Annotated in this window: 48 protein-coding genes and 1 pseudogene (1 of these 49 only partly in view); 27 read left to right on the forward strand and 22 right to left on the reverse strand. The window is 64.0% G+C overall.

Translation table 11 applies throughout. The features are described 5' to 3' along the window. Positions 1-519 precede the first annotated feature (519 nt). Both AC3WTC_RS14200 and AC3WTC_RS14205 read left to right on the forward strand, forming a co-directional pair. The gene (locus AC3WTC_RS14200) at positions 520-2,223 is read left to right on the forward strand and encodes a proline--tRNA ligase (RefSeq protein WP_492711705.1); all 1,704 of its coding nucleotides are present in this window, start codon (positions 520-522) and stop codon (positions 2,221-2,223) included. Between the two features lie 223 nt (positions 2,224-2,446). Next, positions 2,447-2,830, forward strand: coding sequence for an H-NS histone family protein (locus tag AC3WTC_RS14205; RefSeq protein ID WP_492711707.1), 384 nt, complete (start codon positions 2,447-2,449; stop codon positions 2,828-2,830). Positions 2,831-2,962: 132 nt separating this feature from the next. On the opposite strand, the gene AC3WTC_RS14210 is transcribed toward AC3WTC_RS14205, so the two are convergent. After that, a complete protein-coding gene (locus AC3WTC_RS14210) occupies positions 2,963-4,222 on the reverse strand; it encodes a threonine/serine exporter family protein (protein ID WP_025878492.1) in 1,260 nt (419 codons plus the stop codon). A 92-nt stretch (positions 4,223-4,314) separates the two neighbouring features. Here AC3WTC_RS14210 and AC3WTC_RS14215 point away from each other — a divergent pair, with 92 nt between their 5' ends. From AC3WTC_RS14215 to AC3WTC_RS14230, 4 genes are read left to right on the forward strand one after another with little or no spacing between them, the layout of a single operon-like run. After that, complete coding sequence (locus AC3WTC_RS14215) at positions 4,315-5,436, forward strand: MlaE family ABC transporter permease (protein WP_177177018.1); 1,122 nt, start codon at positions 4,315-4,317, stop codon at positions 5,434-5,436. A 1-nt stretch (position 5,437) separates the two neighbouring features. Further along, positions 5,438-6,265, forward strand: a complete 828-nt coding sequence (locus AC3WTC_RS14220; RefSeq protein WP_492711709.1) for an ABC transporter ATP-binding protein — start codon at positions 5,438-5,440, stop codon at positions 6,263-6,265. A 3-nt stretch (positions 6,266-6,268) separates the two neighbouring features. Next, on the forward strand, positions 6,269-7,195 hold the full coding sequence (locus AC3WTC_RS14225) for an MlaD family protein (protein WP_025878489.1): 927 nt from the start codon (positions 6,269-6,271) through the stop codon (positions 7,193-7,195). Beyond that, positions 7,192-7,833 (forward strand): ABC-type transport auxiliary lipoprotein family protein, encoded by a 642-nt coding sequence (locus AC3WTC_RS14230; protein ID WP_025878488.1) that lies wholly within the window; start codon positions 7,192-7,194, stop codon positions 7,831-7,833. Before AC3WTC_RS14225 ends, AC3WTC_RS14230 begins: the two co-directional genes overlap by 4 nt. A gap of 85 nt (positions 7,834-7,918) precedes the next feature. Here AC3WTC_RS14230 and AC3WTC_RS14235 read toward each other — a convergent pair whose 3' ends face one another. Next, positions 7,919-8,506: an alpha-ketoglutarate-dependent dioxygenase AlkB family protein gene (locus tag AC3WTC_RS14235; protein WP_025878487.1), complete on the reverse strand. Its 588-nt coding sequence runs from the start codon at positions 8,504-8,506 to the stop codon at positions 7,919-7,921. A 118-nt stretch (positions 8,507-8,624) separates the two neighbouring features. On the opposite strand from AC3WTC_RS14235, the gene AC3WTC_RS14240 reads away from it, so the two are divergent. Then, positions 8,625-10,682, forward strand: a complete 2,058-nt coding sequence (locus AC3WTC_RS14240; RefSeq protein ID WP_088101609.1) for a glycoside hydrolase family 99-like domain-containing protein — start codon at positions 8,625-8,627, stop codon at positions 10,680-10,682. A gap of 38 nt (positions 10,683-10,720) precedes the next feature. Here AC3WTC_RS14240 and AC3WTC_RS14245 read toward each other — a convergent pair whose 3' ends face one another. Together AC3WTC_RS14245 and AC3WTC_RS14250 are read right to left on the reverse strand one after the other, a co-directional pair. Next, entirely contained in the window at positions 10,721-11,353 is a 633-nt protein-coding gene (locus AC3WTC_RS14245; protein WP_025878485.1) for a CoA transferase subunit B, read from the reverse strand. A gap of 1 nt (position 11,354) precedes the next feature. Further along, positions 11,355-12,086 (reverse strand): CoA transferase subunit A, encoded by a 732-nt coding sequence (locus tag AC3WTC_RS14250; RefSeq protein ID WP_492711712.1) that lies wholly within the window; start codon positions 12,084-12,086, stop codon positions 11,355-11,357. Between the two features lie 173 nt (positions 12,087-12,259). Between AC3WTC_RS14250 and AC3WTC_RS14255 the strand changes: the two genes are divergently transcribed. From AC3WTC_RS14255 to AC3WTC_RS14265, 3 genes are all read left to right on the forward strand, one after another. Then, positions 12,260-14,881, forward strand: a complete 2,622-nt coding sequence (locus AC3WTC_RS14255; RefSeq protein ID WP_492711714.1) for a DEAD/DEAH box helicase — start codon at positions 12,260-12,262, stop codon at positions 14,879-14,881. 95 nt (positions 14,882-14,976) lie between these two features. Then, entirely contained in the window at positions 14,977-16,323 is a 1,347-nt protein-coding gene (locus AC3WTC_RS14260) for a phosphohexomutase domain-containing protein (protein ID WP_279208416.1), read from the forward strand. A 14-nt stretch (positions 16,324-16,337) separates the two neighbouring features. Further along, the gene (locus tag AC3WTC_RS14265; protein WP_492711715.1) at positions 16,338-17,741 is read left to right on the forward strand and encodes a mannose-1-phosphate guanylyltransferase/mannose-6-phosphate isomerase; all 1,404 of its coding nucleotides are present in this window, start codon (positions 16,338-16,340) and stop codon (positions 17,739-17,741) included. Between the two features lie 121 nt (positions 17,742-17,862). Here AC3WTC_RS14265 and rfbD read toward each other — a convergent pair whose 3' ends face one another. The 4 genes from rfbD to rfbB are packed head-to-tail and all read right to left on the reverse strand — an operon-like array spanning position 17,863 to position 21,264. Then, positions 17,863-18,756, reverse strand: a complete 894-nt coding sequence (gene rfbD, locus AC3WTC_RS14270) for a dTDP-4-dehydrorhamnose reductase (RefSeq protein ID WP_492711716.1) — start codon at positions 18,754-18,756, stop codon at positions 17,863-17,865. After that, positions 18,753-19,310, reverse strand: a complete 558-nt coding sequence (gene rfbC / locus AC3WTC_RS14275) for a dTDP-4-dehydrorhamnose 3,5-epimerase (RefSeq protein WP_025878479.1) — start codon at positions 19,308-19,310, stop codon at positions 18,753-18,755. The genes rfbD and rfbC overlap by 4 nt, the downstream gene beginning before the upstream one ends. Beyond that, positions 19,307-20,194, reverse strand: coding sequence for a glucose-1-phosphate thymidylyltransferase RfbA (rfbA, locus tag AC3WTC_RS14280; protein ID WP_025878478.1), 888 nt, complete (start codon positions 20,192-20,194; stop codon positions 19,307-19,309). Before rfbA ends, rfbC begins: the two co-directional genes overlap by 4 nt. A 14-nt stretch (positions 20,195-20,208) precedes the next feature. Next, entirely contained in the window at positions 20,209-21,264 is a 1,056-nt protein-coding gene (gene rfbB, locus AC3WTC_RS14285) for a dTDP-glucose 4,6-dehydratase (protein ID WP_431601560.1), read from the reverse strand. A gap of 288 nt (positions 21,265-21,552) precedes the next feature. On the opposite strand from rfbB, the gene AC3WTC_RS14290 reads away from it, so the two are divergent. The 4 genes from AC3WTC_RS14290 to AC3WTC_RS14305 all read left to right on the forward strand — a co-directional run bounded on the left by AC3WTC_RS14290 (position 21,553) and on the right by AC3WTC_RS14305 (position 25,849). Then, a complete protein-coding gene (locus tag AC3WTC_RS14290) occupies positions 21,553-22,299 on the forward strand; it encodes an electron transfer flavoprotein subunit beta/FixA family protein (RefSeq protein WP_492711718.1) in 747 nt (248 codons plus the stop codon). Further along, on the forward strand, positions 22,299-23,237 hold the full coding sequence (locus tag AC3WTC_RS14295) for an electron transfer flavoprotein subunit alpha/FixB family protein (protein WP_492711719.1): 939 nt from the start codon (positions 22,299-22,301) through the stop codon (positions 23,235-23,237). Before AC3WTC_RS14290 ends, AC3WTC_RS14295 begins: the two co-directional genes overlap by 1 nt. A gap of 59 nt (positions 23,238-23,296) precedes the next feature. Beyond that, positions 23,297-23,680, forward strand: a complete 384-nt coding sequence (locus AC3WTC_RS14300; RefSeq protein ID WP_492711720.1) for a GtrA family protein — start codon at positions 23,297-23,299, stop codon at positions 23,678-23,680. 396 nt (positions 23,681-24,076) lie between these two features. Continuing rightward, a complete protein-coding gene (locus AC3WTC_RS14305) occupies positions 24,077-25,849 on the forward strand; it encodes an LTA synthase family protein (RefSeq protein ID WP_492711722.1) in 1,773 nt (590 codons plus the stop codon). Positions 25,850-25,890: 41 nt separating this feature from the next. Here the strand turns inward: AC3WTC_RS14305 and AC3WTC_RS14310 are convergent, their stop codons facing one another. Next, positions 25,891-26,754, reverse strand: a complete 864-nt coding sequence (locus AC3WTC_RS14310) for a phytanoyl-CoA dioxygenase family protein (protein WP_492711723.1) — start codon at positions 26,752-26,754, stop codon at positions 25,891-25,893. Positions 26,755-27,031: 277 nt separating this feature from the next. Here AC3WTC_RS14310 and AC3WTC_RS14315 point away from each other — a divergent pair, with 277 nt between their 5' ends. From AC3WTC_RS14315 to AC3WTC_RS14360, 10 genes are all read left to right on the forward strand, one after another. Beyond that, positions 27,032-28,030: a lysylphosphatidylglycerol synthase transmembrane domain-containing protein gene (locus tag AC3WTC_RS14315; protein ID WP_241655219.1), complete on the forward strand. Its 999-nt coding sequence runs from the start codon at positions 27,032-27,034 to the stop codon at positions 28,028-28,030. 64 nt (positions 28,031-28,094) lie between these two features. Then, positions 28,095-29,486, forward strand: coding sequence for a UbiA family prenyltransferase (locus AC3WTC_RS14320; RefSeq protein WP_134833316.1), 1,392 nt, complete (start codon positions 28,095-28,097; stop codon positions 29,484-29,486). After that, entirely contained in the window at positions 29,483-30,796 is a 1,314-nt protein-coding gene (locus AC3WTC_RS14325) for an FAD-binding oxidoreductase (protein WP_134831969.1), read from the forward strand. Before AC3WTC_RS14320 ends, AC3WTC_RS14325 begins: the two co-directional genes overlap by 4 nt. A gap of 2 nt (positions 30,797-30,798) precedes the next feature. Further along, complete coding sequence (locus AC3WTC_RS14330) at positions 30,799-31,530, forward strand: SDR family oxidoreductase (RefSeq protein ID WP_492711725.1); 732 nt, start codon at positions 30,799-30,801, stop codon at positions 31,528-31,530. 26 nt (positions 31,531-31,556) lie between these two features. After that, positions 31,557-32,228 carry a class I SAM-dependent methyltransferase gene (locus AC3WTC_RS14335; RefSeq protein WP_025878468.1) on the forward strand — a complete coding sequence of 224 codons (672 nt, stop codon included), beginning with the start codon at positions 31,557-31,559 and terminating at the stop codon, positions 32,226-32,228. A gap of 29 nt (positions 32,229-32,257) precedes the next feature. After that, the gene (locus tag AC3WTC_RS14340) at positions 32,258-33,202 is read left to right on the forward strand and encodes an NAD-dependent epimerase/dehydratase family protein (protein ID WP_088101619.1); all 945 of its coding nucleotides are present in this window, start codon (positions 32,258-32,260) and stop codon (positions 33,200-33,202) included. Positions 33,203-33,231: 29 nt separating this feature from the next. Continuing rightward, positions 33,232-34,524: an NAD(P)/FAD-dependent oxidoreductase gene (locus AC3WTC_RS14345; protein ID WP_088101620.1), complete on the forward strand. Its 1,293-nt coding sequence runs from the start codon at positions 33,232-33,234 to the stop codon at positions 34,522-34,524. A 46-nt stretch (positions 34,525-34,570) separates the two neighbouring features. Next, positions 34,571-36,433: a hypothetical protein gene (locus tag AC3WTC_RS14350; protein WP_492711726.1), complete on the forward strand. Its 1,863-nt coding sequence runs from the start codon at positions 34,571-34,573 to the stop codon at positions 36,431-36,433. Between the two features lie 28 nt (positions 36,434-36,461). Further along, positions 36,462-36,857 (forward strand): GtrA family protein, encoded by a 396-nt coding sequence (locus AC3WTC_RS14355; RefSeq protein WP_088101622.1) that lies wholly within the window; start codon positions 36,462-36,464, stop codon positions 36,855-36,857. A gap of 2 nt (positions 36,858-36,859) precedes the next feature. Then, complete coding sequence (locus tag AC3WTC_RS14360; RefSeq protein ID WP_492711727.1) at positions 36,860-38,581, forward strand: hypothetical protein; 1,722 nt, start codon at positions 36,860-36,862, stop codon at positions 38,579-38,581. A 44-nt stretch (positions 38,582-38,625) separates the two neighbouring features. On the opposite strand, the gene AC3WTC_RS14365 is transcribed toward AC3WTC_RS14360, so the two are convergent. From AC3WTC_RS14365 to AC3WTC_RS14425, 13 genes and pseudogenes are all read right to left on the reverse strand, one after another. Then, the gene (locus AC3WTC_RS14365; protein WP_088101654.1) at positions 38,626-39,627 is read right to left on the reverse strand and encodes a glycosyltransferase family 2 protein; all 1,002 of its coding nucleotides are present in this window, start codon (positions 39,625-39,627) and stop codon (positions 38,626-38,628) included. Positions 39,628-39,655: 28 nt separating this feature from the next. Then, entirely contained in the window at positions 39,656-41,941 is a 2,286-nt protein-coding gene (locus AC3WTC_RS14370; RefSeq protein WP_492711728.1) for a hypothetical protein, read from the reverse strand. A 25-nt stretch (positions 41,942-41,966) separates the two neighbouring features. Next, positions 41,967-43,220: a rhamnosyltransferase WsaF family glycosyltransferase gene (locus tag AC3WTC_RS14375; protein WP_134831966.1), complete on the reverse strand. Its 1,254-nt coding sequence runs from the start codon at positions 43,218-43,220 to the stop codon at positions 41,967-41,969. Then, on the reverse strand, positions 43,217-44,863 hold the full coding sequence (locus AC3WTC_RS14380) for a glycosyltransferase family 2 protein (protein WP_088101655.1): 1,647 nt from the start codon (positions 44,861-44,863) through the stop codon (positions 43,217-43,219). The genes AC3WTC_RS14375 and AC3WTC_RS14380 overlap by 4 nt, the downstream gene beginning before the upstream one ends. 241 nt (positions 44,864-45,104) lie before the next feature. Continuing rightward, positions 45,105-46,049 carry an SH3 domain-containing protein gene (locus AC3WTC_RS14385; protein ID WP_241655255.1) on the reverse strand — a complete coding sequence of 315 codons (945 nt, stop codon included), beginning with the start codon at positions 46,047-46,049 and terminating at the stop codon, positions 45,105-45,107. A 48-nt stretch (positions 46,050-46,097) separates the two neighbouring features. Next, positions 46,098-46,379: pseudogene (locus tag AC3WTC_RS14390) on the reverse strand (class I SAM-dependent methyltransferase); the annotation flags it as partial. Then, positions 46,345-47,577, reverse strand: a complete 1,233-nt coding sequence (locus AC3WTC_RS14395; protein ID WP_248151403.1) for an ABC transporter ATP-binding protein — start codon at positions 47,575-47,577, stop codon at positions 46,345-46,347. The pseudogene AC3WTC_RS14390 and the gene AC3WTC_RS14395, both read right to left, overlap by 35 nt. Then, positions 47,574-48,356, reverse strand: a complete 783-nt coding sequence (locus AC3WTC_RS14400) for an ABC transporter permease (protein ID WP_080278351.1) — start codon at positions 48,354-48,356, stop codon at positions 47,574-47,576. Before AC3WTC_RS14400 ends, AC3WTC_RS14395 begins: the two co-directional genes overlap by 4 nt. Before the next feature lie 3 nt (positions 48,357-48,359). After that, positions 48,360-49,544, reverse strand: coding sequence for a cystathionine gamma-synthase (locus tag AC3WTC_RS14405; RefSeq protein WP_088101627.1), 1,185 nt, complete (start codon positions 49,542-49,544; stop codon positions 48,360-48,362). 123 nt (positions 49,545-49,667) lie between these two features. After that, positions 49,668-51,038 (reverse strand): pyridoxal-phosphate dependent enzyme, encoded by a 1,371-nt coding sequence (locus AC3WTC_RS14410; RefSeq protein WP_025878454.1) that lies wholly within the window; start codon positions 51,036-51,038, stop codon positions 49,668-49,670. Between the two features lie 354 nt (positions 51,039-51,392). Beyond that, entirely contained in the window at positions 51,393-51,629 is a 237-nt protein-coding gene (locus tag AC3WTC_RS14415) for an HP1242/YdcH family protein (protein ID WP_025878453.1), read from the reverse strand. A gap of 323 nt (positions 51,630-51,952) precedes the next feature. Beyond that, positions 51,953-52,837 (reverse strand): OmpA family protein, encoded by an 885-nt coding sequence (locus tag AC3WTC_RS14420; RefSeq protein WP_025878452.1) that lies wholly within the window; start codon positions 52,835-52,837, stop codon positions 51,953-51,955. Beyond that, positions 52,834-53,199: a DUF4398 domain-containing protein gene (locus AC3WTC_RS14425; RefSeq protein WP_492711729.1), complete on the reverse strand. Its 366-nt coding sequence runs from the start codon at positions 53,197-53,199 to the stop codon at positions 52,834-52,836. Before AC3WTC_RS14425 ends, AC3WTC_RS14420 begins: the two co-directional genes overlap by 4 nt. Before the next feature lie 121 nt (positions 53,200-53,320). Here AC3WTC_RS14425 and AC3WTC_RS14430 point away from each other — a divergent pair, with 121 nt between their 5' ends. The 3 genes from AC3WTC_RS14430 to AC3WTC_RS14440 form a co-directional block, all read left to right on the forward strand. Further along, a complete protein-coding gene (locus tag AC3WTC_RS14430; protein WP_025878450.1) occupies positions 53,321-54,448 on the forward strand; it encodes a PilT/PilU family type 4a pilus ATPase in 1,128 nt (375 codons plus the stop codon). Between the two features lie 130 nt (positions 54,449-54,578). Further along, on the forward strand, positions 54,579-55,862 hold the full coding sequence (locus AC3WTC_RS14435) for a putative DNA modification/repair radical SAM protein (protein WP_105163373.1): 1,284 nt from the start codon (positions 54,579-54,581) through the stop codon (positions 55,860-55,862). Then, positions 55,843-57,069, forward strand: the 5' portion of a protein-coding gene (locus tag AC3WTC_RS14440) for a UdgX family uracil-DNA binding protein (RefSeq protein WP_492711730.1). The gene runs 273 nt beyond the window's last position; only the first 1,227 of its 1,500 coding nucleotides appear in the window; the start codon lies at positions 55,843-55,845; its stop codon lies off the right edge, out of view. Before AC3WTC_RS14435 ends, AC3WTC_RS14440 begins: the two co-directional genes overlap by 20 nt.

The raw sequence follows: 57,069 nt of genomic DNA on the forward strand, positions 1-57,069 counted from the left end.
TTGGCGGGGCGGTGTGGGTGGGCAGGACACGCCGTAAACCCATCCCTGGGGGCTCGATGGCGCCATCCATGGCGCCAACGGTCCTGCCCACCCACACCGCCCCGCCTTCGACAGGTTCCCGGTGACGGTGGGTTGATCCACGCCATGCGTGGATGAATCTCCATCGAAATCGAATATTTCGAAATCGGGACGAAAAAAACATCCACGCATGGCGTGGATCTACTGTCGACCAAGGTCGACACCTACCAATAGCAAGCCACGCCATCCAGATGGATTGCGGAAAACTGTCGAAGGCGGGGTGGGTCCGGTTGCGGGGGTGTCCGCGGCATGGATGCCGCGGCCAAGCCCCCACGGATGGGTTTACGGCGTCCCCCGCAACCGGACCCACCCCGCCATCCCACGGAATACCCGCTTTTGACGTTGACGTTGATTCGGCGGGTGCCGGGCGCAGCCCGGCCGATACCCCTCCCCCGGCCGGGCTGGCAGAATAGGTATCTCTGCCGTAATCCGAAGCCGACGATGCGCCTCTCCCAGTTCCACCTGCACACCACCAAGGAAACCCCCAGCGACGCCGAGCTGACCAGCCACCGGCTGATGCTGCGCGCGGGCATGATCCGCAAGCTCGCATCCGGCCTGTACACCTGGTCGCCGCTGGGCCTGCGCGTGCTGCGCAAGGTCGAACGCATCGTCCGCGAGGAAATGGACCGCGCCGGTGCCGTGGAATTCCAGATCCCGACCATCCAGCCGAAGGAACTGTGGGAGCAGACCGGCCGCTGGCAGAAATTCGGCCCGCAGCTGCTGAAGATCAAGGACCGCAAGGAACAGACCTTCTGCTACAGCCCCACCGCCGAGGAAGCGGCCTGCGATTTCGCGCGCAGCGAACTGTCCAGCTACAAGCAGCTGCCGGTGAACTTCTACCAGATCCAGACCAAGTTCCGCGACGAGATCCGTCCGCGCTTCGGTGTCATGCGTGCGCGCGAGTTCCTGATGAAGGACGCCTACTCGTTCCACCTGCACGACGAAGACCTCGTGCGTGAGTACGAAAACATGAAGGTGGCCTACAGCCGCATCTTCACCCGCCTGGGCCTGGACTTCCGCATGGTGCAGGCCGATTCCGGCGCGATCGGCGGTGACGCCTCGCAGGAATTCCACGTGATCGCCGACTCCGGTGAAGACGCGCTGGTGTTCTCCACCGGTTCGGACTACGCGGCCAACATGGAAGCGGCCATCGCCGCCGATCCGGCCGCGCGTGCTGCGGCCAGCGAAGCACTGCGCAAGGTCGAGACCCCGACCCAGAAGACCTGCGAAGACGTCGCCGCGCTGCTGAGCATCGATCTGCAGCGTACGGTGAAGTCGGTGGCGCTGATCGCCGGCGAAGGCGAGGCACAGCAGTTCGTGCTGGCGCTGGTACGTGGCGACCACGAGGTCAACGAAATCAAGCTGGGCAAGGTTGCTGGCCTGGACGAGCAGCGTTTCGCCAGCGAAGCAGAGATCGCCGAATACCTCGGCAGCGTGCCGGGCTTCCTTGGTCCGGTTGCACCGGCCAAGCCCATCCGCGTGGTCGCCGATCGCGAAGTGGCGGCGATGTCCGACTTCGTCGTCGGTGCCAATGAGGCCGGTTTCCATCTGGCCGGCGTCAACTGGGGCCGCGACCTGGCCGAACCGGAAGTGGCCGATATCCGCAACGTGCGCGCCGGTGATCGTGCGCTGGACGGCGGCGAGCTGAAAATCGCCCGCGGCATCGAAGTCGGCCACGTGTTCCAGCTGGGGCGCACCTATGCGAAGGCACTCGATGCCACCGTGCTGGACGAGAATGGCAAGGCCGCGGTGATGACGATGGGCTGCTACGGCATCGGTATTTCGCGTGTGGTCGCCGCGGCCATCGAGCAGAACCACGATGACGCCGGCATCATCTGGCCCGACGCGATGGCGCCGTGGCAGGTGGTGGTCTGCGTGATCAATCCGAAGGGCGACGCAGGCGTGGCCGATGCAGCTGCAGCTCTGCTGCAGGAGCTGCGCGATGCCGGCCTGGATGCCGCACTGGACGACCGCGGCCTGCGCCCGGGCGCGATGTTTGCCGACATGGAACTGATCGGCATCCCGCACCGCGTGGTGGTCAGCGAGCGCGGCCTGGCCGCAGGCACCTTCGAGTACCGCTCGCGTCGCGCGGCCGAAGCGGAGAGCCTGGACAAGGCCACCCTGCTGCAGCGCCTGCAGGGCTGATCGGAAAAGACCGGGGTATACCCCGGTCTTTTTTTTTGGCGGCTGGCCGCCCCGGGAAAACCGCAACGGACATAATCCGGTCAAAATGGTCGCAACCGGGCCAGCCAGCCGACAGACGGTGACCGCAACTGTTTGTGCTGGGATTAATTCATCATTACTCTGTCCTGCGACGCCACGGACCGGCTCGTCCCTGTCCCTAAATTAGTTTCTGGAGTAATCGTTGATGAGTATCGACCTGACCGGCCTGTCTGCACGTGAGCTGGGCGCATTGATCCGCACGGCCAAGAAGCAGCAGACCATCGTCGCCAAGCGTCGCCCGATCACCAAGGTGCGTGCCCAGCTGAGCAAGCTGGCCAAGACCGAGGGTTACACCATCGAGGAACTGTTCGGTGGTGAGCCCGCACCGCGCGCGCGCAAGGTCGCCAAGGCCGCCAAGGCCCCGTCCAAGGCTGCCGGCCGCAAGCTGGGCAAGGTTGCGCCGAAGTACCGCAACCCGGCCAACCCGAAGGAAACCTGGACCGGTCGTGGCAAGCAGCCGCGCTGGATGGCCGAGCTGACTGCCAAGGGCAGCAAGAAGCCGGAAGATTTCCTGATCAAGAAGGCCTGAGGCCGTCTGCAGCAGGAATGAAAAACGCCGGCGAAAGCCGGCGTTTTTTTTGGGGGTAGCGCCGGGCCATGCCCGGCGAGCGCAGCGGTTGGTTTCCCGATCCTCCGGGCATGGCCCGGCGCTACCGCCTGATCACAGCGTCTTGCGCGCCGGCATCAGCAGGTTGCCGAACAGCAGGCCGGCGACCAGCGCCATCACCACGTTCAACACGGTCAGGAACACGCTCTGGCCGGCGCCCACGTCCTGTTGCTGGACCAGGGTCAGCACGCCGCGCAGGCTGGTGCTGCCGGGCACCATCATGATGATGCCCGGCAGGCGGATGATCGCACCGGGGCGGCCGACCACGCGCCCGAACAGGTTGCCGCCGGCGGTCAGCAGCATCGCCGACAGAAAGATGCCGGCCGGCGTCCCCCAGGCATGACCACCAAATTTGGAGATCGCGTAGCCGGCCACCGAGGCGGCGATCACCCACGGATAGTCGCGGCGGTTGGCCTTGAACAACATCGCAAAGGCGAACGCCGCCGTCAGCAGCGAGCCCCACTCCACCCACGGCCCCTGTGGCCGCGAGGCACGGATCATCGGGTCCAGCCCCAGCACATCGGCCAGGGTCACCGCGATCATCGCGCCGACACTGAGCTTCATGATCGTGGTCAACGCGCCGGCAAAGCGCGCGGTGCCGGACACCCAGTGCTGGCTGGCCAGTTCATTGACCGCATTGGTCAGTGACATGCCCGGCAGCAGCACCACCAGCGAGGCGATGATCACCGTGTTGAGATTCAGGGCACCCACGAACGTGGCAACCACGGTGGCGACCAGGCCGGCCAGCAGCGCCGCCAGCGCTTCGGCCGCTTCCCGGCTGGCCGGACGCTTGTCGGTGACCATGCCGAGCAGGCCGATCAACAGGCCGATGACGCCGGCGGTGGCGATGTCCAGCCACGGCAGCTTCCACATGCCCGCCACGCCGGCCGCACCGAGGGTGAAGGACAGGATGGTGCGCAGCTTGCCGCGCCGGCCCGGATCCTTGTCCAGCTGGCGCAGCGCGGTGTGGCCCTGGGCAATGCTCATGCGGCCATTGGCCACTTCTTCGGCGATCCCGTCAGCCACGCTGAGCTTGTGCAGGTCGTTCTCGCCGGGCGCCAAGCGGATCACCCGGGTGATGTCGCTGGAGCCGATGGCCTGCGCCGGATCGCTGAAACTGAGGATGATGCCGGTGGGGTTCGACCACGGTTCACAATCCAGATCGAGCTGCCGGGCCAAGGCAACCACCGCCGCTTCCAGGCGCTGGGCCGTTGTGCCGTAGCTGTGCAGGCGGCCGGCGATCTCGGAAACGAAGGCCACCCGCTGCGCGTAGGTGGCCTGGGGCGTGGGGATCGTGTGAGCGTCTGCGGACATGCGCCGTAGTATTACCTACGTCAGGCTCTGCTGGAGAAATTCATCCTGGTTCGACGCGACGTGCAATTCAGAACGGTTATGCTGCGACCCGAATGGCCCCCATGACCCCGACCCACGCCCCCCAGCTCGAACAGGACGCTCAGGATCCGGGATTGATCCGGCTGTCCGGCCACTGGACCCTGAAGACCGCGCTGGCCGCGGCCGAAGTGCTGCGTGGCGTTCCGGACAAGCTGACCGGCATCGACGCCACAGGCATCGAGCTGCTCGACTCCGCCGGCGTGCTGCAGGTGCTGCGCGTCGCCCATCGCGCTGACCTCAGCGAAGACGCGTTGCAGTTCCGCCCGGACCACCAGGCGCTGGTGTGCACCATTGAGGAAGTAGCCGACGACCGCCCGAAGCCGAAGCGTGACTTCGGCGTACTGGCGGCACTGGAGCGGCTGGGTGTCAGCGTCCATGCCACCGGCCACAACATCAAGGCACTGTGCAGCTTCCTCGGCGAGAACCTGGTCAAGGGTGCGCGCCTGGTCAAGGAGCCCCGACGTTTCCGCCTGACCGCGACCGTGCACCAGATGGAACAGGTCGGGCTGGATGCGGTGCCGCTGGTGGCGCTGCTGTCCTATCTGGTCGGCGCGGTGATCGCCTTCCTCGGTTCGACCATCCTGCGCGACTTCGGTGCGGAGATCTATGTGGTCGAACTGGTGAACATCGCCTTCCTGCGCGAATTCGCCGTGCTGCTGACCGCGATCGTGCTGGCCGGCCGCACCGCCAGTGCCTTCACCGCGCAGATCGGTGCGATGAAGGCACGCGAGGAAATCGATGCGATGCGCACCCTGGGGCTCGATCCCATCGACCTGCTGGTACTGCCGCGCCTGGTCGCGCTGCTGTTGACCCTGCCGCTGCTGACCTTCATCGCGATGGTCGCAGGCCTGGCCGGCGGCATCACCGTCGGCGCGTTCGACCTGGACATCCCGCCGCAGATGTACATCGCGCGCATGCACGAAACGATGGAAGTGCGGCACATGCTGGTGGGCCTGTCCAAGGCGCCGGTGTTCGCGCTGGTGATCGGCCTGATCGGCTGCCTGGAAGGCCTGAAGGTGGAAGGCACCGCGCAGTCGGTCGGCGAACGCACCACCTCCAGCGTGGTGCAGACGATCTCGCTGGTGATCATCATCGACGCCTTCGCGGCGTTGTGGTTCATGCACATGGACTGGTGACATGACTACGCATCCGACCCCCGAAGACGTGCCCATGCAGGACGACGACGGCCACGACCTGGCCATCCGCGTGCGCGGGCTGGTCAACCGCTTTGGCAGCCAGACCGTGCATGAAGGGCTGGACCTGGACGTGCGACGTGGCGAGATCCTTGGCGTGGTGGGCGGCTCGGGTACCGGCAAATCGGTGCTGATGCGCTCGATCCTCGGGCTGCGCGTGCCGGATGAAGGGCGGATCGAGGTACTCGGCCGCGATGCGCGCGCCGACGATCCCGAGAGCCGCCTGCATATCGAGCGCAACACCGGCGTGCTGTTCCAGGACGGCGCCCTGTTCTCGTCGCTGACCGTCGGCGAGAACGTGCAGGTGCCACTGAAGGAACACCACCGCGAACTGCCCGAGCGCTGGCATTACGAACTGGCACTGCTGAAGGTGAAACTGGCCGGCCTGCCCGCCGATGCCATCAACAAGCTGCCCTCGCAGCTGTCCGGCGGCATGCGCAAGCGCGCCGGCCTGGCACGTGCGCTGGCGCTGGATCCACCCCTGCTGTTCCTGGATGAGCCCACCGCCGGCCTGGACCCGATCGGTGCGGCGGCGTTCGATCGCCTGATCAAGACGTTGCAGGAGGCGCTGGGGCTGACCGTGTTCCTGATCACCCACGACCTGGACACGCTGTATGCGATCTGCGACCGGGTGGCGGTCATCGCCGACCGCAAGGTGGTGGCCAATGCGCCGCTGCCGGAAATCGAGAGACTGGATCATCCGTGGATCCAGGAATACTTCCACGGACCCCGCGCGCGCGCCGCGCGTGGCGAACAGATCGAGAGTGCCTGAGCCATGGAAACAAAAGCCAACTACGTGCTGATCGGCGCGTTCACCCTGATCACCGGCCTGGCCCTGCTGGCCTTCGGCCTGTGGGCCGCCAAGTACTCCTCCGACCGCACCTGGCAGGAATACCGGGTGGTGTTCCGCGAAGCGGTGACCGGCCTGTCGGTCGGCAGCCCGGTGCAGTACAACGGCATCGCGGTGGGCTCGATCACCGAACTGAACCTGGTACCGGATGACCCGCGCCAGGTGGTCGCGCGCATCCGCCTGAACTCGACCACGCCGGTCAAGACCGATACCCGCGCCAAGCTGGCGATCACCAGCCTGACCGGCCCGTCGATCATCCAGCTCAGCGGCGGCACGCCGCAGTCGCCGGCGCTGACCACGGTCAACAAGGACCCGGCACCGATCATCCCGACCACGCCGTCGGCGCTGCAGAACATCACCGACGTGGCCAACCGCATCGTCGAGCGCATGGACCAGATCCTCAGCGACCGCAACGTCGCCTCGATCAACGCCACCCTGGCCAACCTGGAAACCATCAGTGGCGGCCTGGCCGACCGTGACCAAGGCACGCAGTCGCTGCTGCTCAGCGCGCGCGATGCCGCGCGCAGCCTGGACGCCACCCTGAAGACCACCAACGGCACCATCGAGCGCCTGGACAAGAACCTGGTACAGCAGCTGCCGGGCATCATCGACAAGCTCGACGCCACCTTGGCCAAGCTTGATTCGGCGGCCGGCAATGCCGATTCGATCCTTGGCGAGAACCGCGCCGCCATCAACAGCTTCGCCAATGACGGCCTGGGCCAGCTCGGCCCGACCCTGGGTGAACTGCGTGGCCTGATCCGCGACCTGCGCCGGGTCAGCGACCGCCTCGAGAACAATCCCGCACGCTACCTGCTCGGCCGCGACGCCCCGAAGGAGTTCGAACCCAAATGAGCCCGACCACCCTTCCGCGCCTGTTGCTGGCAACGTCGCTGGCCACCCTGCTGGGTGGCTGCTCGATCCTCGGCAGCGGCGACAAGAACCCCGTCACCCTGTATTCGCCGGCCGTGCAGGTCAAGGTCGACCCCAGCTGGCCGCAGGCCGACTGGCAGCTGGTGCTGGCCAAGCCCAGCGCCGCGCGCATGGTCGACAGCCCGCGCATCAACGTACGGCCGACGCCGTCGGAGCTGGAGATCTACAAGGGCGCCAGCTGGGCACAGCCGGCCACCGACATGATCGAAGACACCCTGCTGCGCGGCTTCGAGGATTCCGGCCGCATCCACGGCGTGGCCCGCGTTGCCGCCGGCATCCGCGCCGACTACAAGCTGTCCACCGACATCCGTCGCTTCGAATCGGATTACCAGGGCCAGGCAACGCCGACGGTCGTCATCGAGATCAACGCCAAGCTGATCGACGTCACCAACCAGCGCGTGGTCGCCGACCGCACCTTCCGCCAGTTGCAGCCGGTGGGCAGCACCGATGTGTCGGCAGTGGCAGCGGCGTTCGAGCGTGGCCTGCAGCAGGTGGCGCAGGACGTGGTGGGCTGGACGCTGACCAGCGGGCAGAATGACAAGCAGGCGCTGAAGCGCTGAGGTTGCCCGTTTCGCACGCCGGGCATGGCCCGGCGCTACCACCACCTGTTCCTGGTAGCGCCGGGCCATGCCCGGCGAACCCCGGTCAACGCGGATGGATCCAGCGGAACGTCAGGTTGATGCGTTCGCCCTGCACCCGCGCCATCTTCGGCAGCGCGTGCTGGTAGTGGCGCTGGGTGGCGCCGCCCATCAGCAGCAGGTCGCCATGACCGAGCAGGAATTCCGCCTTGCGCGTGGTGTCATCGCGGCGGCGCAGCAGGAACCGCCGCGCTGCGCCGAGGCTCAACGAAGCGATCAGCGGCGCCGGCCCCAGCTCGGGCTCGTCATCGCTGTGCCAGCCCATGTAGTCGGTGCCGCCGCGATAGCGGTTGAGCAGTACGCTGTTGAATCGACCGACGCCCTCGGCCTGTAGCCGGTCGCGCAGCGCGGACAGCCGTGGCGGCCACGGATGCGGCACGAACTCGGTACCTGAATAGCGATAACGTGCCTGCGGATCGCCGATCCAGCAGCTCAAGCGTGGTGAATCCACCCAGTTGCCGAACATGCGGATGCGGTGGGTTTCCCACGGGATTTCGGCTTGCAGGGCCTGCTGCAGGGCATCAGCCTGCCCGCCAGGCAACCAGCTTGGCAAATGGCGGACGTCAGCGTCGGGAATGTCGGTCGGGAACAGCATCCCCCCACGCTAGCACGGCCATGTTTGCCGCCATGGCCGCCAACGCCGAAAATGGGGGCATGATCGATGCTCTCCATGCGATGCCGGGTTTCCGTTCCCCCTTTCCGGAACGCGTCCGATGACCAACAGCCGCTTGCGTCAGGCGCTGTTCCCGCTGCTGCGTGCAGCTTTCCGGGCGTTGCCGCTGTCGCAGGGGCAGCGTGACCGTTTGCGCACCCGCCTTCTGGCCCGCCATGGCGACTGGGTGCCGCCACCGCCCAAAGGACAGCAGAACGCTGGTGGACCGAGCGCCGCTGCGCAGCTGCGTTGGCGTGCGGACGAGCCCGCGATCGGCCACGTTGCCTGGCGCGAGGGCACGCTGCCCTCGCCGCTGCCGGCAACGCTGGTGGCGTTCTACCTGCCGCAGTTCCACACGTTTGCGGAAAACGATGCCTGGTGGGGCAAGGGCTTTACCGAATGGCGCAACGTCACCCGCGCTCTGCCGCAGTTCGAAGGCCATGTGCAGCCACGCCTGCCTGCCGATCTGGGTTTCTACGACCTGCGCAATCCGCAGGTGATGCGTGACCAGGCGCGCCTCGCGACCGAATACGGTATCGGCGCGTTCTGCTTCTACTACTACTGGTTCAGCGGCCGCACGCTGATGGAAGACCCGCTGCGCCATTGGCTGGACGACGACAGCATCGACCTGCCGTTCTGCCTGTGCTGGGCCAACGAGAACTGGGCACGCCGCTGGGACGGGCGCGACGATGACATCCTGATCGGCCAGCAGCACAGCGCCGAAGACGATCTGGCCTTCATCGCCCACATCGCGCCCTATCTGCGTGACCGTCGCGCCCTGAAGGTCGACGGTCGGCCGATGTTGCTGGTGTACCGGCCGCATCTGCTGCCCGATGCACGGGCCACCGCCGACCGTTGGCGCCGCTGGTGCCGCGAGAATGGCGTGGGCGAGGTCCATCTGGCCTACGTTCAAGGCTTTGAACGCCCCGACCCCCGTGACATCGGATTCGACGCTGCCGTCGAATTCCCTCCAAACATGAGCAACCCTTCTTCGCTGTCGGCACAGCAATGGCTGCTCAATCCCGATTTCAACGGCGACGTGCGCGATTGGCGTGAACTCGCGGCCGAGATTGGCGCCCGCCCGTTGCCGGACTATCCGCTGTATCCGGGCGTGAACCCGGGCTGGGACAACGAAGCCAGGCGCTCCGGCCGCGGCCGGGTCTACCTGCATGCATCGCCACGCGGCTACCGCGACTGGCTGCGCACCACGGTGCATCAGCGGCTGTCGGCAGTACCGGCAAAGCAGCGCATGGTCTTCATCAACGCCTGGAACGAATGGGCCGAGGGCGCCGTGCTGGAGCCGGATGCACGGTTGGGTCATGCATGGCTGCAGGCTACCCGCGATGCGCTGTCACCGGCCGCCGAACCGATCCAGCAGCCGGCGGTCCATCTCCATGCCTGGTACCTGGAGACACTCCCCGAGGTCCTGTCCGCACTGCGCGATGCAGCACTGCCGTGGCGGATCGTGGTCACTACTCCGGCCCAGCAGGTGGACGCCGTGCAGCAGGCACTTGTTGCACATGGCCTGCAGGGCGAGGTCATGGCTGTGGACAACCATGGCCGGGACATCCTGCCGTTCCTTGAAGTGGCTGAACTGCTGCAGGGCCAACACGATGTGATCCTGAAGCTGCATACGAAACGTTCCAGCCATCGCTCCAATGGCGATCAGTGGCGGCAGGAACTGCTGCAGCGCCTCGTGCAGGACGGCCGAGCCGCGCGCATCCACGCCGCGTTCCAGGCCGATCCCGGACTGGGCATGGTCGTCGCCGAAGGCCACCTTCTGCCGGTTGCCCAGTACGTTGGAGGCAATGGTCCGGCGCTGCAACGGCTGCAGGTGCGGCTCGGCCTGCACGCTGCGGCAGGCGACGGCCGGTTCGGTGCCGGCAGCATGGGCTGGTGGCGGCTGCAGGCCCTGCGCCCGCTGCTGGACGCGCACCTGTATCGAAGCAACTTCGATGCTGAGCACGGCCAGATAGATGGGACGCTGGCCCACGCCGTTGAACGCGTGTTCGGTACATGCTGTGAACACGCCGGACTACGGGTGGCGACAGCGGCCGCGTGCGTTGGTGAGCCCGACGCCAGCGGTAGCGAAGAATATGCCTACGCCCAACGCGGCTGATCGACAGGAGGCACCTGGCGCCTCCTGTCACTGCTCAATCAGGCGCGCTTGAACGCGACGCCGGTCTTTTCCTTCAACTCATCCTCGCCCACACCCGCCGCAGTCTCCACCAGCACCAGACCGTCATCGGTCACATCGAATACCGCCAGGTCGGTGATGATGCGGTCGACCACGCCCACACCGGTCAGCGGCAGCGTGCATTCGGCCAGGATCTTGTGCTCGCCGTTCCTGGCGGTGTGCTCCATCAGCACCACCACGCGCTGCACGCCGGCCACCAGGTCCATCGCACCGCCCATGCCCTTGACCATCTTGCCTGGCACCATCCAGTTGGCCAGGTCGCCTTTGTCGGTCACCTGCATTGCACCGAGGATGGCCAGGTTGACGTGGCCACCGCGGATCATCGCAAAGCTGTCATGGCTGCCGAAGTAGCTGGCGCCCGCACGTGCGGTGACGGTCTGCTTGCCGGCATTGATCAGGTCGGCGTCCACCTCGGCCTCGGTGGGGAACGGACCGATGCCCAGCAGGCCGTTTTCCGACTGCAGCCACACGTCCACGCCTTCGGGAATGTGGTTGGCCACCAGCGTCGGCAGGCCGATGCCCAGGTTCACGTAGGCGCCATCGGTCAGCTCACGCGCAGCGCGCGCCGCCATCTCATCGCGGGTCCATGCCATGTCAGTTGCCCTCCGCACGGATGGTGCGCTGTTCGATACGTTTTTCAGGGGTGGGGTTGTGCACGATGCGGTGCACATAGATGCCCGGCAGGTGCACCTGGTCCGGATCGATGCTGCCGACCGGCACCACCTCCTCCACTTCCACGATGCAGACCTTGCCGGCCATTGCACAGGCCGGGTTGAAGTTGCGCGCGGTCTTGCGGAACACCAGGTTGCCGGCCTCGTCGGCTTTCCAGGCCTTGACCAGGGCAACGTCGGCGCGCAGCGCGGTTTCCATCACATAGTGCTTGCCATCGAACTCGCGGATTTCCTTGCCCTCGGCGACCACGGTGCCGTAACCGGTGGCGGTGAAGAACGCCGGGATACCCGCCCCGCCGGCACGCAGGCGCTCGGCCAGGGTGCCCTGCGGATTGAATTCCAGCTCCAGCTCGCCGGCCAGGAACTGCCGTTCGAATTCCTTGTTCTCGCCCACGTACGACGAAATCATCTTGCTGATCTGCCGGGTTTCCAGCAGCTGGCCCAGGCCGAAGCCATCGACGCCGGCGTTGTTGGAGATCACGGTCAGGCCCTTGGCGCCACTGTCGCGCAACGCGGCGATCAGTGCCTCGGGGATGCCGCACAGGCCAAAGCCCCCCACGGCCAGGGTCTGGCCATCGGCGACCACGCCCTGCAGGGCCTGCGCCGCAGAGGCGAAACGCTTGCTGCGCGTGCCGCTGGAAGTTGATTGCTGCATCTCTACTGCCCTACCCGGTGAGAATGCCGCCATTCTAGCGGCACACCCGTTACCGGCTGGGATGCGCCGCAGCATGAACCGGCATGCCGGGCTGCCAATCCGTAGAATGTTCCCTTTCCCGCTTGCGGTGCCCTTGGCAACGCGTGCTGTAGATGGAGAGGACAGGACGACGCATGGCCGAAGTATTCACCGGAGGGGAACTGTCCCGCTGGCTGGATGCCGGGACGCTGGAAAAGGGCAACCACCACGTGTCGGCAGTGCGCGAGCTGCGCTACCGGTCACCGCTGCTGACCGCCCAGGTCGAGGGCTGGCAGGTGGCGATCGACCTGGATGCCAGCGCCCGCACCCCGCACAGCCCCCTGCAGAGTCGCTGCACCTGCCCGGCTGGCACGCACTGCGAGCATGTCGCCGCGGTGTTGCTGGCCGCACTGCAGAACTCACTGGAGGGTGAACCGGGTTCGCTGCGTGCGGCCGCCGATCCGATACTGCCTACCCTGCAGATCCAGGCGATGACACCGATCCTGCATCTGCACAGCATGGAATACCGACCTGCCTGGCTCACCGAACGTGACCCCTCGCAATGGCTCGACGTCGCCACCGTCGCGTTCGAGTACGACGAACACGTGCGTTTTCTCGACGACCCCTCGCTGTTCGTGCACGACGCCGAGGGCCAGCTCTACCTGCTGCCGCGTGACCTGGCCGGGGAGGCACGGCGCGAGGCTGAACTGCACAGCGTCCACCTGCACCGCGAGCGGCAACCGCGCATCGTGCTGGACGGCGGCGGCCCGTTGTTCGAGCTGCGCAGTTTCGACTGGACCCGCTTCCTGCTGGAGGATGTGCTGCGGCTGGAAGCGCTGGGCTGGAAGATCGAGACTGACGACGCCTTCCGCCACCGCATCACCCGGGTGGAGGACATCGACCTGGATGTCCGGTCGGTGTCCGCTGACAGCAACGAGCTCGACCTGGCCCTGACCATCGACGTCGATGGCCGCAGCATTGCGCTGGTTCCGCTGCTGCAGGGTGTGCTGCAGTCCGATCCGCGCTGGCTGCGCGGCCAGCTGGATGCCATTGGCGATGACGAGAATGTATTGCTGACGACGGCAGACAATGAACGTCTTGCCCTGCGGGCAGCGCGGCTGAAGCCGGTGATCGCGCTGCTTGCGGATCTGTTCGGCGACCGTGGGCAACCGCTGCGCCTGCAGGCGCATGATCGCGGCCGCCTGCAGGCCCTGCAGGACGCTGCGCAGTTACGGCTGCACAGCAGCAACGATACCCGTGCACGCGTGCAGCGCCTGCTGGACGCCCCGGCGATGAGCGCTGTCCCAGCGCCCCAGGGTTTGCGCGCGACGCTGCGCAGCTACCAGCTTGAAGGCCTGTCCTGGCTGCAGTACCTGCGCCAGCAGGGCCTGGGCGGCGTGCTGGCCGATGACATGGGCCTGGGCAAGACACTGCAGACCCTGGCCCATCTGCTGCTTGAAAAGCAGAGTGGCCGCCTGGACAAGCCGGCGCTGGTGGTCGTGCCAACCTCGTTGCTGCACAACTGGCAGAGCGAAGCGGCGCGCTTCACCCCGGATCTGCGTGTACTGACCCTGCACGGCCCCGCACGTGACACGCAGTTCGACGCCATTGCCGCCCATGATCTGATACTCACCACCTATCCCCTGCTGTGGCGCGACGAACCGGCGCTGCAGGCCCATTCCTATCACCTGCTGATCCTGGACGAGGCACAGCAGGTGAAGAATCCCAGATCGCGCGCAGCGGCCACGCTGCGCACGCTGCAGGCGCGTCATCGCCTGTGCCTGACCGGCACCCCGCTGGAGAACCATCTGGGCGAGCTGTGGACGCAGTTCGACTTCCTGCTGCCCGGCCTGCTCGGCAGCGAAAAACAGTTCAACCAGCACTGGCGCCATCCCATCGAACGCGGCAGCGACCAGCGGCGTGCTCAGCTGCTGGCCCAGCGGCTGCGACCTTTCATCCTGCGCCGGCGCAAGGACCAGGTCGCTTCCGAGCTTCCACCGAAGACGGTCATCACCCGCACCGTGGCAATGGAAGGCGCCCAGCGCGATCTGTACGAAGCCGTGCGTGCGGCGATGGAAAAGCAGGTCCGCGATGCGATCAACGGCAGCGGGCTGGCGCGCAATCACATCGTGGTACTGGACGCGTTGCTGAAGCTGCGCCAGGTCTGCTGCGATCCGCGCCTGCTGCCAGGCGAGACACCCGCGCGCGCTGCCGGTTCGGCCAAGCTGGACTTGCTGCGCGAGATGTTGCCTGCCATGGTCGAGGAAGGGCGGCGCATCCTGCTGTTCTCGCAGTTCACCGGCATGCTGGCGTTGATCGGCCAGGCCCTGCGGGAACTCAGCCTGCCCTACGTGCAGCTCACCGGCGATACCCAGGACCGGGTCACGCCCGTGCAGCGCTTCATGCAGGGCGAGGTTCCCGTGTTCCTGATCAGCCTGAAGGCCGGTGGCGTGGGCCTGAACCTGACCGCTGCCGACACCGTCATCCACTTCGATCCCTGGTGGAATCCGGCCGCCGAGAACCAGGCCACCGACCGTGCCCATCGCATCGGCCAGGACCAGCCGGTGTTCGTCTACAAGCTGATCACCGCCGGCAGCGTCGAGGAACGGATCGCCGAGCTGCAGCAGCGCAAGGCCGACCTGGCCGACGCGATCCTGGAGGGCAGTGCCGGCACAGGCCCACGTTTCGACGCAGCCGACCTTGAGGCCCTGCTGTCTCCCCTGCCCGGCGCGCCGGCCAAACGCGCGGCAGGCAGACGCAGGGCCACCCACACGTGACCACTCGGCGGTCAGGCAGCGTTGGGTCTATGGAAACGATTCCCATACAAGGCTGGGATTACACTAGCCAACTGATCTGACAAAGGATTCCAGCGATGCCCCTGCCCGCCTTCAAGGCTTATGACATCCGCGGCCGTGTGCCGGAAGAACTGAACGAAGACCTCGCCCGGCGGATCGGCGTGGCCTTGGCCGATCAGTTGTCACCCGGGCCAGTGGTGGTGGGGCACGACGTCCGCCTGACCAGTCCGGCGCTGCAGGATGCCCTGGCAGCCGGCCTGCGCGGCGCGGGCCGGGAAGTGATCGACATCGGCCTGTGCGGCACCGAGGAAGTCTATTTCCAGACCGACCATCGCGGTGCAGCGGGCGGTGTGATGGTTACCGCCAGCCACAACCCGATGGACTACAACGGCATGAAGCTGGTCAAGGAGAACGCCCGGCCGATCAGTTCCGATACCGGCCTGTTCGCGATCTCCGATGCCGTGGCAGCCGACAGCGCAACACCGCAGCCGCCGACCGCAGGCCAACGCAGCGAGCACGACAAGAGCGCCTACATCCAGCATCTGCTGTCCTATGTGGACAGCACCAAGCTCAAGCCCCTCAAGCTGGTGGTCAACGCAGGCAATGGGGGCGCCGGCGCCATCGTCGACCTGCTCTCACCGCACCTGCCGTTCGAGTTCATCCGCATCTGCCACGAACCCGATGGCAGCTTCCCCAACGGCATTCCCAATCCGCTGCTGCAGGAGAACCGCGCCGCCACGGCCGAGGCGGTCCGCGAGCACGGCGCCGACTTCGGCATTGCCTGGGATGGCGATTTCGACCGCTGCTTCTTCTTCGACCACAACGGGCGCTTCATCGAGGGCTATTACCTCGTCGGCCTGCTGGCCAAGGCGGCGCTGGACCGTAACCCGGGTGGCAAGATCGTGCATGACCCACGCCTGGTCTGGAACACCGTGGAGATGGTCGAACAGGCGGGTGGTGTGCCGGTGCTGTGCAAGAGCGGCCATGCCTTCATCAAGGAGAAGATGCGCGCAGAGGACGCGGTGTATGGCGGCGAAATGAGTGCCCATCACTACTTCCGCGAATTCGCCTATGCCGACTCGGGCATGATCCCTTGGCTGCTGATCGCCCAGCTCATTTCCGAAAGCGGCCGTTCGCTGGCCGACTGGGTTGAAGACCGCATGGCCGCCTATCCGTGCAGCGGCGAAATCAACTTCAAGGTCAGCGATGCGAAGGCGTCCGTGGCCCGCGTGATGGAACACTTCGCCGCGCAGTCGCCGGCGCTGGACCATACCGATGGCATCAGTGCCGACTTCGGCGACTGGCGCTTCAACCTGCGCAGTTCCAACACCGAGCCGCTGCTGCGCTTGAACGTGGAATCGCGTGGGGATGCGGCGCTGATGCAGGCACGCACCGATGAAATCGCCACGCTGTTGAAGGCCTGAGCGGAGATGTTCCGATGAACACCGTCCAGCCCGTGATCCTCTCCGGTGGTTCCGGCACCCGTCTGTGGCCGCTCTCGCGCGAAGCGTATCCCAAGCAGTTCCTGCCCTTGGCCGGTCAGCTGACGATGCTGCAGGCGACCTGGCGGCGCGTGGCGCCCATTGCCAGCCGTGGCCCGCTGGTCATTGCCAATGAGGAACATCGCTTCGTTGCGGCCGAACAACTGCAGCAGGTCGGCGCCGAGCCCGCGGCGATCATTCTTGAGCCGGTCGGCCGCAACACCGCCCCGGCCATTGCCGTTGCCGCGCTTGAGGCGACCCGCGATGGCAACGATGCACTGCTGCTGGTACTGCCCTCCGACCACGTGATCACCGACGAAGCCGCGTTCCGCGCTGCGGTGCAGGCTGCTGCCGGCGCCGCTGAAACCGGCAAGCTGGTCACCTTCGGTATCGTGCCGACCGGCCCGGAAACCGGCTACGGCTACATCAAGGCCGCCGACGGCCAAGGCGTGCGCGCGGTTGAGCGTTTCGTCGAAAAGCCCGATCTGGACACCGCCACCGGCTACGTGGCCAGCGGCCAGTACTACTGGAACAGCGGCATGTTCCTGTTCAAGGCCTCGCGTTACCTGCAGGAGCTGGAACGCCTGCAGCCGGCCATGTTGTCGGCCTGCCGCGACGCATGGCAGAGCGCACGCCGCGATGCCGATTTCACCCGGTTGGACAAGGACGCATTCACTGCCGTGCCGTCCGATTCGATCGATTACGCCGTGATGGAAAAGACCGCCGATGCAGTGGTGGTGCCGTTGGATGCCGGCTGGAACGATGTCGGCTCCTGGACCGCACTGCGCGATGTATCGCAGCAGGACGGCGACGGCAATGCGCACCAGGGTGATGTGATCGCCATCGACTGCCGCAACACCTATGCCTACGGCCAACGCCTGGTGGCGATGGTCGGGCTGGATGATGTGATCGTGGTCGAGACCGACGACGCGGTGCTGGTCGGCAAGGCCGACCGCATGCAGGAGGTCAAGACGGTGGTGGCGAAGCTGAAGGCTGACGGCCGCAGCGAAGCGACCTGGCACCGCAAGGTCTACCGCCCGTGGGGAGCCTACGATTCAATCGACAACGGCGAGCGTTTCCAGGTCAAGCGGATCACGGTCAAGCCCGGCGGTACGCTGAGCCTGCAGATGCACCACCACCGTGCCGAGCACTGGATCGTGGTCAGCGGCACCGCCGAAGTCACCCGTGGCGACGAGGTGATCCTGCTGAGCGAAAACCAGAGCACCTACATCCCGCTGGGCGTGACCCATCGCCTGCGCAACCCTGGCAAGCTGCCGCTGGAACTGATCGAGGTGCAGTCCGGCAGTTACCTCGGCGAGGATGACATCGTGCGGTTCGAGGATACCTACGGGCGGAGTTGACCCTACGCCCTGCGGTGGGTGCCAACCGTTGGTCGGGGCCGACGCCCACCGTTGGTCGGGGCCGGCGCCCACCGTTGGTCGGGGTGGGTGCCGACCGTTGGTCGGCACGTCGCCTACCGGGTCAGGCAATCTCAGCCATGACCCGCTTCAGGCCGTCCTGCCACGTTGGCAGCGCGATGCCAAAGTCCTGCTGCAGCTTGCGGTTGTCGAGCACCGACCATGCGGGACGCTTGGCCGGGGTCGGGTATTCGGAACTGGGGATGGCTTCAACCGACGGCACCTTGGCCAGCACGCCCGTCGCCAGTGCTTCAGCGAAAATCGCTTCGGCAAAGCCATGCCAGCTGGTCTGGCCCGACGCCGTCAGATGCCACGTTCCCGACAGCGCGCCCGGATGCTGCAGCGCCTGCACGGTGACATCCGCGATCAATGCCGCCGGCGTCGGCGTGCCGATCTGGTCGGCCACCACACGCAGCTGATCGCGCTCAGCGCCCACCCGCAGCATCGTGCGCAGGAAATTTGCGCCGTGCGAGGCATACACCCATGCCGTGCGGAAGATCAGATGACGGCCGCCCGCAGCGCGCACGGCGTCTTCGCCATCACGCTTGCTGGTGCCATAGACCCCCAGCGGCGCGGTCGGTTCATTCTCGCGGTACGGAGCCGTGCCCTGCCCATCGAACACATAGTCGGTGGAGTAATGCACGAACGGCACGCCATGCGCCGCACACCAGCGCGCGATCACGCCCGGCGCCTGCGCGTTGGCCGCAAAGGCGGCGTCGACCTCCTGTTCGGCACGGTCGACGGCGGTGTAGGCGGCCGCATTGACCACGATCGACGGTTGCAGCCGGTCAAGCAGCGCCGGCAGGCTGTCAGGCTGGCCGAAATCGGCGGTTTCGCAGGCGCTGCCATCGGGCAGGACGCCGCTGCGGGTGGTCGCAACCACCTTGCCCAGCGGTGCCAGCGCGCGCAGCAGCTCCTGGCCGACCTGACCGTTGCCGCCGAATACCAGAACGGTCATGGCACGTAGACCGGCAGGCGGTCTTCAGCAATGTCCTTCAGGAAGGGAGCGTTCTCGTCCTTGGCCGACAGCGTCGGTGCACTGACCGGCCAGTCCACGCCGATATCGGCGTCATTCCAGCGCACGCCGGCATCGAAGTCCTTGAGGTAGACCTCGGTGCACAGGTAACTGAACACCGCGCGTTCGGACAGCACCGCGAAACCATGCGCGAAACCTTCCGGAATCCAGAACTGCTTCTTGTTTTCCGCGCTCAGCACCACCGCTTCCCACTGACCGAAGGTCGGCGAACCGCGGCGGATGTCCACAGCCACGTCGTAGACCTCGCCTTCCAGCACGCTGACCAGCTTGCCCTGCGGGCGCGGCCACTGGTAATGCAGGCCGCGCAGCACGCCCTGCGCCGAGGTGGAAACATTGCTCTGCACGAAGCGATCCGGCAGGCCCAGCGCTGCGAAGCGCTCGGCATTCCAGGTTTCGAAGAAATAACCACGGGCATCGCCGAACACGGCCGGCTCGATCACCACGCAGCCGGGCAACTTGGTTTCAATCACTTTCACGGAACGACTCCACGCAGGGCGAGCTTGTGCAGGTACTGGCCGTAGCCATTCTTGATCAGCGGTGCAGCCAGCGCTTCCAACTGCTCGGCGCTGATCCAGCCTTGGCCGAAGGCGATTTCCTCGGGGCAGCAGACCTGTAGGCCCTGGCGGGTCTGGATCGTCTCGATGAAGTTGGACGCTTCCAGCAGCGACTGGTGGGTACCCGTATCCAGCCACGCGTAGCCGCGGCCGAGCGCCTCCAGATGCAGGTTGCCTTCACGCAGGTAGCGCTGGTTCAGATCAGTGATCTCCAGCTCGCCGCGCGGCGACGGCTTCAGCTCGGCCGCATGGTGGCTGGCATTGCCGTCGTAGAAATACAGGCCGGTCACGGCATAGTTGGAACGCGGGTTCTCCGGCTTCTCCACCAGGTCGACCACCTTTCCAGACTTGTCGAACTCGGCAACGCCGTAACGCTCCGGATCATTGACCCAGTAGCCGAACACCGTCGCGCCGTGGTCGCGCTGATCGGCATTGCGCAGCACCTCGCGCAGGCCATGGCCGTGGAAGATGTTGTCACCCAGCACCAGGCAGCTCGGCTTGCCGGCCACGAAATCGCGGCCGATCAGGTACGCCTGGGCCAGGCCATCAGGGCTCGGCTGCACGGCGTACTGGATGTCCATGCCCCACTGCGAGCCATCGCCCAGCAACTGCTGGAACAAGGCCTGTTCGTGCGGGGTATTGATGATCAGCACTTCACGGATGCCCGCCAGCATCAGCACGCTGAGCGGGTAATAGATCATCGGCTTGTCATACACCGGCAGCAGCTGCTTGCTGACGCCCTTGGTGATCGGGTACAGCCGGGTGCCGGAGCCGCCGGCGAGGATGATGCCCTTGCGTTGGGTCATGTCGTGTCCTTGGTTCAGGCCGCGGTGCCGATGCGCTGCAGGCGATAACTGCCGTCGAGCACGCCGTTCACCCATTCCTGGTTGTCCAGGTACCAGTCGACGGTGAAGCCGATGCCCTGTTCAAAGGTGTAGGCCGGTTCCCAGCCCAGGTCGTTCTTCAGCTTCGAGGCATCGATCGCGTAACGGCGGTCATGGCCCGGGCGGTCGGCAACGTAGGTGATCTGGCTGCTGCGCGGCTCGCCGTCCGCACGCGGGCGGCGCTGGTCCAGCAGCGCGCAGATCGCCTGCACCACTTCGATGTTCTGCTTTTCGGAGTTGCCGCCGACGTTGTAGGTCTCGCCCACCTGGCCCTTGGCCAGCACGGTACGGATCGCTTCGCAATGGTCGGACACGAACAGCCAATCACGCACCTGCTTGCCATCGCCGTACACCGGCAGCGGCTCGCCGGCCAGCGCCTTGGCGATCACCAGCGGGATCAGCTTCTCCGGGAAGTGGTACGGACCGTAGTTGTTGGAGCAGTTGGTGGTCAGCACCGGCAGCCCGTAGGTATGGTGGAACGCACGCACAAGGTGGTCCGAGGCGGCCTTGGACGCCGAGTACGGCGAGTTCGGGGCATACGGCGTGGTTTCGCTGAACTTGCCGGTCTCGCCCAGGGTGCCGTACACCTCGTCGGTGGAGACATGGAGGAAGCGGAAGGCCGCGCCCTGATCGGCCGGCAGCGCCTTCCAGTAATCGCGCACGGCCTCGAGCAGGCCGAGAGTGCCGACGACATTGGTCTGGATGAACGCGCCTGGGCCGTCGATGGAACGGTCGACGTGGCTTTCGGCCGCGAAGTTCAGCACCGCATCGGGCTGGTGCTCGGCCAGCAGGCGGGCAACCAGCGCACTGTCGCCGATGTCGCCCTGCACGAACACGTGGTTGGGATTGCCGTCCAGGCTGGACAGGGTCTTCAGGTTGCCGGCGTAGGTCAGCACATCGAGGTTGATGACCTTGACGCCGCGTGCGACGGCCTCGAGAACGAAGTTACCGCCAATGAATCCGGCGCCGCCGGTGACAAGCCATGTGGGCACTACCTGTTCTCCTGATGATGATTCGCGGGACAGGGCCCTCGTGGCCCCGACAATGCAACTTGAAAGGATACAACGCAGTTCCTGTAGCGGGCGATCACACAGGTGAACTGGCGCCCACTGGATTGCTGCATCGCACCAGGAAACAAGTAGACCATACGCATTCGCATGGTTGCCCCAAGCCAGCTAGAATCGGGGTCCCACCCCCGAACCGGTTGCTGTTGCAGGACCGGACGTTCTCCAGCAAATGCGAGCCGGCCAGCGACCGGCACTACAAGGATCTCGTACCAGATGAAAATCCTCGTCGCGTACAAGCGCGTGGTGGACTACAACGTCCGCATTCAGGTCAAGCCGGACGGCTCCGGCGTGGTCACCGATGGCGTCAAGCTGTCTCCCAATCCCTTCGATGAAATCGCCCTGGAAGAGGCCCTGCGCCTGCGCGACAAGGGCATCGCCAGCGAAGTCGTGGTGGCCACCATCGCCCCGGCCGACGCCCAGGCGCACCTGCGCAACGGCCTGGCCATGGGCGCCAATCGCGCCATTCACGTGGTCACCGACCAGGCCATCCAGCCGCTGACCGCCGCCCGCACCCTGCTCAAGCTGGTCGAGAAGGAACAGCCGGACCTGGTGATCCTGGGCAAGCAGGCCATCGACGACGACGCCAACCAGACCGGCCAGATGCTGGCCACGCTCTGGGGCCGTCCGCAGGCGACTTTCGCCAGCAAGCTTGAGATTGCCGATGGCAAGGCCATGGTGACCCGCGAGGTCGACGCCGGCCTGGAAACGCTGGAAGTGGACCTGCCGGCCGTGGTCACCACCGACCTGCGCCTGAACGAGCCGCGCTTCATCAAGCTGCCCGACATCATGAAGGCCAAGGCCAAGCCGCTGGAAACCCTGCAGCTGGCCGACCTCGGCGTGGACGCCGCCGACACCTTCAAGACCACCCAGTACGCCGCACCGTCCAAGCGCAGCAAGGGCGTGATGGTCAAGGACGCGGCCGAACTGGTTGCCGCACTCAAGCAGAAGGGGTTGCTGTAATGAGCAGGATTCTCGTCATCGCCGAGCACCACGACGGCAAGCTCAACGCCGCTACCGCCAAGACCGTCAGCGCGGCCGCCGCCATTTCCGGCGCCAGCATTGACGTGCTGGTGCTGGCCGCCGACCCGACCGCCGTTGCGGCTGAAGCGGCCAGGATCGCCGGCATCGCCAAGGTCCTGACCGTGGCCAATGCCGCCAACGCGCAGGCGCTGGCCCAGGTACTGGCCCCGCAGATCGCGCAGCTGGCCAAGGGCTACACCCACGTGTTCGGCCCGTCGACCACCTTCGGCAAGGACCTGATGCCGTGCGTGGCCGCCCTGCTCGGCGTCAACCAGGTCTCCGACCTGATGGCCGTCGAAGGCAGCCACACCTTCAAGCGCCCGATCTACGCCGGCAACGCCATCATCACTGTCGAAGTCCCGGCCGACCAGATCGTGGTCGCTACCGTGCGTGCCGCGTCGTGGCCGGAAGCCGCCCAGGGCGGCAGTGCCTCGGTTGAAGCCGCCAGCGTCGATGCCACCCTGCCCGTCCACACCCGCTTCGTCGGCCTGGCCGCCGGCGCCAGCGACCGCCCGGACCTGCAGAGCGCCAAGCGCGTGGTCTCCGGTGGCCGTGGTGTTGGTTCGGAAGAGAACTTCAAGGTCATCTTCCAGCTGGCCGACAAGCTCGGCGCCGCCGTGGGTGCCTCGCGCGCCGCCGTGGATGCCGGCTATGTGCCCAGCGACCTGCAGGTCGGCCAGACCGGCAAGATCATCTCGCCGGAGCTGTATGTGGCCGTCGGCATCAGCGGCGCCATCCAGCACCTGACGGGCATCAAGGATGCTGGCACGATCGTGGCGATCAACAAGGATGCGGATTCGCCGATCTTTGAAATTGCCGATATCGGCCTGGTCGGGGATCTGTTTGCGATCCTGCCGGAGCTGGAAAAGGCGCTCTGAGTCTCAAAGGCTGAAGGCCAGGGTATCACTCGATACCCTGGCCCCCGCCTGGAAACCCCATGAAACAACGACTTCTCCGTTTCCTGATTTCCGGCGGCTCGGCCGCTGCAGTCGAATATGCCGTGTTCATTACCCTGCAGATGGCGCTCAGCGACAAATGGCTTTTCGCCAATCAGTCGCTGAGTTTCGCCTGCGGGTTCGTGGTGAGTTTCCTGCTGAATCGCCACTGGGTGTTCCAAAGCTACGGCCACATGGGAAGCGAGCTTTTCAAGTACGGCATCGTTGCGACAATAAATCTCGCCGCCGGCAATCTGGCAATCTTCCTGCTGGTTGGCCCAGCAGATATCCATCCGCTGATCGCGAAGTTCCTGGTAATGGGAATGATCGCGGCGTGGAATTATCTTATTTTCTCGCGACTGGTTTTCAGGAAGCCGGCCATCTAGCGCGTGCTTGGCCTGCGGAAGTTGCAACGAAAAATGCAGACTGCATGCGCATGCAAAAGCCCGTAACGAGAACACTGCGTTCCGACGTCGAAGGCCAGCATCTGGAGATGCTGGCCTTTTTCCTTGCAGGGATACGAAAAAGCGTCCTCAGTGAATTGTTTCCGCCACGATCAGCAAAGTAACAAATGTTCGACGCCGAAATGTATCCCTGAGTATCGAAAGAAGTCACAAGGCAACTAGCCTTCATACGTTCACCAATGTGCAAACGGCGTGACGAACGCCGTATGATTGGAGCTGGCATGGAAGCCCATTGCTGCAGATCAGCCTCCAATGCTTTTTTCCACATTCTAGAGAGGCAACGAGGAAGGATTCCTTGGAGATTCTTCCGTTTGGCTGATGAGCATCAATATCCTGAATATCTCGCGACGATTCCCCGCATGGGGAACCTGCGTCGCAGCGTTGCTGACCGGCGTCCTGCTGTTGCGGATGAGCCGCTATTACGCTCCCGCGGATCTCCTGTACCTGTCCACCAGCTTCCTGTTGGAGTTGGTATTGATCGATCTGGTAACTCACTTGGCACTCGGCGTGCGCAACAGGCTACTGCGGGTTCTGGCCTTGGCGTTTCCGGCAACCGCAGGCATTGTCTACGTTGCCCAGCTTTACTCAGCCTGGCTTTCCGGGGGGCTGATTCCACCTATTGCCTTCGCGAATCAGGAAGTGGCGGGCCTGATCGCATTCAACGGCGTGTACGCGATGCTGGGCGCATATCTACTCGCCTTCATCTCTTTTGCGATCATCCATCGTGCCGACCAACCACGCTTCAGCCTCCGCACTTCATTGGCATGCCTGGCCGTGGCTGCGACTGCCTATACAGGCATGGTCCACGACCAACCCCCGGCGCGCGGGATCGTCGTGGCACGCGGCGAGGCCCCGGTGACGTCGTTCCTGCGCGCCTATTCCATCTTCGCCGGCATGAATGGCCGTGCCCAGCTCACTGCAACGGAACTGCTGGGAGCACGAGCCGAATTCTCAAGGAAAAAGATCTACCAACAGGGATTCCCGGCCGAGATCACGGCAAGCCTGCCAGCAAAACCGAACGTCATCGTCATCTTCACCGAAGGCATGTCAGCCCGCTGGATGGATACCTATGACAGCGCGCATGCGGGCGTGACCCCCAACCTGGATCGCCTGGCCGGCGGTTCGCTGGTTGTCTCCAACTATTACAACCATACGGCCGCCACGTTCCGCGGTCTGCGCGGGCAGCTGACTTCAGGCCATCAGGAAATCGATGGCTACAACGCCGAAGGTACTGGCATCGGCCAGCGCGACGTCTCAGCGGACGTTACCGCGATTTCCCGCGCCAGCATCGCGGATGTACTTCGCGCACAGGGCTACAACAGCATGTTCTTCCTGTCGCAGCAGGAGTACATCAACAAGATGATCGAGACCCTGGGCTTCGACCGCGTACTGGGTCGCGACTACCTGTATGAAACCCACGTTCGCAAGGGCGCACAGGAGGCACGACCGAAGTACCTGTCCGACACCCAGTTGTTCGACAGCATGCTATCGGAACTGGAGGCGCAGCCGGCCGACAAGCCGTTCTTTGCCGCCGCGTACAATTTCCAGACCCATGCGTTCCTGGACGGGGAAAGCAGATACGGCAAGGGCGACAACATCGTCCTCAATCGCTTCCATACATACGACCGGGATATTGGCCACTTCATTGAGCGCTTCATGGCCAGCCGGCTCCACGAGAACACCATGCTCGTGATCACCGCGGATCATTCCACCTTCCCGGGCCCGAATGCAGTGGCCGCGGACAGCCGAGTGCAAGGCTACTTCGTGGACAAGATCCCGTTCCTGATCTACTGGAAGGGCGTGGAGCATCGTACCATCGATGCAGCTGGCAAGAATTCTCTTGATCTGGCGCCTTCGTTGCTGAGCCTGCTGAACGTGCAGGATGCGCACAACCTGTTCCTGGGCTGCACGATATTCGAGCAGTGCGCGCTGGACCGCGTCTCCAACATCGGGATCGAATACATCCTGACCGATGCCAAGGGCTCCTATTCGGAGTACTACGTTCCCGCAGAACAGAAGGCTCATTACGAACAGTCACGGGACACCATCGAGCGCTACAAATCGATGGACCTGATCATCGATACCCGATGACCGGCATTCCGGAGCACCTGGAGGTGCTCCGGATCCAGCAATTAGTTGTTCGGAGCGAACATCGGCCGTTCCAGCTGCAGCATGGAGCGCCCCGCCATCATCGGCACCTTGCGGATCTCCTTGGGTGCGAAGGGTACCGCGCCAAAGTACTCCTCGATGCCGTACATGGTTTCCTGCTCCGGCGCACAGTGGAACACCATGCTCTTGCGGGTCATGCCCGGCGAGCGGATGGGCGTTCCGCCATGCGGCAGTTCCGGGTGCCAGATGAAACAGTCACCTTTCTTGATCAGGGCGATGTGCGGCGGAATACCGCGACGGTTCACTTCCTCTGCCACCCGTCCGATGTAGCGATTGAACGCATCGCCAAGCTCAGACGGCGCGGTGCCAGCCGCCTGGATCGGCTCGATCTCGATCTTGTGGCCGCCCGGGAAGTACTGCAGCGGACCGGCATCGGCATGCACGTCTTCAAGCGCGAACCAGATTCCCGCGAACATGTTGTTCGGACGGGTATGGAAGAACGGGGTATCGCGATGGATCGCCTGCTCGCTGGACTGCTCGAAGAAGAGTGACGTCGCCACGAATGCGCGATCCGAGAAAAACACGTCCAGCGTGTCCATCACCAAGGGCTTGCTGATCGCAAGTTGGGCCTCCTCGCTGACAAGATGCATGTTGGTCAAGCGCGAATGCCTACCAGTCTGCATGACGAACCGATCAGCCTCCTCGCGGTGCTGGTCGACGTAATCATTGAATGCTTCGCAGATTCGGTCGCACTCCTGGGCCGTCAGTACGCCAGGCAGGTGCACGAATCCCTGCTCATGCAGATTGGCAGCCGCCGAGACCGCGGTGTGCGGCGGGTGCTTACCATCCTTGCCGCGCGAACCCCAGATGAAATCCAACAGGCCCATTACTTTTTCCTTGAGTGACACAGCCCCCTTTCCGGGAAGCCCGCTCGAGGTTCCGGGGTCGCCATCAAGCGCGTAGCCCCCTAACCCCCCCTGTCCGGCAAGCGCCAAGCTATAACTTGACAATACCTCCCCGCCGGCCGCGCGGGGGAGGATATCACGGTAAGCGCCAAGACACCGAGAAGCCACGCTGATTACGGCATGAAGAAGTCAAAATCGTCAGACAATGCCGTTAGAATGATGAGTCGCCCCCTAACTGACCTGCGCGGAGCCCTCCAACTTGCGCCTGCTCCCGCCCCATGACGGCTTTTCGCAGCCCAGACCGCCCCGATGGCGTAGCGTATTCCTGCTGTCCCTCGTGACTGCGGGATATCTGGCCGTGCTGGTGTATGTGGACCGGGATACCCATGCGCTGGAACAGCTGACCGCTCTGGGTGGACCGTTGCTGGCCTGTACGGCACTGGTGCTGGCCAGCTTTGCACTGCGCTACGGGCGATGGCACGGCGCACTGCGCCGGCAGGGGCACCCTGTCGCTCGATGGCGGGGACTACGCGCCTACTTGGCCGGTTTTGCGTTCACAGCCTCCCCCGGAAAGGCTGGCGAACTGCTGCGCATCCGCTACTTCGCGGATATGGGCGTACCGCCGCGTGCGGTGCTTGGCACCTTCATCCATGAGCGAAGCCAGGACCTGTTGATCCTCACAGTGCTGGGCATGAGCGCGGCCACGCTGGTGCCGGCACTTGGCGCGGTGCTGGGCGTTGTTCTGGCCTTGTTGATGCTGGTCATTGTTACCAGCTGCAACCGCTGGCTGCGGACGCGTCTTCTGGGGCTGGCCAGCGTGATCCCCGGCGCGCCACTCAAACGCCTCCTAACCTTTCTGGTCGATGGCCTGATCACCGCCGGTCCGTTGTGGAAGCCGAATGCTGCGCTGCCAGGACTGGCATGGGGAACGATGGCCTGGCTCCTGACAGCCGTGGCATTTGCCATGCTCTGCGCTGCCGTTGGCCTGGATCTGGACTGGCACCAGGCGCTGGGGATCTACCCCATCGCCATGTTGGCGGGCGCGGTTTCTTTCATCCCCGGCGGCGTTGGCACAACCGAAGCCGCCATCGTCCTGATGCTGACCACCACGGGCGCGTCCTTGGACGCTGCTTTGGCGGTTGCCGTCGGTATTCGATTGACCAGCCTGTGGCTGGCGGTGGTCGTGGGCATGCTGGCCATGACCAACCTCGAACTGCAATCGACCCGCTCGCCGCTTCCATCTTCCCGCCCCTATTGACCCGCCATGCACCTACTGCACACCGGAGCGCAGAATTTTGGCTATTGAACACCGTGCCCTGTGCATTGACCTGGATGGCACCTTGCTGCGTTCGGACATCCTGTACGAATCGCTGCTGGCCCTGCTGGCGCACAATCCGCTGTACCTGTTCCTGGTGCCGTTCTGGCTGCTCCGTGGCAAAGCCTACGTGAAGCGCCAGTTGGCCTCGCGCGTGCAGCTGCCCGCCGAAACGCTGCCCTACGACGAGCGGGTGCTGGAGATCCTGCGCACCACTACGCAACGTCCGCGCGTGCTGTGCACGGCGTCGGACCGCCTGCTGGTGCAGCCGATTGCAGACCACCTGGGCCTGTTCGAAGAAGTGATGGCCAGCGATGGCCACACCAACCTGTCGGGCAACAACAAGGGCGCGGCGCTGGCCGAGCGTTTCGGTGAGCGCGGCTTCGATTACATGGGCAACGGCCGCGTCGACCTGAAGGTCTGGGCCCACGCCGGCGGCGCGATCGTGGTGAACAACGGCACGGCGCTGGCCCGGGATGCCGCCCGTCAGACCGAAGTTCTGGCCCACCTGCCCTCGCAGAACGGCGGTCTGCTGACCTGGGTCAAGGCCCTGCGCGTCTACCAGTGGCTGAAGAACCTGCTGGTGCTGGTGCCGCTGCTGACAGCTCACCGGTTCTTCGACATCGGATCCATCATTGATGCCGGCGTGGCCTTCCTGGCATTCGGCCTGTGCGCGTCGGGCGTCTACCTGCTCAACGACCTGCTGGACCTGACCCCGGACCGCATGCATCCGCGCAAGCGCAGGCGGCCGTTCGCGGCCGGCACACTGCCGCTGCTGCATGGCCTGCTGGTGGCACCACTGATCACCCTGGCCGGTTTCGCACTGGCACTGCTCTGCAGCCCGGCCTTTGCCGGCGTCCTGCTGTGCTACTACGTAATGACCCTGAGCTACTCGCTCAAGCTCAAGCGCATCGTGATGATCGATGTGGTGATGCTCGCTGCGCTTTATACCGTGCGCATCATCGGCGGCGCGGTTGCGATCAACTCCGAACTGTCGTTCTGGCTGCTGGCGTTCTCAATGTTTGTGTTCCTCAGCCTGGCCATGCTCAAGCGATATACCGAACTGGCCTCGGCACTGGCAAACGGCAAGGAAATGGCGATCGGTCGCGGCTACTCCGTCGCCGACCTGCCGCTGGTGCAGTCGCTGGGCGCAGCCGCCGGCTACATCGGTGTACTGGTCTTCGCGCTGTACATCAACAGCCCGGAGAGCCTGGAGCTCTACAGGAGCCCCAAACTGCTCTGGCTGCTGTGCCCCATCCTGCTGTACTGGATCAGCCGCATGTGGATCGTGTCCCACCGCGGCGACATGCATGACGACCCGATCGTGTTCGCGGCCATGGACCGCAGCAGCCAGATCGTCATCGGCCTGTGTGTGCTCATCGTCCTGCTGGCGATATGAGTCGGGCGATCGGCCAATCCTGGGGGCGCTACCCGCGCGTGGAGCAACGGATCATCCCGGTGCTCGACCGCAATGGCGCCCTGCCGCTGCCCTCAGACGGGGGTACGGTATTGGCGCATGGCAATGGCCGCAGCTACGGTGACAGCTGCCTGAACCCAGGTGCCACGCTGCTGACCAGTCGTGGACTGGACCGGTTCATCGATTTCGATCCCGCCACCGGCATCGTAAGCTGCGAGGCAGGCGTCACCTTGGCCGACATCCTGGATATCGCCCTGCCCCGTGGCTGGTTCCTGCCGGTCACCCCCGGTACGCGCTACGCCACGGTTGGCGGCGCCATCGGCAATGACGTGCATGGCAAGAATCATCACCGTGCAGGTACGTTCTGCCATCACGTGCGCTGCATCGAACTGCTGCGCAGCGATGGTTCGCGCCAGCAACTCACGCCTGCCGACAGCAGCGGCCTGTTCGCGGCCACCGCTGGCGGGCTGGGCCTGACCGGATTCATCACCTGGGTCGAATTGCAGCTTCGCCGTGTGCCTGGCCCGTGGATCGAAACCGAGTCGATCCGCTTCGACAATCTCGATGAATTCTTCGAATTGTCGCGCGACTCGGCCGAAGGATTCGAGTACACGGTGGCCTGGATCGACTGCCTGGCCAAGGGCGCCAACCTCGGCCGCGGCCACTTCCTCCGGGGCGACCATGCACCCGGCGATGCACAGGCCGCCACGCCCAGTTCGGCACCGCGACGCAGCATGCCACTGGTACCGCCAGTGTCGCTGGTCAACCGGTTGACCCTGCGTCCTTTCAATACGCTGTACTACTGGCGGCAGCCGGCGCGCCACGCCCGCCAAATATCGCACTACCAGAGCTATTTCTATCCGCTGGATGGCATCAACCACTGGAACCGGATGTATGGCCCGCGCGGTTTCCTGCAGCACCAATGCGTGCTGCCTCCGGCAACCGCCCGCGATGCCACTGCAGCACTGCTGGCGGAAATCGCCCGCAGCGGACGTGGCTCGTTTCTGGCAGTGCTGAAGGAATTTGGCGACCGTCCCTCACCGGGCCTGATGTCGTTCCCGCGTCCGGGCACGACCCTGGCGCTTGACTTCCCCAATGACGGGCCGGACCTGCTGAAAATGCTCGATCGACTTGATCGCATCGTCAGTGACGCCGGCGGCGCAGTGTATCCCGCCAAGGATGCGCGGATGTCCGGTGCCCTGTTCCGCCAGGCCTACCCGGCCTGGGAAGCATTCTCCCGCTTCATCGACCCTCGATTCTCATCCGGCTTCTGGCGCCGGGTGATGGAGTAATCATGCAGAAGATCCTGATCATCGGCGCCACCTCGGCCATTGCCGAGTCGGTAGCGCGTCTATACGCCGCACGCGGTGCCGCGCTCTACCTGGTGGGCCGCAGTGCCGCCAAGCTGGATGCCATCGCTGCCGACCTGCGCGTACGCGGTGCCCAGCACGTGCACACCGGCGTGCTGGACGTGAACGATGTGGCTGCCCATGGTGCCCTGCTGGACAATGCCTGGGCTGCGCTGGGCGGTGTGGACACCGTCCTGATCGCCCACGGCACCCTGCCTGACCAGGCCGCCTGCGATGCCTCGGTCGACCTGTCCCTGCGGGAATTCGCGACCAATGGTACCTCCACCATCGCCCTGTCCGCGGCGCTTGCGCAGCGCTTGCAGTCCGGTGCCAGCCTGGCGGTCATCTCCTCGGTGGCCGGTGACCGCGGCCGTGCCAGCAACTACCTGTACGGGAGCGCAAAGGCCGCCGTCACCACCTACCTGAGCGGTCTCGGCCAACGCCTGCGCCCGGCCGGCATCAACGTTCTGGTCATCAAGCCCGGTTTCGTCGACACCCCGATGACCGCCGCATTCAAGAAGGGCGCCCTGTGGGCGACGCCGGACAGGGTAGCTGCCGGTATCCTCACGGCCATCGACAAGCGTAAAGCCGTGGCCTACCTGCCTGGCTTCTGGTGGGCGATCATGATGATCATCAAGAACATTCCCGAATTTGTGTTCCGCCGAATCTCCCTCTGACCCGAACCAGAACCTGGACGCTCCACATGCCGGATATCGATCGCGACCTCGACGTACTGTATCAACACCGTTTTCCCAAGGAAGAGCTCGCAAACAAGAACCGGATCTGGCAGGTCCTGTGCAGCCAGTACTTCAGCCGGTTCGTGAATCCATCCGACACCGTGGTCGATATCGGTGCGGGCTACTGCGAGTTCATCAACAACATTCCGGCAGCCGGAAAGATTGCGGTGGATCTTAATCCAGACGTCCGCCAATTCGCCTCTGACGGTGTCCGCATCATCAACGAAAGCTGCACTGCGGTGGCCTCCATCCCCGACGCCAGCGTCGATGCGGTGTTCATGAGTAATTTCCTGGAACACCTGCCAAGCAAGGACCTGGTGCTGCAGACGTTGCGGGAGAGCGCGCGCATGCTCAAGCCCGGTGGCCGAGCGATCATCCTGCAGCCGAATATCCGCTTCTTGTACGACGAATACTGGGACTACTTCGACCATCACACCGCCCTGAGTGATCGCAGCCTTGTGGAAGGTGTGCTGATGGCAGGCCTGGAGCCAAGGGTCGTTATCCCGAAGTTCCTGCCCTACACCACCAAAAGCCGTCTGCCACAGGCGCCTTGGCTGGTGTCGCTGTACCTGAAGATCCCGCTGGCGTGGCACATCCTGGGCAAGCAGGCGCTGGTTGTGGCGTACAAGCCGCGCTGACCCCATTCCCTTAGCAGTCGAGTTGGTCCATGGCACAGAAGAACGACAAGATCGTCATTACCGGCGCAGCCGGCCTGGTGGGGCAGAACCTCATCGTGGAAATGAAGCAGCAGGGCTACACCCGGCTGGTGGCGATCGACAAGCATGCGCACAACTTGGAGATCCTTCGCCAGCTGCACCCGGAGGTCGAGACAGTGCTGGCTGATCTGGCCGAGCCCGGCGACTGGGCCGAACGCTTTGCCGGTGCGCGACTGGTTGTACAACTGCACGCGCAGATCACCGGCAAGACCACCGACCTGTTCGTGCGCAACAACATCACCGCTACTGGACAAGTGCTGAAGGCAACCCAGGATGCCGCCGTGCCGTACATGGTTCACATCAGTTCCTCGGTAGTGAACTCGGTGGCCAAGGATGACTACACCAACACCAAGCGCGAGCAGGAAGAAATGGTCGTGGCCAGCGGCCAGCGCCACTGCGTGCTGCGGCCGACGCTGATGTTCGGCTGGTTCGATCCCAAGCATCTGGGCTGGTTGTCGCGCTTCATGGCGCGCACGCCGGTATTCCCGATTCCCGGCGACGGCAGATTCATGCGTCAGCCGCTGTACGAACGCGATTTCTGCCGCTGCATTGCCAAGTGCATCGAGACCGAGCCCGACGGCGAAGTGTTCGACATCGTTGGCGATACCCGCGTGGACTATGTGGACATCATCCGTACCATCAAGCGGGTGAAGAACCTGCGCACCTGGATCGTGCACATTCCGATCGGCTTCTTTGCCTTCCTGCTGAAGGTCTACAGCCTGTTCAGCAGCAAGCCGCCGTTCACCGCAGACCAGCTCAAAGCGCTCAGCGCCGGTGATGACTTCAAGGGCATTGATACCGAGGCGGTGTTCGGGGTGAGGCAGACTCCTTTCGAGGATGCGATCCGCGAGAGCTACACCGACCCGCGCTACAGCCATATCGTGCTGCAGCGCTGACCCAGAAGATCACACGGGAATCCATTCAAATGAGCACTTTCGCCATCATCGGCAGTGGCCCGATGGGCCTCATGGCAGCCCTGGAGCTGCTGAAGCAGGGCCACCAGGTCGACGTGTACGAGCGCGACGATCGCATCGGCGGCATGTCGGCAGACTTCGATTTCGACGGCCTGCGCATCGAGCGTTACTACCACTTCATCTGCAAGACCGACTATCCGCTCTTCAAGCTGCTCGATGAGATGCAGCTGTCCGACCGCCTGCACTGGACGGACACGAAGATGGGCTATTACTACCAGGGCAAGCTGCACAAGTGGGGCACGCCGTTCGCCCTGCTGGGCTTCCCGCACCTCGGCATCATCGACAAGGTGCGCTATGCCCTTCATGTAATGCACACCAAGGGCATCCAGGACTGGACAGCACTGGACAAGGAAAACGCACGCGACTGGATCACCCGCTGGATCGGCCCGAAGGCCTACAAGGTGATGTGGGAAAAAGCGTTCGCATTGAAGTTCTTCGAATATCAGGATCGCCTGTCCGCGTCATGGATCGGCACCCGCATCAAGCGTGTGGCGCTGTCCCGACGCAACCTGCTGAACGAGAGCATGGGCTATCTGGAAGGCGGCTCCGCCGTGCTACTGGAGAAGATGGCCGCCGACGTCCAGCGTCGTGGCGGCCGCATCCTGCTCTCACAGCCGATCGATGAAGTGACCTCTGCAGACGGCAAGGTGACCGGCATCCGCACTCCGGTCGGACACCACACCTATGATGCGGTGGTGTCCACCGCCCCCATCCAGTACGTACCGAAGCTGGTTCCTGGCCTGCCGAAGGCATTCGCCGATAAGGTTGGTGCCATCGACAACATCCCGGTGGCCTGCGTCATCCTGAAGCTCTCGCGGCCAGTCAGCGAGAACTTCTGGATGAATATCAGCGACGACCGCATCGAGATTCCAGGGCTGATCGAGTACAGCAACCTCAACCCAGGCAAGGGTCCGGGCGAACACATCGTGTACGCGCCTTACTACATGCCCAAATCGCACCCCAAGTGGCAGTGGAGCAACCAGCAACTGATCGACGAAGTCATCAGTTACCTGCCGATGATCAATCCTGCATTCAAGCAGGAATGGATCAAGGCCACGCATTGCCATCGCTATGAGTACGCACAGACGATCTGCCCGCCCGGCTTCCAGGACATGCTGCCGCCAATGAAGACACCGCTGCAGGGCTTCTTCATGGCCGATACGGCGTATTACTACCCGGAAGATCGCTCGATCAATGAGAGTATTGCGGTCGGCTCGGCATTGGCAGACGTAGCCAGTCGTTGAGATGCCACTTCAGCCATCTCCGCCACTTTCCATGCCGGCCACCTACATGCTGAAGCTCCTGCAGCCTGGTAATGCCTCGATTCTGCGTATCGTGCTGCTGCTACTCGCGGCAGCATCGGCAGTACTGGGTCTGACCGATCGCGAGTACCAGGGACGCGTCAGTGGCGGATGCTCACAGGCGCTATCTCCATTTCTGAAACAGGCAACGTCGTCCAGCCCACGCGCGATTTCTTTCTGCAATCTGCAGAATGCGGACACCGCAGAGATTGTCGTCGAACCCATTGCCCCCGGCACCACATCGATCACGTTGGAGATCGCGGGCTATGGCGATACTGCTGGCATCAGCGCCGTCTTGGCTGGACCAGATGAGGCGCAGATACCCGTTCCGTTGCCGAGAGCGGGAGACCGTTGGGTCCGCTGGACCATTCAGATTCCACCAGCACTGCAAGGGCAACAGAGTCGTCTGATCGTTCGCGATCAGACACAAGAGGGATTTGGCTGGATCGGCGTGGGACTTGTATCAGGTTACGGCGGCTGGCTACCCGTCAGCATCGCGCTGCTATTGACAGCGCTGCTTTACCCTTGGCTGGGTAATCCCAAAGCCACCCAAGAACCAGCTGCGCCAACTGGTTGGCGTAAACGCACGTGGCTGGGCATCGCAATCGGAGCTGCGACATTACTTGCGCTCGTTCTACGTCGACCCTCGCAATGGAGTAATCCGTACGTATGGGTGGAGGACGGGAAGGATCTCCTGCCGCAGTTCCTGCAGTACGGGTGGAGTACGCTGCTGCACCCCGTCGCCGGCTACATCCTGATCCCCAACAAACTGATCAACGCCATATCAGTCACGTTGTCATTCCGCTGGCTGCCGGAAATCAGCTTGGCGCTGGCGGCGATGATGACCGTCGGCGTCATGGTGATGCTTGCCTTGGCGCCGACGCGGCTGAAGGCCCCTTGGGCATGTGCGCTGGCGGTGCTGGCCGTCCCGACCGATCCGGAGGTCTTCTCCACGTCAGCCTATGCGCTGTGGTGGGGTGGCTTCCTCGTGCTGATGCCTCTGTTCTGGGACGAACGACGCGCCCCCAGCCTGCGCTGGCGCATGCCCATGCTGTTGTTGGGCGCCTTGTCATCGCCGCTCATCGTGATGATGACTCCGCTATACGGTGCGCGTGCACTGCTTCTACGTCGACGTACTGAATGGTGCATGTTTGGCGCTGCGTGCGTCCTTGGGGCAATCCAGGCGACCCTCGTAGTGCTGAACCCCGTTGCTTCGCAGGAGCATCGTTCTGTTCCCGGTATCCCTGCGCTGCTGGAGCGCTTCCTGGGCCATTTCCTGCTCTGGCGACCCGAGATGACTCAGCCGGCGCTCATTGCTGGAATGGGGTTGGGTCTGCTGATCGTCATTCTGATTGGCGCATGGGCGCAGCGGCGCGAGGGCTGGGTACTGCCCGGGCTCATTGCCTGCTTCCTTCTTTCAGTCGCGGCCGCCGCAGCAAGGGTCCCCGTCGACCCGCTTGATCCATTCAACGGTGGCCCCCGCTACTTCTTCTACCCTTATATTTTCCTGGCTTGGATTCTCATCCACCTGATCAGCGAATCGCGAGCACTGGCACGGGCGATGATCACTGTGTTGTTGCTTGTACCGATAACCCAGACCGTGCAGTACGGAACCCGTACACATGCAACGCTTGATTGGCGACAGCAATTGCAGGAATGCACAAGCGGACGCTCCTCGGCCGGCCCCTTCGTGCATTGGACCGGGCGGCTGGAGAATCTATGGAATGCCCCGCTGACGGCTGAGCAGTGCAGACAACTGGTGAGCAATAGCCTATTTGACAACACCCTTGACCCGCAGGACTTGCCGCCCTCCGACGGCGCTTCCACCTACATCACGGAAGCGCCCAGATGATCGTTCCCAACCACGGGCGCCCACAGTCATGATCGAACGCCGCTTCATTCTTTTCATCATCGCAAGCGGCTTGGCAGCGGTCGCAAACTTTGGTTCGCGCATTGCCTTGAGCCAATTGATGAGTTATGTGCCGGCGATCGTTTTGGCCTACCTCGTCGGCATGGCCACCGCCTTCATGCTCAACCGCGCATACGTGTTCAAGGACGCGGACAAGCCTCTGGCATCGCAGGTCATGTGGTTCATCGCAGTCAACGCGTTGGCACTCCTGCAGACCCTGATCGTCAGCCTGCTGTTCAGTCATTACATATTCCCATGGATGGGCCTGACCTTTCACCCTGAAACGCTCGCACACGCGTTGGGCGTCATCGCGCCAGCGGTGGTGAGCTACTTCGGGCACAAGCACTTCACCTTCAGGAAATCCTAGGCATGTCCACCTTCCCTCCTGCCTCGTCGCCACGGCACGCTGGCATGCGTTCGCTCTTGGGACAACCCGTCGTGGCCTTCGGATTGGCTTTGGCGTTGTTTTATGCCGTACTGGCCATTCTGGCCGGCACACATGGTTACAGCCCGGTTCCGTTCTGGGACATGTGGGACGGCACGCTGGGCTTCTACCTCCGCCAGCAAAGTGACCTTTCGGCTTGGTGGGCACAGCACAATGAACACCGAATCATTCTCGCCAGGCTTCTGTTCTTCATTGATTTGAAATACTTCGGTGGCCACGCCGTTTTCCTGCTGGTGGTCAACTACATCCTGGCAATCATCACCTTCGGGCTACTGGCCTGGTGCGCCATGCGCATCATTCCTTCGCCCCCCGCCGCCATGGGCGTAGTGGCAGTAGTGATCTTGAGCCTGGCATTGTTGTGGACTCAGGAGAACAACCTGACCTGGGGCTTCCAGAGCCAGTTCTTCCTGGCGCAGTTGCTGCCGCTTGCTAGCCTGTTGTCGCTATGGCGCTCCAGCCGGAGCTCGCGGTGGCGCAACGCGTGGTTTGCTTTTGCCCTGCTGCTGGCGGTACTGGCCGCTGGCAGCATGGCCAATGGACTTCTGGCGACGTGGCTCCTGCTTGCCGGTTGCATCTTCGGCCGCCAAGGCTCCAAGCGGATTGCTTTGGTTGCAGTGGCCGCCATCGTCGTCACGGGGCTCTACTTCCATGGTTATGTATCTCCCGGTAGCCATGGCTCGCTGTCCAACACGCTTCGCGACTCTCCACGCGGAGTGGTGTGGTTCCTCTTTGCCTATCTGGGGAGCCCTTTCGCGCACCTGGCAGAGGGCAAGCCCAATCTCTACGCAGCGGTTGGCTGCGGAGCGATCATCACATTGCTGGCCATCTATCTGGCAGGTCGGGCGCTGGTCCGCAAGCGCAACAACGTGGACCTGGAACTGACGCTGTCGTTGTTCCTGGGGTATCTGGGCACCTCGGCATTCGCAGTGGCCGGCAGCCGCATTGTCTTCGGTCTGGAAAGCGCAGTAGCCAGCCGATACACCACGCCCGCCCTGTTGGTGATCGCCTCTGTGATGATCCTGGGTGTCGCCCGGCTTTCCGTACGTTTCCGCTGGGCCCGCGGGCAGTCGGCAGCAGCGCTGTTGATCATTCCACTTTTGTTCCTGCCATTGCAATGGAACGCCGTCAAGCACAACGCGCTTGCTGATTTCGAGAAGACCACTGCGGCCATGGCGCTGGAGATGGGCGCCCGCGACGACGAGCAGATTCTCTGGACTTATCCAGACAGTCCTCGTGCTCTGGAGATCGCCCGGGACGCGTCCGCACAGGACCTGTCGATCTTTGCCAGCACTTGGCTGAAAGGCGCGCGCGAGAGTCTCGGCCATGTCTATGGCAAGGTGCCCACCAAGAGTTGTGGCGTGGTGCCACCAGTCACCAAGGCACTGCCCGGTTCGGAGGGCTGGTCCCGTATGCAGGGCGGGCTGGTTGATACCTATCTGGGCGACGGTCTGAGCGCCCTGTACCTGCTGGACGAGCATGGCACGATCATAGGTCGCGGAATTCTCGCCGTGCCCGAGCGCCAGCAGGGTTCGGACAACGTGGGCTCGCCATTCAAGCTGTACCTGCGCAGCAACAGCCTGCAGCCCGGCCCGATGCTGGTGGTCGTGCCTGGCATCTGCAGCGGGGCATTCACCTACACCCCTTGAGCCTATCGGCCCCGCCCGGTTTCGTACCCGGCGGGGCGCCTACTTCAACGGCGCAGGCGCGCCAATGCGCGATGCAACGGTGTACGAGGCTGATTGGCGATGTCGTAGCTGAGGAAGGCCAGCAGGAACTGAAGGCCACTGACAATGGCGATCGACGGCAGCACCACAGTACCCACCGGCGCGGAGACGCCCTCTCCGGCAGCCACGATCCAGTTCCAGCCTCCGTACAGCACGCCCCCGCTGAGCAGCATCAGTGCCGCGATCAATTCCAGTGAGGCGATGGTCAGGTCGCGCAGGTAGTACCGATATGCGATCCGCTTGCAGAAGTTGCGGGCGTGCTTGAGCGCAAACTCGCCCAGCACCTGGCTGATCTTCAGGTTACTTACTTCTTCACCATAGCGTGCATCCATGGGAACGTCCTGCACCACGGCCTGCATTGCATTGAGACGGAACAGCAGGTCAGTCTCGAAGAAGTACCGGGTACTGATCGCCTCCATGGGTAACCGCTGTGCGACCGCCGCATGAATGGCGGTGTAACCGTTGGTCGGATCGAACAGGCTCCAGTAGCCACTGGATGCCTTGGCGAGGAAGGAAAGCCCCAGATTGCCAACGCGTCGCAGCAGCGGCATGCGGCTGATGTGTGATAGATCCCAGAAGCGGTTTCCCTTGGTGTAGTCGGCTTCGCCATTGAGAATCGGCGCAACAAACAGGGGGAGCAGCGCCGGGTCCATCTGGCCATCGCCATCGATCTTCACGACGACTGTCATGCCGTCGGCAACGGCTTGGCGGTAGCCGGTCATGGTGGCCCCGCCCACACCTTGGTTGACTTCGTTGTAGAGCACCCGCACGCGAGGATCAGTGTTGTTGGTCTCGATGAACTCTCCAGACTTATCCGGGCAGGCGTCGTCCACGCAATAGATTGCGGCGACCTCCGAACCAATGGCGGCGATCACTCCCAGGATGTGCCGCGTGACTTTGTAGCTGGGCACAACCACGGCAATCGCCTGCGATTGGTCATCACCCAGGTTGTGCCTGTTTCCGAACATTGCCTTCTCCTGTTCGCTGCCACCCATCTCAAGGGTCCAAGCGGTAAAACACCAGCCCATCGGGGCCAGTCGCGACCGGCTTGCCACCGGCGCCCAACTGGCGGTAACCGGTAAGGCAGTACTGCCCATCCAGCGCGCGTTCGTCGCTCTGCCCATTCCATCGATGCACGAGCAGATGGGTCACCCCAGCGCGGTGGAGCTCGGCGCGTGTCTGCTCGACCTGCGAACGGCAGAACATCGCGCGCAGATCCTTCGCAAAGTATCCATATCCCGAGCCGAGACGGACATTGAACAGATAGTCGCGCTGAGCGAACGGCAGATAGGGTGTTACGTACATGGAGGGCAGCACCCAGTCTTCGCGGCCATTCAAGACGATGGCGTAGGCCGGTGCCAGCACCACCGCATCTTGAGGCAGCTGACTTTCAGCACGCTGGAATGCCCTGACCTTTGCCTCAGTGATGGGAAACGTCCACCCTTGATCCGCGGGAGTCACACCCTTGATGTCTATCGTGATGAATCCAACGACGACTGTCAGGGCCGCCATCACCACCAGGGTGGAGACTGACCTGGATACTACTCGCCCAGCCGACCACTGAGGAAGGCGCCACTGCAGCATAGCGTCGGCGGCGGTCACCAAGCTGGCGAGCAACAGAATCCAATGGAGCATCACGGCATACATGCTCAGCAGCCCGATGTAGCGCTGTGTGTAGGTACTGAGCAGGCTGGCTTCCAGCGTCTCGTGACCGAGCGCGAGCGTAGTGATATTTGAAATGCGCAGCGCCACTGCCACTGCCACGATCAACGCAAACTGCGCGACCACCAGCAGTGCGAACGCACGCCGACGGCGGATGGTTTCCGGCGCGATGGTCAACATCGCAATACCAAGCACAACAGTAAGAGCCACCATCAACCGCGTTATCGGCAATAGGCGCTGCCCCAGCAGCTGCTGCGATTCTGGCAGATACTGCGCGCTGAAAACAGGTTGCGGACCGTACCACAGTTCCCAGCGAAGCACCTGCGCGATATGGGCGAGGAAAGCGTCGGATGTTTGGCTGAGCTCGGCCGGAGTGGCCAGCATGTGCAGGCCCAATGTCTGCTCGACGATCCGGCGCACCGGCGGCAACGCTTCTGCCAGCAGCTGGAGGTAGTAGGGATCGGTGAACAACAACAGGCCACCCAGCACGCCACCGACAGCGATTCCCAGCATCGGGACAACTACCTTCCCGGCTACGGCTGGCGCACGCCACCACAACGGAACTACCAACAATGCCCAAGCGGGTGCACTGAAGCTGACAAAGCCGATGGCCAAAGACGGGTTCAACTTGGCCGCCATGGCAGCTGCAAGCGGCATGCTCAACCAGGCAAGCAGCCATGGGCGACGGGAATGATTAGGCTCCAGCCATGCAAGCATGGCGCACAGCGCAGGCAACAGCAGAGTGGAGAATGCTGCCAGTCGTCCGGTGCTGTTGAGATCATCTACCGGGTACAGGAACAAGGTACCGCGCAGGATGGCGTAACCCAGCAACACGACAAGCGCCGCCGCCCATATCCGCTGCGCCGAGACGGATACTGCGCGCTGCTGCATCCAGAGAAGCGTGACTTCCGCGAACGCGAACACCGCCAAGGTGGCCTGAAGCACAGGCTGGATCTTCACGAAAGGTCCAATGTGCGCGCCAAATCCAGGCCACGCCCACAATGCCGAGATCAGATGCAGCATCTTGGGGTACTTTTCCAGCCAGTCGCTATGGCCGGCTGTCAACTTGGGGTAGCCCGCATTGAACAGGTCAAGGGTGAAAGCGATGTGCTGGTGTGTATCCAGGCCGAGGGCACCGGCCCTGAAGGAGTAATGGGTTGCCGCCTTGATCAGGAGCAGACCGCCCAGCAGTGCCAACAGCGTCCAGGCAGCATCACCAGTGCGGGGGACGAGCGCCTTGTACAGGAACCGGCGGCGCGTCCAAAGGGTGACGCATAGCAAAATCAGGACGATCAGCGGCAAGCCCGAAGACAAACCCAGCCCAACCCTCCAGCCCCACGTAAGTGGCGACAATACAAGCCACAATATCACCATGCCTGCCTGCCCCAGCAGCACACGTGTGAACACTGCCGGCGACTGCACCACCGTCTCGAGCCGGAACAGGCGAGCACAGATCTCACCCAACCACGCCATTCCGGTAAAGCTGATCGCAAGCAACAGCAGGAAATGAACCTGTGCGACGCTGTGCAGGAAAGGCGCTGCGAGCAGTACTGCGCTTAATATCGGCAGGACCAACCTGCGTCGATTGCGGAAATTCTCCCGCCCAGCAAGAGTACCCATCGGGATCACATTTCCATCCATGGCATTAGGCCCGAAGGCGCAGGGCATCCACTACAACATCAGCAACTCGATTGAAGCTCCCCGCCTGCAACAAAGGATGGTCAACACCGGCAATGTCGCCCGGCATCATTCCACGGGCCTCATATGCATCAACCTGCGCAGTGAGCGCCGCAGAGATGGACTCAGGCGTCATGGACTCCAGCGAGACCACATTCGCCATGGTTTCATCGAGACGCTTGTTGTCATAGCGATTGGTCACCACGCCCATGCCGAACGCCGCCATTTCCAGCGGGGGATAACTCGGGTGGGGAGAAACCATCAACGACAGGCCGATGGCAGAGCTGGAAAGCAGTTCTGCATAGGCGTCGATGTCCAGCTTGCCCAGAGCCTTCAGCGCGAATGGTCCCAGGTCGAGGTCCGCCTGCAGTTCACCCGGCGCCGCCACCTCCCACTGCGCAGCGCGCGGATCCTTCCAGCCCCACAGGCGCAAGCCTTCGCAGATCAGCTCGAACGCGTTGCGCGGCGTGCCCGGGCGTGCGTAGACAACAATGCGACGCTTGCGCGGGGCCGGTGCCTGTCGAACCTGCTGCAGTGCCGGACGCAGGCCATCATGCAGCACGGGCTCGAACACCGAACGCTGCGTGTAACGCAGGCCATGCTGTTCAAAGAAGTCAGCCAGCAGGCCGGTATTGAAGATGCCGATATCCCGATCACGGCGATAGGTGCTCAATGCCAGTGCGTACTGACTTGACCAGGCATAGAAGCCCGGCTCGAAATCCTGGATCAGGTAGACCATCGGCCGATCAACGCCACCATTTTCCCCCTGCCACTGCGACATGCGCTGGGCCGCGTACGCAGTCCACCAGGCAGTGGCGACCCAGATGTCCTCGTCGGCAACCGGCAGCGTCTTTTGGTAGCGATCGCTGAACGGCACGATCTGGCGCAGCGCCGATGAGGCCTGGTCCGCAGGCACCAGCACATGGTCGGAGAAGCGCGAAAGCGCCTCTTCATCCGGCGAACTGTCTACCAGGATGATCCGCGATGCCGGAAAGTGCCTGCACAGTTCTCGGTAGATCAGCACCGCCGTATGGATGCCACCGAAGTAATGCTGCTTGTTGATCGAGGGCAGCACCAGATTCAGCCGCTGGCCTACCCACGGGTCGTGGCGTGGCGTGCAAGGGGTGATCTCGGCGACATTGGTGCTGGGGGTGGGGGTCCCTGGCGCGCTGGCTTCCAGACGAGCGGCGATGCGTCGCAGGAGTTGGCCGATACGGCTCATTGCACGCCCCCACGCAGACGCGGCGATGAGGCCATGTAATCCAGGTTCGGGCTGAAGAACGGATCGCCCTCTTCGCGATAAGGTGAATATGCCTGCGCCGAGCGCACGAAATCACTTTCAGGAATCGCACGCGGGTCGCGAGTCTTGGATTCGTGGTGGATCATCACCGACCGCGCCACGTAGACCGTTGCAAGGCCACGCGCGTGCGCACGCAGGCACAGCTCGACGTCACTTCCGCAGACGATGAAGCTCTCATCGAAACCGCCGAGCAACTCGAACGTATCGCGTGCCACCACCATGCAGGCACCGGTGACAGCGAGAACCTGCCGCTGCAGCACTGGCGACACGAACAGATTCTGGAAGTGGATCGGGGGCTCGCCCTTGAACACGTGGTCGGCCCAGCCACCCATGCCGATCACCACGCCAGCATGCTGGATGGTGCGGTCCCCGTACAACAGCAGCGGACCACACACCCCAACGTCCGGCCGCAACGCGTTCTCGGCCAGCCGCTGCAGCCATTCACCGTCGATCACTTCGGTATCGTTATTGAGAAAGACCAGGACCTCACCACGCGCTTCACGCGCGGCCAGGTTGTTCAGCGCCGACCAGTTGAACGGCACGTCGGCATCGATCACCCGGAAGTTGCGTCGCCGTGACATGGCCTGCAGCCACTGCAGGGTCTCGGGCTGGGTCGATCCGTTGTCGACGACGATGATCTCGAAATCGCGGTACTGGGTCTTGGCATACAGCGATTCGACACAGGTCCGCAGCAGGTCAAGCCCATCGCGTGTGGGAATGATGATGCTGGCCAGCGGGCCCTCATCGGCATAGGAATAGCGCACGTCATAGCAGAACAGCTGCTCGCCCTCTTCAACCCGGGCACCCGGGTGGCCGATCTGCACGTGCTGTTGCAACGCCAACTGGCCGGCGTGATGCGCGTAGGGCTTGGAAGCGGCGTTGGCCGCGGTCGACCCGGCATGCGCGCGCCAGTGGTAGAGCACCCGCGGCACATGTGCCACGCGCGCACCTGCTGCCACACAGCGCAGCACCAGGTCATAGTCCTGGGCACCGTCGCAATCACTGCGCAGGCCTCCCATCCGGCGGACGAGGCCGGACTCGAAACTCACAAGATGGCCCAGATACATCTGCGAAAGGAACAGGTCAGGATTCCAGTCGGGCTTGAAATAAGGATTGCGCAGCCGGCCATCTTCGCCCAGCACGTCGTGGTCGGTGTAGACCACGTCGGCGGACGTTTCCAGATGGCAGGCGACAACGGCCGCCAGCGCGTCCGGCTCCAGCAGGTCGTCGTGATCAAGGAACGTGATCCAGCGACCCTCGGCCAGCGACACCGCTGCATTGGTGGTCGCGGCGATGCCTTGGCGCGTGGACGAGCGCGAGATCCGCAGGTTCGGCAGCCGCTCGCCAAGTTCCTCCAGCACACGCGCGACGTGCGGCTTGTCGGAGGCATCATCATGGACACACAGCTCCCAGTTGCGATAGGTCTGCGCCTCAACGCTGGCCACTGCTTCACGCAGGAACGCCTCCGGCGTGTTGCAGACCGGCATCACGATGCTGATCAGGCCGGCATCGGCCGGCACCGGCAACGGAGGCTGCGCCGTGAACCACTGCTCATAGGCATCGATCGTGGTTGCTGTAACCGCCATCGGATGGCCCCCGTTGGCATAAGCCAAGATGGAGCGCACCAGATGACGCGGCCCTTTGCGCGAAGCGCGCACCAGGGCGGAAAAGATCGAACGCAAGGGAATGCCCTGGCTCTTTGCCCGGCGCAGGCCCCAGTAGATTCCTCTGGTCAGGTTGCGCAGCTTGGACATCAAGTGTTTCCTCTCTTGTTCAGCAGGTACACGCTGCAGAATTGGTAGTGGCTCAAAGGACCGCCCAGCCCAGCAGGATCCCAGCAGCGGCGCCAGCAATACCTACCAGCAGCATTGCGACCTTCCACTTCCTGCGCGAACGCGCGTAGGCGGCGGCCTGGTATTCGAACTCATCAGCGCTCTTCTGCCGGGCCTGCTCGGCACGCTGCTCGATGGCTGATGCCTCCGCGATCAACTGCTCGTTGCGCTCCTTTGCCAGTGCCAGTTCCTCCTCGCTGCGTTTCCTGAGCAGCGCCAGCTCCTCTGCGCCTTCCCGGTCCCGCTGCTCCCATTGCTGCTGCCGCGCCAACCAATCAGCATCGCCTGCGTCCTTGGCCGCCTGCAGCTCCAGCGCATATCGGGCCGTGCCGCCCCATTCGCGCTTGGCAGAGTCCAGGTCCACGATGTAGGCATCCAGTGCGCGCGCGGTCGACTCCCATTCGGCTTCCGAATTGCGCGTACGCACGGCGAGGTCGCGCAGGCCACGGGCCAAGCCCTTCAGCAGCGAGGTGGCCTCTTCGTCCTGCCCAGCCTGGAAGGGCGGGTCCGCCCGCAACCGATCGACATCGCTGTCAAGACGCAGTGCCACGCAGTACTCGCGATAGGGCTGGTCGCTATGGTCGCCAGCGAACACGCGGCTGTTGTACAGGCGATCGGCTGCGCTCACCAGCGGTTCCAGCTCGGGGAACTTCACCTTGATGAAATGTGCCCCCATCAGGCTGGACCACAGCTCGGCATTGCCCTGACCGAAACGCAGCACGGTCAAGCCTGCGGCCTCGAATGTGGCCACGATCTCGGCAGTATCGACCAGGCCGAATTCCTTGTGCTCCTGCAACCAGACGTAATCCTCGCCGAACAGCTCGAACCAGCGGTTGTTCGCATCCAGCTCGGCGTCCTTGACCCAAGCCTGCTCCGGCGGGAATCCGACGATGACAGCCCGACCGGCCACGCGCGCCATTTCGGCGGCAGCACGTGCCCGCAGTGGCGCAGGGATGTGCTCGAGCACGTCCAGCGAGACTACCGCGTCAAAACCCTGGTCCGGGAACGGCAGGGCCGTCGCGTCGGCAACAATGAAATCCTTCTCGTCGCCTTCGGCGTGCAGATCGGTGTAAAGGAACGAAGCTTCCGGCAGGAACTGACCCAGCAATCGCTGGCGGTTGGCACCGACCTCGAGAACGCGCGGTGCGGCCAGGTCCAGAGCGTTCAGCAGGTACGCGGCCGCACCGTAACGCTGGTAGTGGTCGAACGGAATATCAAGAAGCGTCGACGTCATGGACCTTCCACTCATGGGGGATATAGACCACGCCTTCACTGAAATACGGCGCGGCCACGGTGAACACGCTGGCTTCGGACAGATAGTCCAGGCATACCAGCCCTTTGTCGGTGAACAGGCCAACATCGATACGATAGGTACCGGTGAGCAGGGTCATCGACGGGATGTGGTAGGTAACCCGATGAGACCCGCGTGAAGTCGGGATCTGCACGCGCTCGAGATAGGTATTGGGTCCGAAGATGTGCAGGCCATCCATACCCTTGATGGCCACCCCCAGCAACAGCCCCTGCACTGCCTCGTCGACCACCGTATAGCTGATGTCAACGCTCAGCGGCTCGAACGGCGCAAGCATGTCAGTGCTCAACGCAACCGTCTCCAGATGCGCGGGGATGCTGTCCGGACGCGGTGTGCGGCACGACTCGGTCGCCGCCTCGCTGGCCTGTTCGCGCCCCAGCTCGTAATCGCGGAAACGGTCGGCGACAAAACTCGCCTCACCATGGAGCTTGACCTTGCCACCTTCCAGCCACAGCGCTGTCTGGCAGAAACGCTTGACCTGCTCCAACGAATGGGAGACGAACAGAATCGTGGCGCCCCGCGCGCGGATCTGCTCGATCCTTGCCAGGCACTTCATCTGGAAGCGGATGTCTCCCACCGACAGCGCTTCATCAATGATCAACACGTCCGGCTCGGTATGGATGGCCACGGAGAATGCCAGGCGCACGTACATGCCGCTGGAATAGGTCTTGACCGGCCGATCGAAGAAATCGCCGATGTCGGCGAAGGCGATGATCGACTCCAGCTTGTCGTCCACTTCCTTGCGGCTCAAGCCAAGCAGGGAAGCACTCAGGTAGACATTGTCTCGACCCGAGAAATCCGGATTGAATCCTGCACCGAGTTCGAGCAAGGCCGCAAAACGGCCATGGATGGCGACCGTGCCGGAGGTCGGACGAACGGTGCCGCACAGAATCTGCAGCAAGGTGGATTTACCGGCGCCATTGCGACCGATGATGCCGACGGTTTCGCCTCTGGGTACCACCAGGTTGACACCGTCCAAGGCGCGGAACGTCCGGCTGGCGCGGTCACCTGAAGGTTTGAGCAGCGAAAGCAAGCGATCACGTGGGCTGGCGTAGACCGGGTAATCCTTGGTCACGCCCCGCACTTCGATGGCCGCATCGGCGTTGCCCTGCGTCGGGACAGGCTGCGTATTGTTCATAGGACGTCCGAAAAACCGCGCGACAAGCGACGGAATAGAGCGTAGGCAACCATTGCCGCCACAATCGACAGCAGGAAATGCGGCAGCAGCACGGCCAGGTCGGGGGCCGTGTTCTGCAAGGTCACCGCTCGCAACTGTTCGATTGGAGTCACCAGCGGATTGAAGTACACCAGCCCCTTCGCAGCTTCCGGCATCGCATGTGCCGGAAAGAAGATCGGACTAAGGAACAGCAGCACACTACTGAGGATACCGACGAACTGGCCGATGTCGCGCAGGTAAACACCCAATGCCGACAGCGACCAGGCGATGGCCAGCAGCATGGGGGTCATTTCCAGAAGGATCAGCGGCGAGACCAGTGCCCACGGAGATGGCGGACCCGACTGCCAGGTCAACACAATCAGCAGAATGGCCAAGCCGATGCCCGAAGTGGTCAGCGCGGCCGCGACCTTCACCATTGACAGGACTGGAAGCGGGAACACCACCTTCTTAACGAAGTTGGGTTGACCGGCGATGATGCCCGGCGCAGTGATCAGTACTTCTGACAACAACGTGAACGGTACGAGGCCGGCAAACAACATCAACGCGAAATCACCGGTGGATTCGGCGCCAGCCCATCGGGCCTTGAAGACGCCACTGAAGACCAACGTATAGACGCTCAGCATCAGCAGCGGCTGCAACACCAGCCACAACACACCGAGCACGGTGGTGCGATACCGCGCTGCCAACTCGCGCCCCAGCAGCTGGCGGAACAGGAACAGGAGATTGGCATGCTTCTGCATGGATCAGCGATTCCCTGCTTCCAGCGCCCGCTCAAGATCCACCTGCAGATCCCCCAGGTCCTCAACACCCACGCTCAGCCTTACCAGTGCATCACTGATGCCCAGCTGCTCGCGGCGTGCCACCGGGATCGACGCATGGGTCATCACCGCCGGGTGGTTCACCAGGCTTTCCACCCCGCCCAGCGACTCGGCCAGGGTGAACAGTTCGGTCTTCTCGCAGAAGCGCTTGGCCGCCTCGAAACCACCCTTCAGCACGATCGAGACGATGCCGCCGTAGCCGGCCATCTGCTTGCCCGCCAGCTCATGCTGCGGGTGCGAGGCCAGGCCCGGGTAGATCACCTTCTCCACCGCCGGGTGCTTTTCCAGCCACTGTGCAAGCGCCATCGCGTTGGCGCAGTGCGCCTTCATGCGCAGCGGCAGGGTCTTCAGGCCACGCAATGCGAGGAAGCTGTCGAACGGGCCCTGCACGCCACCCACCGAGTTCTGCAGGAAGGCCATCTGCTCGGCCAGTTCGGCGTTGTCGCCGACCACGACCATGCCACCGACCATGTCCGAATGGCCGTTGAGGTACTTGGTGGCCGAATGCAGCACCAGGTCCGCGCCCAGCTCCAGCGGACGCTGCAGCATCGGCGAGGCGAAGGTGTTGTCGACCACTACGATCAGGCCATGCCGCTTGGCGATGGCGGCGACCGCGGCGATGTCCACGATCTTCAGCATCGGATTGGTGGGGGTTTCAATCCACACCATCTTGGTCTTCGGGGTGATTGCCGCTTCGAAGGCCGCCAGATCGGTCAGGTCGACGAAGCTGAAGTCCAGCGCAGCGGTGCGGCGGCGCACGCGCTCGAACAGGCGGAAGCTGCCGCCATAGATGTCGTCCATCGCCACCACGTGGCTGCCGGCATCCAGCAGCTCGATCACGGTGGAGCTGGCGGCCATGCCCGAGGCGAAGGCGAAGCCGCGGGTGCCGCCTTCCAGCGAGGCCACGCAACGCTCGTAGGCGAAGCGGGTCGGGTTGTGGGTACGCGAATACTCGAAGCCCTGGTGCTCGCCCGGGCTGGACTGCGCATAGGTCGAGGTGGCGTAGATCGGCGGCATCACCGCGCCGGTGCTCGGGTCGGGCGACTGGCCGCCATGGATGGCCAGGGTGGCCAGCGCCAGCGCGCGGTCCGGGGAAGAAGCATTGGACATGTCGTTTCCTGATTGGCGCCGATGACCGGCGCCGTCGAAGGAGCGGGAGTCTATCAGCGCGGCCTTAACGAGCTTTGACGCGGATAAACCGGGATTCAGCAGCGATCTGCGGCGATAAACGCCTTACTGAACGCGCCGACGCAGGTAATTCAGCAGGTCGATGCGGGTGATCAGGCCGAGGAAGGTGTCACCGTCCATCACGATGGCCACCTGGCCGCGGTCGAATACCGGCAGCAGCGCCTCGATCGGCGATTTCACATCCAGGCGATCCAGCTTGCTGACCATCGCGGTGGCCACCGGGTCACGGAAGCGTGCTTCGTCGCCGTAGACGTGCAGCAGCACGTCGCTTTCGTCGACGATGCCGACCAGCTGGTCACCGTCCAGCACCGGCAGCTGCGACACGTCATACAGCTTCATGCGCTGATAGGCGGTGGTCAGCAGGTCGTTCGGGCCGATCACGACGGTGTCGCGCTGGCCGTACGGGCGCAGGATCAGGTCGCGCAGGTCGCCGTGCTGCGGGCGCTCAAGGAAGCCGTTGTCCAGCATCCAGTAGTCGTTGTACATCTTCGACAGGTACTTGTTGCCGGTGTCGCAGACCAGCACCAGCACCTTCTTCGGCGTGGTCTGCTCCTTGCAGTACTTCAGCGCCGCCGCCAGCAGGGTGCCGGTCGAGGAGCCACCGAGGATGCCTTCCTTGCCCAGCAGCTCACGCGCGGTATGGAAGCTCTCCGCGTCGGTGATGGCGTAGGCCTTCTTCACACGGCTGAAATCGGAGATCGAGGGCAGGAAATCCTCGCCGATGCCTTCCACCAGCCAGCTGCCCGACTTGTCGTTGAGCACGCCGTCGTTGATGTACTCGGCCAGGATGGAGCCGACCGGGTCGGCCAGCACCAGCTCGGTCTTCGGCGACAGCGTGGCGAAGGCGCGCGAGAGGCCGGTCATGGTGCCGGAGCTGCCGCAGCCGAACACGATGGCATCCAGATCGCCATCCATCTGCTCGAGGATCTCCGGGCCGGTGCCGAATTCATGCGCGGCCGGGTTGTCCGGGTTGCCGAACTGGTTGACGAAGTAGGCGCCCGGGGTCTGCTCGGCGATGGTCTTGGCCAGGTCCTGGTAGTACTCCGGGTGGCCCTTGGCCACGTCCGAGCGGGTCAGGCGCACTTCGGCACCCATCGCCTTCAGGTTGAAGATCTTTTCCCGGCTCATCTTGTCCGGGACCACCAGGATCAGCTTGTAGCCCTTCTGCTGGGCCACCAGCGCCAGGCCCAGGCCGGTATTGCCGGCGGTGCCTTCCACCAGGGTGGCGCCGGGCTTGAGGTCGCCGCGCTTCTCTGCCGCTTCGATCATCGACAAGCCGATGCGATCCTTGATCGATCCGCCCGGGTTGGCGCTTTCGAGCTTCAGGTAGAGCTCGCAGACGCCAGCATCCAGGCGCTGGGCCTTGACGATAGGGGTCTGGCCGATGAGTTCGAGGACGGAAGAATGGATGGGCATTCGGGGGACTTCGGTTCGCGCCACACAGGGCCGGACCGGTGATTATCCGACGGATGGCGACGAAAGTCAGGAGCCGTTTCTGTAGCGCCGGGCCATGCCCGGCGGGAGGCGTGCTGACCCACGGTCGGCACCCACCAGCTCGGCTGGCGGCCCAAGGGGATGCGGACGGCCCCGGATCGACGAGGAGACCGGTACCGCCCGCATCGGGGGACGTGCCTGCGGGGCCAAGGCACCACCGCGTGTGGTGCCTTGGCGCGACGCCTGCGTTCAGCGGCGCCGCGTTGCCAGGTCAGGAGAGCCTGGCAGGGCCATCGATGGCCAGGTCATGCCATTCCGGGCACGACAGGGGGTGCGTCAATGCGTGGGGGACGAGGTTGCGAGCGGTGTTTCGTACATTCGCAGAAGGCGTTGCTTGGCCAGCAGCTTCTCGCGCTTCATTCGACCCAGGGTGACATCATCGATCGGGAGTACACCCAACTCCGCATCCATGCACTTCTTGTTCAACTTGCGGTGCTGGTCATGGAGTGCCCGGAACTCCGGATCGCGCGCGCGACGGGCGTCGATCTCGCTCTGGGGCTGATCTTCAAACATGATGGACCTCCTTCGACAGATACACGAACGCCCCGGCCGCAAGGCACGGGGCGTTGTTCATGGAGGAGTGCCGGTCGATGCCCACATGGGTGCCCACAACGACGTGCGGCACTGGCCTGCGCACTTCGATCTGCTGCGGTTCGCGCCCTGCTTGCATCGGCCCGGCCCTCCCATCGTCCGGTCCGCGTTATTGCGTCCCGGACAATTGACCCTACGCTTGCTCTGGACGGGGTTCAAGCCCCTGCGGCAAAAAGACCGAACCCCGCCGAGGCGGGGTTCAGGCTGAATACTCAACACAACGAAAAACAAACAATATCAATCAATTACGGCGCGATGACGACCTCGGCCGAGCGGGCCCGGGTGGAGGCGGCCTTCTTCCCAGCCACCTGGATCCGGCTGCTGGCGACACCGGCCGACACCAGCGCGTCGCGCAGTGCCTCGGCGCGCTTCTGGCCGACGCCATTGGCACTGTCATAGGCTTCGATGCGGATCCTGCCCTTCTTGCCGATGTTCACGTACTCGGCCAGGGCCTTGGCCTGGTTGCGGGCGCCACCGGACAGGCTCGAGGCCCCGGCCGCAAACGCGTCACCGGCAAAGGTGAAGACCTCGCCGCGGCCATCGAACTTCGAGCCCGGCAGTTTCTGCCCGGACACCAGCTCGGCTTCCTCACGGGCCAGCTTGGCCGCGTTCTGCTGGGCCGAGCTGAGGCGCTGCTGCTGCTTGCCGGCCACGCTGGTCAGGGCGTTCTCGGCATCCTGGCGGGCCAGGGTCTCGGCCTCGGCCGCCTGGCGCAGGCGTTCGGCCTCTTCTGCCTGCATCTGCGCCTGCATGCGCAGCTGTTCGGCCTCCTGGCGGGCGCGGGCGGCATCGCGGCGGCTGGCCTCGATCAGCAGATCGCCGCGGGTGCGCTCCAGGCGGTCGACCTCGCGCGCGGCCAGCGCAGCCCGCACGGCGGTCTCGGCGATCTCGACCCGGCGCTCGGCCAGGTAGGTGGCCAGCTCTTGGTCACGGCGCTTGGCCTTCTCCAGGGTGGCGATGGCCTGCTGCGCCTGCATGCGCTCGAAGGCGCCCAGTTCGGCGGTGTCCGGATTGGCCTGGATCGCCATCAGGCGCTGGCTCAGCTGGCCCACCATCGGGTTGTCAGCCGCCAGTGCCAGCGTCGGCAGGGCCAGCAGCGTAGCCAGGGTCAGCGCGGAAATCGTCTTCATCGGCGGTCCTCCCCGGTCGACAACTGGCGCTGCAGCTGGTTGACCTCGTCGCGGCGCAGCTGCAGCTGTGCGGTCGCCGTGGCTTCCTCGCTGCGGGCACGGGCCAGATCGGCGTCAACGGTGGCACGCAGGGCCAGGGCCGGTGCGTTCTTGCGCTCGCGGCGGTCGCCAGCGGCACGCTGGGCCTGCTCCAGCCCTTGGCGGGCCAACCCGATCAGGTCCGGGGCGTACTGGTCGGCGTCGGCCTGGGTGGCCTTGTCCACCGCCTGCCGGGCCTGGGCCAGTTCCAACGCGCCATCCTGCGCCCAGGCGGGAGCAGAGAGTGCGAATGCAAACGCCATCACATACAGGCTGTGGCGCATTCGTGCGAAGCTAAGTCGTTTCATTGGGGAGGCCGTACCGGTTGTCGGTTCGCGGCCATTGTCGTCAAGCCGGTACCGTGCTTGCAACGGGCACCGGCAGTTTCGTTGGGGAAAATTCGCAATGGATATCGGCTACTTCCTGAAGCTGATGACCGAAAAGAACGCTTCGGACATGTTCTTGACCACCGGCGCGCCGGTGTACATCAAGATCGAGGGCAAGCTGTATCCGCTCGGCAATACCGGCCTGCCGCCGGGAATGGTGAAGAAGATCGCCTACTCGCTGATGGACGAGGGCCAGGTGCCGCAGTTCGAGCGCGAGCTGGAACTCAACATGGCCATCGCCCTGGCCGATGCCGGGCGTTTCCGCGTCAACGTGTTCAAGCAGCGCGGTGAAGTGGGCATGGTCATCCGCGCCATCCGCAGCCGGATTCCGAGCATCGAAGAGCTCAACCTGCCGCAGGTGCTGAAAGACGTCATCATGACCCCGCGTGGGCTGGTGCTGGTGGTGGGGTCCACCGGGTCGGGCAAGTCCACCTCGCTGGCGTCGATGATCGACCATCGCAACAGCACCACCACCGGTCACATCCTCACCATCGAGGACCCGATCGAGTACCTGCACAAGCACAAGATGTCCATCGTCAACCAGCGCGAGGTCGGGCTCGATACCCATGCCTTCCACAATGCGCTGAAGAACGCGATGCGTGAAGCGCCGGACGTGATCCTGATCGGCGAGATCCTGGATGCCGAAACGATGGAGGCGGCGATCGCCTTCGCCGAAACCGGGCACCTGTGCCTGGCCACCCTGCACTCCAACAACGCCGACCAGACCATCGAGCGCATCCTCAACTTCTTCCCGGAAAGCGCGCACAAGAACGTGCTGATGAACCTGGCGCTGAACCTGCGTGCGGTGATCAGCCAGCGCCTGGTGAAGAACAAGGAGGGGCGCCGCCTGCCGGCCACCGAAGTACTGATCAACACGCCGATGATCCGCGACCTGCTGCGTCGCGGCCAGGTACACGAGATCAAGGCGGCGATGGAGGCTTCGCTGGAAGAAGGCATGGAGAGCTTCGACCAGTGCCTGTTCCGGTTGGCCAAGAACGGCACCATCGATCAGGAAGAAGCACTGCGCGCGGCCGACTCGCGCGATGGCCTGGCGCTGAAGTTCCGCCTGTCAGAAGGCGGCAGCGGCGAGCACGATCCGTATGCGGACTTCTCGGCCGGCGCGCCGAGCATTACCCACGGGTTCTGACGGCGCGCCCGCCAGGCATGGCCCGGCGCTACCGGACGCGTGGTGGCAGCGCCGGTCCATGCCCGGCGGAATCCTGAAGAGTTAAGGGGCGGTCTCATCCAATGAGACCCCTCGTGCGTAGGTTTCTTCAATGGAAACCATACGCAAGCTGGCCATCCTTGCAGATGCCGCCAAGTACGATGCCTCCTGCGCCTCCAGTGGTGCGGGCAAGCGCGATTCGCGCGCCTCCGGCGGCATCGGCAGTACCGAGGGCATGGGCATCTGCCACAGCTACACGCCCGATGGCCGCTGCGTGTCGCTGCTGAAGATCCTGCTGACCAACTTCTGCGTGTACGACTGCGCCTATTGCGTGAACCGGGTGTCCAGCAACGTGCCGCGCGCGCGTTTCAGCGTGGACGAGGTGGTCACGCTCACCCTGGACTTCTACAAGCGCAATTACATCGAAGGGCTGTTTCTTTCCAGCGGCATCATCCGCAACGCGGACTACACGATGGAGCGCATGGTGGAGGTGGCACGCCGGCTGCGCGAGGAGCACCGATACGCCGGCTACATCCACCTGAAGACGATCCCCGAGGCATCGCCAGAACTTCTGGCCGCTGCGGGTCGTTACGCCGATCGCCTGTCGATCAATGTCGAACTGCCCACCGAGGCGGGCCTGGCCACCCTCGCCCCGGAAAAGACCAGCACATCGATCCGCGGCGCGATGGGTGAACTGCGCTGGCGCATCGAAGAAGCCAAGGAGGCCCGCAAGGCGCCGGCAGTGATCGCACCGGTTTCCAGCCGCGGCGCGCGTCCTCGCCCTCCCCGCTTTGCACCCGCCGGGCAGAGCACGCAGATGATCGTCGGCGCCGACGGTGCCAGCGACCAGCAGATCCTGACCAGTGCCGACAGCCTCTACGGCAACTACCGCATGCGCCGGGTGTACTACTCCGCTTTCAGCCCGATTCCTGATGCGAGCCGCCAGCTGCCGCTGCAGCCACCTCCGCTGCAGCGCGAGCACCGTCTGTACCAGGCCGACTGGCTGCTGCGTTTCTACGGCTACGGCGTGGAGGAGATCACCGACACCACCCAGGGCGGCATGCTGGATCTGGACATCGATCCGAAGATGGCCTGGGCGATCCGCCATCCCGAACGCTTCCCGGTTGACCTGAACCTTGCGCCGAAGGAGCTGCTGCTGCGGGTGCCAGGCCTGGGAGTGCGCAACGTCAAGCGCGTGCTGATGGCACGCCGCCACGGTCGCCTGCGGGTGGCCGACGTTGCACGACTGAAGGCGCCGATGAGCAAACTGCTGCCGTTCGTGCAGCTGGCCGACCACCATCCGCGCAGTGCGCTGGATGATCCGGCGGCGCTGCGCGCGAAGCTGGCGCCACCACCCCGCCAGGGCTCGCTGTTCGATGCCACGCCCGCTGCCTGAGCTGCAGCGCTGGTCGCTGCGCGTAGACCCGCCGTGGTCGCTGGATGCCTGGCGCGGTGCGGCGCGTGAGGCCTTGCTGCGCGGGGTGCTGCCGGAACAGCTGGACTGGATCACGGGCAGCGAAGCGTCGCTGCTGGACGCGCCGGCGGTGCAGCAGGCGCCACTGCCCGACGGCGCCACCGTCCCGAACGTGCCGCGCGACTTCGTCGAACTGGCCGCTACCTGCCTGTGCCATCGCGATCCGCAGCGCCTGCCGCTGCTGTACCGCCTGCTGTGGCGCATCGCGCATGGCGAACGCACGGTGCTGTCCAATCCGGCCGACGCCGATGTGCTGCGGTTGATGGCGATGGCGCAGGCGGTGCGCCGCGACACGCACAAGATGAAGGCCTTCGTACGCTTCCGGGAGGTGCCCGGCGAGACCGACGCGTTCATCGCCTGGTTCGAACCCGACCACAACATCGTCGACCGGGTCGCGCCGTTTTTCGCCCGCCGTTTTGCCGGTATGCGCTGGGCGATCCTGACACCCGCGCGCAGTGTCCGCTGGGATGGCAGCGCGCTCTCATTCGGTGATGGCGGCAGCCGTCGCGATGCACCCGCCGAAGACGCCCGTGAGACGCTGTGGCAGACCTATTACGCCAGCATCTTCAATCCGGCCCGGCTCAACACGCGGATGATGCAGCAGGAAATGCCCGCCCGTTACTGGAAGCATCTTCCCGAAGCGCACCTGTTGCCGGGTCTTGTGCGCGACGCAGCCGGCCGCGTGCAGGAGATGCATGATCGACCGGCACAGGCACCGCAGCGACGTATTCCCGCACGGCCGAACGATGCAACCGGTGCCGGTGCGGACAATGGCAGCCTGCAGGCGTTGCGCCAGCAGGCTGCCGTCTGTCGGCAGTGTCCGCTGTGGGAAGCGTCGACCCAGACCGTGTTCGGCGACGGTCGTGCCGATGCACGCATCATGCTGGTGGGCGAACAGCCCGGTGATGTCGAGGACCTGAGTGGTCGCCCCTTCGCCGGGCCGGCGGGCAAGCTGCTGGACCGTGCGCTGCAGGAGCTGGGCATCGAACGCAGTGCCCTGTACCTGACCAACGCGGTGAAGCACTTCCATCACGAGCGGCGAGGCAAGGTGCGCCTGCATAAGCGCCCTGAGAGCCGCCATGTGCATGCCTGCCGGCCGTGGCTGCAGGGCGAGATCGCACGGGTGAAG

The organism is Stenotrophomonas sp. FW305-C-20-S1 (assembly GCF_058783335.1).

Excerpts from the sequence above, each read along its gene's own strand:
- AC3WTC_RS14200 (WP_492711705.1), top strand. The coding sequence starts at position 520 with ATGCGCCTCTCCCAGTTCCACCTGCACACCACCAAGGAAACCCCCAGC.
- AC3WTC_RS14205 (WP_492711707.1), top strand. The coding sequence starts at position 2,447 with ATGAGTATCGACCTGACCGGCCTGTCTGCACGTGAGCTGGGCGCATTG.
- AC3WTC_RS14210 (WP_025878492.1), bottom strand. The coding sequence starts at position 4,222 with ATGTCCGCAGACGCTCACACGATCCCCACGCCCCAGGCCACCTACGCG.
- AC3WTC_RS14215 (WP_177177018.1), top strand. The coding sequence starts at position 4,315 with ATGGCCCCCATGACCCCGACCCACGCCCCCCAGCTCGAACAGGACGCT.
- AC3WTC_RS14220 (WP_492711709.1), top strand. The coding sequence starts at position 5,438 with ATGACTACGCATCCGACCCCCGAAGACGTGCCCATGCAGGACGACGAC.
- AC3WTC_RS14225 (WP_025878489.1), top strand. The coding sequence starts at position 6,269 with ATGGAAACAAAAGCCAACTACGTGCTGATCGGCGCGTTCACCCTGATC.
- AC3WTC_RS14230 (WP_025878488.1), top strand. The coding sequence starts at position 7,192 with ATGAGCCCGACCACCCTTCCGCGCCTGTTGCTGGCAACGTCGCTGGCC.
- AC3WTC_RS14235 (WP_025878487.1), bottom strand. The coding sequence starts at position 8,506 with ATGCTGTTCCCGACCGACATTCCCGACGCTGACGTCCGCCATTTGCCA.
- AC3WTC_RS14240 (WP_088101609.1), top strand. The coding sequence starts at position 8,625 with ATGACCAACAGCCGCTTGCGTCAGGCGCTGTTCCCGCTGCTGCGTGCA.
- AC3WTC_RS14245 (WP_025878485.1), bottom strand. The coding sequence starts at position 11,353 with ATGGCATGGACCCGCGATGAGATGGCGGCGCGCGCTGCGCGTGAGCTG.
- AC3WTC_RS14250 (WP_492711712.1), bottom strand. The coding sequence starts at position 12,086 with ATGCAGCAATCAACTTCCAGCGGCACGCGCAGCAAGCGTTTCGCCTCT.
- AC3WTC_RS14255 (WP_492711714.1), top strand. The coding sequence starts at position 12,260 with ATGGCCGAAGTATTCACCGGAGGGGAACTGTCCCGCTGGCTGGATGCC.
- AC3WTC_RS14260 (WP_279208416.1), top strand. The coding sequence starts at position 14,977 with ATGCCCCTGCCCGCCTTCAAGGCTTATGACATCCGCGGCCGTGTGCCG.
- AC3WTC_RS14265 (WP_492711715.1), top strand. The coding sequence starts at position 16,338 with ATGAACACCGTCCAGCCCGTGATCCTCTCCGGTGGTTCCGGCACCCGT.
- rfbD (WP_492711716.1), bottom strand. The coding sequence starts at position 18,756 with ATGACCGTTCTGGTATTCGGCGGCAACGGTCAGGTCGGCCAGGAGCTG.
- rfbA (WP_025878478.1), bottom strand. The coding sequence starts at position 20,194 with ATGACCCAACGCAAGGGCATCATCCTCGCCGGCGGCTCCGGCACCCGG.
- AC3WTC_RS14290 (WP_492711718.1), top strand. The coding sequence starts at position 21,553 with ATGAAAATCCTCGTCGCGTACAAGCGCGTGGTGGACTACAACGTCCGC.
- AC3WTC_RS14295 (WP_492711719.1), top strand. The coding sequence starts at position 22,299 with ATGAGCAGGATTCTCGTCATCGCCGAGCACCACGACGGCAAGCTCAAC.
- AC3WTC_RS14300 (WP_492711720.1), top strand. The coding sequence starts at position 23,297 with ATGAAACAACGACTTCTCCGTTTCCTGATTTCCGGCGGCTCGGCCGCT.
- AC3WTC_RS14305 (WP_492711722.1), top strand. The coding sequence starts at position 24,077 with ATGAGCATCAATATCCTGAATATCTCGCGACGATTCCCCGCATGGGGA.
- AC3WTC_RS14310 (WP_492711723.1), bottom strand. The coding sequence starts at position 26,754 with ATGGGCCTGTTGGATTTCATCTGGGGTTCGCGCGGCAAGGATGGTAAG.
- AC3WTC_RS14325 (WP_134831969.1), top strand. The coding sequence starts at position 29,483 with ATGAGTCGGGCGATCGGCCAATCCTGGGGGCGCTACCCGCGCGTGGAG.
- AC3WTC_RS14330 (WP_492711725.1), top strand. The coding sequence starts at position 30,799 with ATGCAGAAGATCCTGATCATCGGCGCCACCTCGGCCATTGCCGAGTCG.
- AC3WTC_RS14335 (WP_025878468.1), top strand. The coding sequence starts at position 31,557 with ATGCCGGATATCGATCGCGACCTCGACGTACTGTATCAACACCGTTTT.
- AC3WTC_RS14340 (WP_088101619.1), top strand. The coding sequence starts at position 32,258 with ATGGCACAGAAGAACGACAAGATCGTCATTACCGGCGCAGCCGGCCTG.
- AC3WTC_RS14345 (WP_088101620.1), top strand. The coding sequence starts at position 33,232 with ATGAGCACTTTCGCCATCATCGGCAGTGGCCCGATGGGCCTCATGGCA.
- AC3WTC_RS14350 (WP_492711726.1), top strand. The coding sequence starts at position 34,571 with ATGCTGAAGCTCCTGCAGCCTGGTAATGCCTCGATTCTGCGTATCGTG.
- AC3WTC_RS14355 (WP_088101622.1), top strand. The coding sequence starts at position 36,462 with ATGATCGAACGCCGCTTCATTCTTTTCATCATCGCAAGCGGCTTGGCA.
- AC3WTC_RS14360 (WP_492711727.1), top strand. The coding sequence starts at position 36,860 with ATGTCCACCTTCCCTCCTGCCTCGTCGCCACGGCACGCTGGCATGCGT.
- AC3WTC_RS14365 (WP_088101654.1), bottom strand. The coding sequence starts at position 39,627 with ATGTTCGGAAACAGGCACAACCTGGGTGATGACCAATCGCAGGCGATT.
- AC3WTC_RS14370 (WP_492711728.1), bottom strand. The coding sequence starts at position 41,941 with ATGGGTACTCTTGCTGGGCGGGAGAATTTCCGCAATCGACGCAGGTTG.
- AC3WTC_RS14375 (WP_134831966.1), bottom strand. The coding sequence starts at position 43,220 with ATGAGCCGTATCGGCCAACTCCTGCGACGCATCGCCGCTCGTCTGGAA.
- AC3WTC_RS14385 (WP_241655255.1), bottom strand. The coding sequence starts at position 46,049 with ATGGCGCGCGTGGCCGGTCGGGCTGTCATCGTCGGATTCCCGCCGGAG.
- AC3WTC_RS14395 (WP_248151403.1), bottom strand. The coding sequence starts at position 47,577 with ATGAACAATACGCAGCCTGTCCCGACGCAGGGCAACGCCGATGCGGCC.
- AC3WTC_RS14400 (WP_080278351.1), bottom strand. The coding sequence starts at position 48,356 with ATGCAGAAGCATGCCAATCTCCTGTTCCTGTTCCGCCAGCTGCTGGGG.
- AC3WTC_RS14405 (WP_088101627.1), bottom strand. The coding sequence starts at position 49,544 with ATGTCCAATGCTTCTTCCCCGGACCGCGCGCTGGCGCTGGCCACCCTG.
- AC3WTC_RS14410 (WP_025878454.1), bottom strand. The coding sequence starts at position 51,038 with ATGCCCATCCATTCTTCCGTCCTCGAACTCATCGGCCAGACCCCTATC.
- AC3WTC_RS14415 (WP_025878453.1), bottom strand. The coding sequence starts at position 51,629 with ATGTTTGAAGATCAGCCCCAGAGCGAGATCGACGCCCGTCGCGCGCGC.
- AC3WTC_RS14420 (WP_025878452.1), bottom strand. The coding sequence starts at position 52,837 with ATGAAGACGATTTCCGCGCTGACCCTGGCTACGCTGCTGGCCCTGCCG.
- AC3WTC_RS14425 (WP_492711729.1), bottom strand. The coding sequence starts at position 53,199 with ATGCGCCACAGCCTGTATGTGATGGCGTTTGCATTCGCACTCTCTGCT.
- AC3WTC_RS14430 (WP_025878450.1), top strand. The coding sequence starts at position 53,321 with ATGGATATCGGCTACTTCCTGAAGCTGATGACCGAAAAGAACGCTTCG.
- AC3WTC_RS14435 (WP_105163373.1), top strand. The coding sequence starts at position 54,579 with ATGGAAACCATACGCAAGCTGGCCATCCTTGCAGATGCCGCCAAGTAC.